At 65.9% G+C, this 57,671-nt stretch carries 48 protein-coding genes, 4 tRNA genes and 1 pseudogene (2 of these 53 cut by a window edge); 16 read left to right on the top strand and 37 right to left on the bottom strand.

Annotated features, from left to right (window positions below; genetic code table 11):
• The 7 genes from ftsY to coaD all read right to left on the bottom strand — a co-directional run.
• Positions 1-467, bottom strand: the 5' portion of a protein-coding gene (gene ftsY, locus AC1D14_RS02070) for a signal recognition particle-docking protein FtsY (RefSeq protein WP_230116815.1). 742 nt of this gene lie to the left of the window's left edge; 467 of the gene's 1,209 nt are visible here — the first part of the coding sequence; the start codon lies at positions 465-467; the stop codon falls past the left edge of the window.
• Positions 468-526: 59 nt separating this feature from the next.
• Positions 527-4,138, bottom strand: a complete 3,612-nt coding sequence (gene smc, locus AC1D14_RS02065) for a chromosome segregation protein SMC (RefSeq protein WP_476967987.1) — start codon at positions 4,136-4,138, stop codon at positions 527-529.
• 110 nt (positions 4,139-4,248) lie between these two features.
• Positions 4,249-5,208 (bottom strand): bifunctional DNA-formamidopyrimidine glycosylase/DNA-(apurinic or apyrimidinic site) lyase, encoded by a 960-nt coding sequence (mutM, locus tag AC1D14_RS02060; protein ID WP_230116817.1) that lies wholly within the window; start codon positions 5,206-5,208, stop codon positions 4,249-4,251.
• Positions 5,209-5,215: 7 nt separating this feature from the next.
• Entirely contained in the window at positions 5,216-5,935 is a 720-nt protein-coding gene (rnc, locus tag AC1D14_RS02055; protein WP_230116818.1) for a ribonuclease III, read from the bottom strand.
• 21 nt (positions 5,936-5,956) lie between these two features.
• Positions 5,957-6,160 carry a 50S ribosomal protein L32 gene (rpmF, locus tag AC1D14_RS02050; protein ID WP_009356569.1) on the bottom strand — a complete coding sequence of 68 codons (204 nt, stop codon included), beginning with the start codon at positions 6,158-6,160 and terminating at the stop codon, positions 5,957-5,959.
• Between the two features lie 36 nt (positions 6,161-6,196).
• Positions 6,197-6,721, bottom strand: coding sequence for a YceD family protein (locus AC1D14_RS02045; RefSeq protein WP_230116819.1), 525 nt, complete (start codon positions 6,719-6,721; stop codon positions 6,197-6,199).
• Positions 6,722-6,911: 190 nt separating this feature from the next.
• A complete protein-coding gene (coaD, locus tag AC1D14_RS02040) occupies positions 6,912-7,412 on the bottom strand; it encodes a pantetheine-phosphate adenylyltransferase (RefSeq protein ID WP_230116820.1) in 501 nt (166 codons plus the stop codon).
• Between the two features lie 92 nt (positions 7,413-7,504).
• On the opposite strand from coaD, the gene AC1D14_RS02035 reads away from it, so the two are divergent.
• Positions 7,505-8,713, top strand: a complete 1,209-nt coding sequence (locus tag AC1D14_RS02035; protein ID WP_230116821.1) for an aminotransferase class I/II-fold pyridoxal phosphate-dependent enzyme — start codon at positions 7,505-7,507, stop codon at positions 8,711-8,713.
• Positions 8,714-8,736: 23 nt separating this feature from the next.
• A complete protein-coding gene (locus tag AC1D14_RS02030) occupies positions 8,737-9,501 on the top strand; it encodes a spermidine synthase (protein WP_476967986.1) in 765 nt (254 codons plus the stop codon).
• A 3-nt stretch (positions 9,502-9,504) separates the two neighbouring features.
• Here AC1D14_RS02030 and rsmD read toward each other — a convergent pair whose 3' ends face one another.
• The 4 genes from rsmD to thiL are packed head-to-tail and all read right to left on the bottom strand — an operon-like array spanning position 9,505 to position 14,525.
• Positions 9,505-10,110, bottom strand: a complete 606-nt coding sequence (rsmD, locus tag AC1D14_RS02025; RefSeq protein WP_230116823.1) for a 16S rRNA (guanine(966)-N(2))-methyltransferase RsmD — start codon at positions 10,108-10,110, stop codon at positions 9,505-9,507.
• Positions 10,111-10,170: 60 nt separating this feature from the next.
• Positions 10,171-12,426, bottom strand: coding sequence for an ATP-dependent DNA helicase RecG (locus AC1D14_RS02020; protein WP_476874765.1), 2,256 nt, complete (start codon positions 12,424-12,426; stop codon positions 10,171-10,173).
• A 34-nt stretch (positions 12,427-12,460) separates the two neighbouring features.
• On the bottom strand, positions 12,461-13,477 hold the full coding sequence (locus AC1D14_RS02015; protein WP_476967985.1) for a DAK2 domain-containing protein: 1,017 nt from the start codon (positions 13,475-13,477) through the stop codon (positions 12,461-12,463).
• A 22-nt stretch (positions 13,478-13,499) separates the two neighbouring features.
• Positions 13,500-14,525 (bottom strand): thiamine-phosphate kinase, encoded by a 1,026-nt coding sequence (thiL, locus tag AC1D14_RS02010; RefSeq protein WP_476967984.1) that lies wholly within the window; start codon positions 14,523-14,525, stop codon positions 13,500-13,502.
• Between the two features lie 100 nt (positions 14,526-14,625).
• Between thiL and AC1D14_RS02005 the strand changes: the two genes are divergently transcribed.
• Positions 14,626-15,174, top strand: coding sequence for a DUF3515 family protein (locus AC1D14_RS02005; RefSeq protein WP_476967983.1), 549 nt, complete (start codon positions 14,626-14,628; stop codon positions 15,172-15,174).
• A 66-nt stretch (positions 15,175-15,240) separates the two neighbouring features.
• Here the strand turns inward: AC1D14_RS02005 and AC1D14_RS02000 are convergent, their stop codons facing one another.
• From AC1D14_RS02000 to leuC, 6 genes are all read right to left on the bottom strand, one after another.
• The gene (locus tag AC1D14_RS02000; RefSeq protein ID WP_476967982.1) at positions 15,241-16,386 is read right to left on the bottom strand and encodes a D-alanine--D-alanine ligase family protein; all 1,146 of its coding nucleotides are present in this window, start codon (positions 16,384-16,386) and stop codon (positions 15,241-15,243) included.
• Between the two features lie 2 nt (positions 16,387-16,388).
• Positions 16,389-17,441: an NAD(P)H-dependent glycerol-3-phosphate dehydrogenase gene (locus AC1D14_RS01995; RefSeq protein ID WP_476874761.1), complete on the bottom strand. Its 1,053-nt coding sequence runs from the start codon at positions 17,439-17,441 to the stop codon at positions 16,389-16,391.
• A complete protein-coding gene (locus AC1D14_RS01990; protein WP_230116829.1) occupies positions 17,438-18,184 on the bottom strand; it encodes a lysophospholipid acyltransferase family protein in 747 nt (248 codons plus the stop codon). The genes AC1D14_RS01995 and AC1D14_RS01990 overlap by 4 nt, the downstream gene beginning before the upstream one ends.
• Positions 18,185-18,193: 9 nt before the next feature.
• Positions 18,194-19,519 carry a UDP-N-acetylglucosamine 1-carboxyvinyltransferase gene (gene murA / locus AC1D14_RS01985; RefSeq protein ID WP_230116830.1) on the bottom strand — a complete coding sequence of 442 codons (1,326 nt, stop codon included), beginning with the start codon at positions 19,517-19,519 and terminating at the stop codon, positions 18,194-18,196.
• A 248-nt stretch (positions 19,520-19,767) separates the two neighbouring features.
• Positions 19,768-20,370 (bottom strand): 3-isopropylmalate dehydratase small subunit, encoded by a 603-nt coding sequence (gene leuD / locus AC1D14_RS01980; protein ID WP_230116831.1) that lies wholly within the window; start codon positions 20,368-20,370, stop codon positions 19,768-19,770.
• A 9-nt stretch (positions 20,371-20,379) separates the two neighbouring features.
• Entirely contained in the window at positions 20,380-21,837 is a 1,458-nt protein-coding gene (gene leuC / locus AC1D14_RS01975; RefSeq protein ID WP_230116832.1) for a 3-isopropylmalate dehydratase large subunit, read from the bottom strand.
• A gap of 111 nt (positions 21,838-21,948) precedes the next feature.
• Between leuC and AC1D14_RS01970 the strand changes: the two genes are divergently transcribed.
• From AC1D14_RS01970 to AC1D14_RS01960, 3 genes and pseudogenes are all read left to right on the top strand, one after another.
• Entirely contained in the window at positions 21,949-22,668 is a 720-nt protein-coding gene (locus AC1D14_RS01970) for an IclR family transcriptional regulator (RefSeq protein ID WP_043420062.1), read from the top strand.
• A 157-nt stretch (positions 22,669-22,825) separates the two neighbouring features.
• Positions 22,826-24,375, top strand: a pseudogene (locus AC1D14_RS01965) (HNH endonuclease).
• Between the two features lie 106 nt (positions 24,376-24,481).
• Positions 24,482-25,048: a DUF1697 domain-containing protein gene (locus AC1D14_RS01960; protein ID WP_230116833.1), complete on the top strand. Its 567-nt coding sequence runs from the start codon at positions 24,482-24,484 to the stop codon at positions 25,046-25,048.
• 19 nt (positions 25,049-25,067) lie between these two features.
• Here the strand turns inward: AC1D14_RS01960 and AC1D14_RS01955 are convergent, their stop codons facing one another.
• The 4 genes from AC1D14_RS01955 to AC1D14_RS01940 all read right to left on the bottom strand — a co-directional run bounded on the left by AC1D14_RS01955 (position 25,068) and on the right by AC1D14_RS01940 (position 28,884).
• A complete protein-coding gene (locus tag AC1D14_RS01955) occupies positions 25,068-26,681 on the bottom strand; it encodes a GTPase (protein WP_230116834.1) in 1,614 nt (537 codons plus the stop codon).
• Entirely contained in the window at positions 26,678-28,471 is a 1,794-nt protein-coding gene (locus tag AC1D14_RS01950; protein WP_476967981.1) for a dynamin family protein, read from the bottom strand. Before AC1D14_RS01950 ends, AC1D14_RS01955 begins: the two co-directional genes overlap by 4 nt.
• A gap of 137 nt (positions 28,472-28,608) precedes the next feature.
• Positions 28,609-28,684: transfer RNA gene (locus tag AC1D14_RS01945), tRNA-Glu, on the bottom strand.
• A gap of 128 nt (positions 28,685-28,812) precedes the next feature.
• A tRNA-Gln gene (locus AC1D14_RS01940) sits at positions 28,813-28,884 on the bottom strand.
• A 346-nt stretch (positions 28,885-29,230) separates the two neighbouring features.
• Between AC1D14_RS01940 and AC1D14_RS01935 the strand changes: the two genes are divergently transcribed.
• Entirely contained in the window at positions 29,231-30,724 is a 1,494-nt protein-coding gene (locus tag AC1D14_RS01935; RefSeq protein ID WP_476967980.1) for a hypothetical protein, read from the top strand.
• Here AC1D14_RS01935 and AC1D14_RS01930 read toward each other — a convergent pair.
• The 15 genes from AC1D14_RS01930 to AC1D14_RS01860 form a co-directional block, all read right to left on the bottom strand.
• The gene (locus AC1D14_RS01930) at positions 30,721-31,446 is read right to left on the bottom strand and encodes an HAD family hydrolase (RefSeq protein ID WP_230116837.1); all 726 of its coding nucleotides are present in this window, start codon (positions 31,444-31,446) and stop codon (positions 30,721-30,723) included. The two genes, AC1D14_RS01935 and AC1D14_RS01930, sit on opposite strands and share 4 nt — an antisense overlap.
• A gap of 35 nt (positions 31,447-31,481) precedes the next feature.
• On the bottom strand, positions 31,482-33,017 hold the full coding sequence (gltX, locus tag AC1D14_RS01925; RefSeq protein ID WP_230116838.1) for a glutamate--tRNA ligase: 1,536 nt from the start codon (positions 33,015-33,017) through the stop codon (positions 31,482-31,484).
• Positions 33,018-33,148: 131 nt separating this feature from the next.
• Positions 33,149-33,925 (bottom strand): fumarylacetoacetate hydrolase family protein, encoded by a 777-nt coding sequence (locus tag AC1D14_RS01920; RefSeq protein WP_230116839.1) that lies wholly within the window; start codon positions 33,923-33,925, stop codon positions 33,149-33,151.
• A 48-nt stretch (positions 33,926-33,973) separates the two neighbouring features.
• Complete coding sequence (locus tag AC1D14_RS01915; protein ID WP_476967979.1) at positions 33,974-34,771, bottom strand: MBL fold metallo-hydrolase; 798 nt, start codon at positions 34,769-34,771, stop codon at positions 33,974-33,976.
• A gap of 100 nt (positions 34,772-34,871) precedes the next feature.
• Positions 34,872-35,984 (bottom strand): branched-chain amino acid aminotransferase, encoded by a 1,113-nt coding sequence (locus AC1D14_RS01910; protein ID WP_230116841.1) that lies wholly within the window; start codon positions 35,982-35,984, stop codon positions 34,872-34,874.
• Positions 35,985-36,085: 101 nt separating this feature from the next.
• Complete coding sequence (locus AC1D14_RS01905; protein ID WP_230116842.1) at positions 36,086-37,138, bottom strand: 3-isopropylmalate dehydrogenase; 1,053 nt, start codon at positions 37,136-37,138, stop codon at positions 36,086-36,088.
• A 133-nt stretch (positions 37,139-37,271) separates the two neighbouring features.
• Entirely contained in the window at positions 37,272-38,831 is a 1,560-nt protein-coding gene (gene metG, locus AC1D14_RS01900) for a methionine--tRNA ligase (RefSeq protein WP_230116843.1), read from the bottom strand.
• A gap of 35 nt (positions 38,832-38,866) precedes the next feature.
• A complete protein-coding gene (locus AC1D14_RS01895) occupies positions 38,867-39,622 on the bottom strand; it encodes an ABC transporter ATP-binding protein (RefSeq protein ID WP_230116844.1) in 756 nt (251 codons plus the stop codon).
• Positions 39,619-42,414 (bottom strand): ABC transporter permease, encoded by a 2,796-nt coding sequence (locus tag AC1D14_RS01890; protein ID WP_476967978.1) that lies wholly within the window; start codon positions 42,412-42,414, stop codon positions 39,619-39,621. Before AC1D14_RS01890 ends, AC1D14_RS01895 begins: the two co-directional genes overlap by 4 nt.
• A gap of 202 nt (positions 42,415-42,616) precedes the next feature.
• Entirely contained in the window at positions 42,617-44,206 is a 1,590-nt protein-coding gene (serA, locus tag AC1D14_RS01885) for a phosphoglycerate dehydrogenase (RefSeq protein ID WP_476880835.1), read from the bottom strand.
• 132 nt (positions 44,207-44,338) lie between these two features.
• A complete protein-coding gene (gene ilvC / locus AC1D14_RS01880) occupies positions 44,339-45,364 on the bottom strand; it encodes a ketol-acid reductoisomerase (RefSeq protein WP_230116847.1) in 1,026 nt (341 codons plus the stop codon).
• A gap of 86 nt (positions 45,365-45,450) precedes the next feature.
• Entirely contained in the window at positions 45,451-45,963 is a 513-nt protein-coding gene (gene ilvN, locus AC1D14_RS01875) for an acetolactate synthase small subunit (RefSeq protein WP_230116848.1), read from the bottom strand.
• 2 nt (positions 45,964-45,965) lie between these two features.
• Positions 45,966-47,873 (bottom strand): acetolactate synthase large subunit, encoded by a 1,908-nt coding sequence (locus tag AC1D14_RS01870; RefSeq protein ID WP_230116849.1) that lies wholly within the window; start codon positions 47,871-47,873, stop codon positions 45,966-45,968.
• Positions 47,874-48,279: 406 nt separating this feature from the next.
• The gene (gene ilvD, locus AC1D14_RS01865; RefSeq protein ID WP_476880834.1) at positions 48,280-50,001 is read right to left on the bottom strand and encodes a dihydroxy-acid dehydratase; all 1,722 of its coding nucleotides are present in this window, start codon (positions 49,999-50,001) and stop codon (positions 48,280-48,282) included.
• A gap of 146 nt (positions 50,002-50,147) precedes the next feature.
• Positions 50,148-51,068, bottom strand: coding sequence for a LysR family transcriptional regulator (locus AC1D14_RS01860; protein WP_476880833.1), 921 nt, complete (start codon positions 51,066-51,068; stop codon positions 50,148-50,150).
• 154 nt (positions 51,069-51,222) lie between these two features.
• Between AC1D14_RS01860 and AC1D14_RS01855 the strand changes: the two genes are divergently transcribed.
• From AC1D14_RS01855 to AC1D14_RS01835, 5 genes are all read left to right on the top strand, one after another.
• Positions 51,223-52,290, top strand: a complete 1,068-nt coding sequence (locus AC1D14_RS01855) for a sunset domain-containing protein (RefSeq protein ID WP_476880832.1) — start codon at positions 51,223-51,225, stop codon at positions 52,288-52,290.
• Positions 52,291-52,367: 77 nt separating this feature from the next.
• A complete protein-coding gene (locus AC1D14_RS01850) occupies positions 52,368-53,531 on the top strand; it encodes a PQQ-dependent sugar dehydrogenase (RefSeq protein WP_476967977.1) in 1,164 nt (387 codons plus the stop codon).
• A gap of 116 nt (positions 53,532-53,647) precedes the next feature.
• Positions 53,648-53,720, top strand: a tRNA-Lys gene (locus AC1D14_RS01845).
• Positions 53,721-53,906: 186 nt separating this feature from the next.
• Positions 53,907-54,245, top strand: a complete 339-nt coding sequence (locus AC1D14_RS01840) for a hypothetical protein (RefSeq protein ID WP_230116854.1) — start codon at positions 53,907-53,909, stop codon at positions 54,243-54,245.
• 96 nt (positions 54,246-54,341) lie between these two features.
• The gene (locus AC1D14_RS01835; RefSeq protein ID WP_476967976.1) at positions 54,342-54,626 is read left to right on the top strand and encodes a hypothetical protein; all 285 of its coding nucleotides are present in this window, start codon (positions 54,342-54,344) and stop codon (positions 54,624-54,626) included.
• Positions 54,627-54,639: 13 nt separating this feature from the next.
• Here the strand turns inward: AC1D14_RS01835 and AC1D14_RS01830 are convergent, their stop codons facing one another.
• Positions 54,640-55,122, bottom strand: a complete 483-nt coding sequence (locus tag AC1D14_RS01830) for a MarR family winged helix-turn-helix transcriptional regulator (RefSeq protein ID WP_230117041.1) — start codon at positions 55,120-55,122, stop codon at positions 54,640-54,642.
• A 96-nt stretch (positions 55,123-55,218) separates the two neighbouring features.
• Here AC1D14_RS01830 and bcp point away from each other — a divergent pair, with 96 nt between their 5' ends.
• The 4 genes from bcp to AC1D14_RS01810 form a co-directional block, all read left to right on the top strand.
• The gene (gene bcp / locus AC1D14_RS01825; protein WP_230116856.1) at positions 55,219-55,698 is read left to right on the top strand and encodes a thioredoxin-dependent thiol peroxidase; all 480 of its coding nucleotides are present in this window, start codon (positions 55,219-55,221) and stop codon (positions 55,696-55,698) included.
• Positions 55,699-55,815: 117 nt separating this feature from the next.
• A tRNA-Leu gene (locus AC1D14_RS01820) sits at positions 55,816-55,897 on the top strand.
• Positions 55,898-56,176: 279 nt separating this feature from the next.
• Positions 56,177-56,851: a fasciclin domain-containing protein gene (locus tag AC1D14_RS01815; protein WP_476880829.1), complete on the top strand. Its 675-nt coding sequence runs from the start codon at positions 56,177-56,179 to the stop codon at positions 56,849-56,851.
• 199 nt (positions 56,852-57,050) lie between these two features.
• Positions 57,051-57,671, top strand: partial view of an ABC transporter substrate-binding protein gene (locus AC1D14_RS01810; protein ID WP_230116858.1) — the 5' portion only. 1,041 nt of this gene lie beyond the right edge of the window; 621 of the gene's 1,662 nt are visible here — the first part of the coding sequence; the start codon lies at positions 57,051-57,053; the stop codon falls past the right edge of the window.

Below are 57,671 nucleotides of genomic sequence, written 5' to 3'. Positions count from 1 at the left end.
TCCACAAGCTGCATGGTGGGCTCGGTGCCGAGGTCGGCGAGGAGCAGCGTCTCCTCCACCTCGTCCCAAACATTCTCATCAATCTTGTCGCTGGAAAGCAGCGCGAGCAAGCCCTTACCGAGGACGTTGTTCGACTTGACCAGGCGTTCCCGGAGGCGGGTGAGGCGTCCCTCCACAGGCAGCGGAGTCTCGACCGGAATAGTTTCGAGGCCGGCAACGTCGTCCGGAACCTCCGTTTCGACCCCTTCAACGTCGACGCCGCCCGGGGCCTTCCGCTCGGGAGCCGCCACCGGGCGGTCTTCCAGAAGGGTTCCGCCGCCTCCCAGCGGGTTCACCGGATCGTTGGCGTCGCGTGTATCTGGGTACCGGGTGCCGGACTTCCGTGCTTTAAGCAGCACCGGGACCAGCCCGCCGATGACTACCAGGGCAGCAAGAATGGGCAGGAGAATGGGGAGGATGTCGTTCACACCCCTAGCTTCTCATAACACCGCGCGACGCTGCGGGCGGTCCGGGCCTGTCCGTACAGCTAGACGTCGGCTCCCAGGCGCTGGCTGATCACAGTGGACACGCCGTCTCCGCGCATGGTTACGCCGTACAGCGCGTCCGCCACCTCCATGGTCCGCTTTTGGTGTGTGATCACGATGAGCTGGCTGGATTCGCGAAGCTCTTCAAAGATCGTAATGAGGCGGCCCAGGTTGGTGTCGTCCAGCGCCGCCTCCACCTCGTCCATCACGTAGAACGGCGAGGGCCGGGCTTTGAAGATCGCCACCAACAGCGCTACCGCCGTCAGGGACCTCTCACCGCCGGACAGCAGGGAAAGCCGTTTGATTCTCTTGCCCGCCGGCCTCGCCTCGACCTCGATGCCTGTGGTGAGCATGTCGCCGGGATCAGTGAGGACCAGCCGGCCCTCACCGCCCGGAAATAGCCGGGCGAAGACCCGGACGAACTGCGCCGACGTATCGGCGAAGGCCTCCGCGAACACGCGCTGCACCCTGTCATCGACTTCCTTGATGATGTCCAGCAGGTCCTTCCGGCTGGACCTGAGGTCTTCCAGCTGCGTGCTCAGGAACTGGTGCCTTTCCTCCAGCGCCGCGAATTCCTCCAGCGCCAGCGGGTTGACCTTTCCCAGGGACGAAAGGTCCCGTTCCGCTTTGCGGAGCCGCTTTTCCTGCTCTTCCCGCACAAAGGGCTTCCCCTCCACCACGGGCTTGCCGTCGTCATCGACGGGCGCCCGCAGCTCCGCCCATTTGTCCGTGGACCCGCCCGCCGGCAGCGGAACCGGCCGGTCCGGGCCGTAGTCCGCCACGAGCTGGTCGGTCGTGAGCCCCAGCTCTTCGACCGATCTGTTCTCCAGCACCTCAATCCGCAGCCTTTGCTGGCTACGGGCCAACTCGTCACGGTGCACCGAATCCGTCAGTTCCGCAAGCTCCCGGGCCAGGGCGTCGTTGGCGGTCCGGACCTCGGCCAGCTCACGGTCCCTCTGCTCCCTGTTTTGCTCGGCAATATCGCGTTCCCGGGCAGCCAGTTCGACCGAGATGTCACTGAACCGGATCGTGTGCGCCACCGCATGGGACACGGCAGCAGCCCGCCGTGCCTGGACCCTGCGGCGGCGTGCCCGCTCGGCGGCCTCCTCGCGGGCCCGGCGTTCCGAGGCGGCCGCGCGTTCCAGCGACGTTGCGCGGTTGCGGATAGCGGACAGCTGCTCCTCGGCGCTGCGCAGCGAGAGCCTGGCATCCATCTCGGTTGAACGCGCCAGGGTGGCAGCCTCGGCCATGGCGTCCCGCCGCCCGCTGGACGGCTCTTCCTCGGCAGGTGCCTCCTGGGCCGCAGCCAGCCGGGCGGCGATTGCGGTGAGGGCTTCCTGCTCGGTCACGATGTTGGCTTCGGCCCGTGCCAGCGACGCGGCCAGCCGTTCGCTCTCCCCCACGGCGCTGCGCAGGACCGAATTCAGGTGGCCCAGCCGTTCCGCCACGGCCGCGAGCCGCGCGTCGGAGTCATGCAGCCTTTCCAGTGCCGAGTCAGCCCTGTCCTGCGCCGCGGACCGGCGGGACTCCGCGCCCGCCAGTGCGAAACGGCATTGCTCCAGCCCTGCGGTGACCCCGGCAAGCCGGGACGCGGCGTCGTCGACGGCGGCCTGCACCTCAAGCAGCGACGGCGCCTTGGCCGAACCCCCGGTAACGGTGAGTGCCGTGAACACGTCGCCGGCGAGGGTGACGGCTGTCAGCCCGGGCCGTTCGCCAATCAGGCCGGCCGCGGAGTCCAGGCCATCGACGACGGCCGTCGACGCCAGCAGCCCGTGCACCGCCGCTGCGGCGGCGCCGGATGCCGACACGAGCTCCGTCGCCCATCGGGCACCCTCCGGCAGCGTGCCGGACCCGTCCGGCAGCTTCCCGGTGCCGTCCGGCGAAAAGCCCGCCGGCTTTGCCTGATCTTCAAGCAGCAGAGTGGCGCGGCCGGCGTCGTCGTCCTTCAGGAGCTGCACCAAGGCAGCCGCGGCTGCGCCATCCCGGACAACAACGGCATCCGAGGCAGTGCCAAGAGCGGCTGCAATGGCGGTTTCGTAGCCGGGTTCGACCGTCAGCGCCGACGCCAGCGATCCCACGACGCCGGGCAGCCCGGCCGCGAGGGCGTGCCCGGACCCGTCCTTGCGGTTAAGGCCCAACTGGAGCGCATCCCGCCGGGCCCGGAGTGCATCTCGCTCCCGCACGGCCTCCCGCTCGGCGCTCCGGAGGGATTCGATTTCTGCGAGAACGGCGTCCAGCACCGCAGTGGCGTCCTCGTACTCGGCGTCGAGGGATTCCTCGCCGTCCTCGACTCCGGCAACCTGCGATTCAAGCGCCGTGAACTCGGACTGGGCCAGCTTCCTGCGCTCATCGCCTGCAGCCTGGGACTCGCGCAGCCGGCCCACTTCTGCCTGCGCCGATTCCACCCTGGACCTCGCCGCCGCCACCTGGCCGGCAAGCCTGGCCAGGCCTTCTCGCCGGTCGGCAGCGGCACGGAGGGCGGCCGTGAGGCGCTTTTCCTCGGCAGCAGCGGCGCTTTCCGCCTCGCTTTTCGCGGCGGTGGCGGTCGCCAGAACGTCGCGCCTGGCGACGATTTGCTGCTCAAGTTCGGCATGCTCGGCCCGCACGCGGGCCGCCTGCCTTTCCAGCTGGTCGGGGTCTCGGCCGGGATCGGGTGCCGCGTCCGCGGAGCCCAGCAGCCGGCACCGTTCCTGCGCCAAGGAACCGAGCGACCGCAGCCGTTCGCGGCCGGCCGACAGCTGGTACCACGTGTCCCGTGCAGCATTCAATCTGGGGGTTGCCTCGGCAGCGAGCTGTTCCAGCGCGGCCTGTCGCTGACGGCCAGTTCCCAGCTCGTTCTCGACGACGGCGCGCCGCGTCTTGAGCGCGGTTTCGTCGGCGACGTCCTGGGCCAGGGTGTTCTGAAGCCGGACGAGGTCGTCGGCCAGCAGCCGGGCACGGGCATCCCGGACCTCGAACTGGACTGTCTGGGCACGCCGCGCAACTTCCGCCTGCTTGCCCAGCGGTGTCAGCTGGCGCCGGATTTCTCCTGTCAGGTCGCTGAGCCTCTGCAGGTTGGCCTGCATGGCCTCGAGCTTGCGGACGGTCTTTTCCTTGCGGCGCCGGTGCTTGAGGATGCCGGCGGCTTCCTCAATGAAACCCCTCCGGTCTTCGGGTGTGGCGTGCAGTACCTTGTCGAGCTGCCCCTGGCCCACAATGACGTGCATCTCGCGTCCCAGGCCGGAATCGGACAGCAGCTCCTGGATGTCCAGGAGGCGGCAACCGGCGCCATTGATGGCGTACTCGGAACCGCCGGTGCGGAACAGCGTCCGGGAGATCGTCACTTCGCTGTATTCGATGGGAAGCGCGCCGTCGGAGTTGTCGATGGTCAGCGAGACGTGCGCGCGCCCCAAAGGCGGGCGGCCGGAGGTGCCGGCGAAAATCACGTCTTCCATCTTGCCGCCGCGGAGCGTCTTGGCTCCCTGTTCGCCCATGACCCAGGCCAGCGCATCCACCACGTTCGATTTACCCGAGCCGTTGGGCCCCACCACCGCGGTGACTCCGGGTTCAAAGTCGAAGGTCGTGGCCGAGGCAAACGACTTGAAGCCCCGGACGGTCAGACTCTTGAGGTGCAAGGTATTTCGGATCTCCTGAGTGGCGGCAGCGGCTGCGTGTCCTGCCTAAATGTACTGCCATAAGGGCCGGAATCCGCGGATTTACGGCCTTTTGTGCCCGGAGACAGCGGTCACCAACGGCCGTTTCGGGGCCTCGGCTGGCACACCGGACAGGTGTAGGAGGAACGGTTCATGAACTGCTCGCGTTTCATGAGACTGACAATGCCGGACTCCGCGCACCGGCGGCATTCCTCCCCTTCCCGGCCGTACGCGTTGAGGGAACGGTCAAAATAGCCTGAGGCGCCGTTAACGTTCACGTACAAAGAATCGAAACTGGTGCCGCCTGCCGCGAGGGCGTCGAGCATGACCTCGCGGGCTGCAGTGAGGACCCGCTCGGCGTCCGCCCGCCGGAGCTTGTCCGTGGGGCGCGCGTAGTGAAGCTTGGCGCGCCACAGGGCTTCGTCTGCGTAGATGTTGCCGATCCCGGACACCAGGCCCTGGTCCAGGAGTGCCCTCTTGAGACCTGTCCTGCGGCTCCGCAGCCTGCGATAAAAGTCGTCGAAGGAAAAGTGCGGGTCCAAGGGGTCGCGCGCAATATGGGACGCTTCCTGGGCGACAAGGGGCATCGGCACCTCGGCCAGCCCGCCCGGGCCGGCGTCGTCCGTCGGGATGAGCGACGTGACGAACAGGCCGCCGAAGATCCGCTGGTCCACAAACCTGAGTTGCCCGGGCATCCCGGCCCGCGGGCTCAAGTGCAGCCGCACCTTGAGGTGCTTCTCGTCCGGCACGTCGCTGTCCTGCATCAGCAGTTGGCCGCTCATGCCCAGATGCGCCATCAGGGCAACCTGGGGCAGCACTGAAGGGTCGACCGAATCAGCGCCTTCGCCCTGCAATGGCATCCACAGGAATTTTCCGCGGCGGACCACGTCAAGGACCGTCGCGCCTTCAAGGTTCCCGGCAAAATCCTCAGGTCCCAAGGCGTGGCGACGCACGGACCTGGGATCCAAGACTTCGACGCCGGTGATGGTCCGGCCGAGAACCCAGTTCACCAGGCCGCGGCGGACCACCTCGACCTCGGGGAGTTCAGGCACCGCGCACCTAGCTGCCGGCGGCAGGTTCCGAAGGAGCTTCCGCCGTGTCTGCGCCGGAAAGCTTGCGCCAGGCGTCGGCTGCAGCTTCCTGCTCCGCTTCCTTCTTGGAGTGGCCCGATCCCTTGCCGTACGGCGTGCCGCCAATCTGCAGCTCTGCGACGAACGTCCGCGCGTGGTCTGGACCAGACCCTTCCACGGCGTAGTAGATGCTGCCGAGCTGACGGCCGGCAGCCAGTTCCTGGATGCTGGTCTTCCAGTCGGTGCCGGCCCCAAGGGCGGCTGCATCCTGCAGGAGCGGACCGATCAGGCGCATGACAAGCTGGCGGGCGGTCTCGATGTCGTTGGACACATAGGTGGCACCGATGAGCGCCTCCATCGTGTCAGCGAGGATCGATGCCTTGTTCTTGCCTTCGGTGAGCTTCTCGCCCTGCCCCAGGTAGATGTAGTCACCAATGCCCAGGCTGCGTCCAATGCCCGCAAGGGCACGGGTACTGACCACGGCCGACCGGCGCTTGGCGAGGTCGCCCTCGGGCAGCGTCGGGTTATCGCGGTAGAGCGCATCGGTTACTGAGAAACCCAAAATGGAGTCCCCCAGAAACTCGAGCCGTTCATTGGTGGGTATGCCCCCGTTTTCGTAGGCATAGGAACGGTGTGTCAGAGCAAGACGAAGCGTCTCGGTGTCAATGGAGACACCGAGACGCTTCAGAAGCTCTTCAGTTGAAGACATCCTGGTCAGCCTGTGGGCCGATTAGACGTCTGCGACCTTGCGGCCCTTGTATTCAAGGAACAGCGCGGTGCCAGCCGAGTCGGTGACGACCTTTGCCTGGTGCGGCAGGCTGTAAGTAACCTGGCCGTTCTCGACAGTCTTCACCAGGTGGGGGGCAGTCGCCTTCCACTGGGAGCGGCGGGCGCGGGTATTCGAGCGAGACATTTTCCGCTTCGGGACAGCCACGGCTAACTCATTTCTCTCTAGAAAAACACTTACAAATCAATTTTGCCGGTCAGGCTTAGCCAAGTCAGCTAGGGCAGCCCAGCGAGGATCTACGACCTCGTGGTGATGCCCCGGCTCGTCTTCCAGGCGCACTCCACATTCGGAGCACAGGCCCTGGCAGTCTTCCCGGCACACCGGCTGGAACGGCAGCATGGTTACAACTGCGTCCCGCAACACCGGCTCAAGATCGATTAGATCGTGCTCGATTCGATATTGCTCTTCTTCGTCTTCTCCGTCGGAGAACTGGGCGCCCTCGTAGAAGAAAAGTTCTTGCACATTGACTTCGAGGTCATACGCAAGGGGATCCAGGCATCTGCCGCATTCGCCGGTCACTTCGACGATAACGGTTCCGGAAACCAGAATTCCTTCGTGTACGGCCTCAAGCCTCAGGTCAAGCTCGATGTCCGAGCCTTCCTGAACGCCAATGAGCGCCACGCCAAGATCACCTGGCGCGGGCACATGTTCGGTGAGCGTACGCATGCTCCCCGGACTGCGTCCGAGGTCCTTGACATCAAGCATCAAGGGCGAACTAGCATCTCGTTTAATGAGAACTCCTGTTGAACATATGACCGACGTATTATCTTAGCCTGAAGTCCTCGGGGGACTCAAACCGGAGGCCGGCCCCGGCAAAGCGGAGGAGCTAAGGCCAGCCGCCATGCGACCGGGAAAAGCACCACACAACCGGCGGAAAGCCGGAATGTACCGGTCAAGCCTACCCTCTCGACGGCTGGCCCGGGGCAGGCCCACCCGCGACAAGCCGTTTCAGGACGGACCGGGGCACATATTCGGCCACGTTCCCGCCCAGGGTGAACACTTCCTTGATCAGTGTCGAGGACAGGTGCAGGTAGTGCGCCTCAGCGGGCAGGAACACTGTCTCCACGCCGCTCAGTTGCCGGTTCATGGTGGCCATGGGCAGCTCGTAGTCAAAATCCGAGGACGAGCGCAGGCCCTTGACGATGGCGGACACGCCGCGCTGGCGGCAGTACTCGGCAAGGAGGCCTTCACCGACAGGCTCCACGACGATGCCACGCAGGGAGGCCAGCGTCTCCTTGGCCATCTCGATCCGTTCCTCCAGCGTGAACCGGTACTTCTTGGCGTAGTTGGTGGACACGGCCACGATCACTTCGTCGAAGAGGCTCGCGGCCCTGGCGATGACTTCAAGGTGTCCGTTGTGGATGGGGTCGAAGGAGCCTGGGCATACGGCGCGTCTCATGCTCCGAACCTACCGTATGTCCAAGCCGGGATACCATGACTGGATGCATCAGCCGCGCAGGAAAGTGGGCTGACCGGACAGGCGGGAACGTAATGGCAGAGACACTTCCGGCGCCCTGGCAGCGGGCGGCCATGGGGGCGAACCTCCTGGCTTCCGACGGAACCCTGGGCGTCACGATCTTCGAAGAAATGACCACTCTGGCCGTCCGGACCGGCGCCATCAACCTCGGCCAGGGGTTCCCGGACGAAGACGGCCCCGCGGAAATCAAGGCAGCCGCCCAGGCGGCGATCGCCCAGGGCTCTAACCAGTACGCACCGGGCAAAGGCATCCCCGAGCTGAGGCAGGCTGTCTCCGCCCACCAGCAGCGCTTTTACGGACTGGCTCCGGATCCGGACACCGAGGTCATCGTCACTACGGGCGCTACCGAGGGTATCGCCGCATCGCTGATGGCGTTTGTGGGCCCCGGCGACGAGGTCCTGACCTTTGAGCCCTTCTACGACTCCTATGGCGCGATTATCGGCCTTTCCGGTGCCACGCATGTCACGGCGCCGCTGCTCGCCCCTGACTTCATGCCTGACCTCGCGGCACTCGAAAATGCGTTCAGCAGCCGCACCAAAGTGGTGTTGCTCAACAATCCGCACAACCCCACCGGCGCCGTCTTTCCGGCGGACGTCCTGCAGCGCGTGGTCGAACTGGCCCGGAAGTATGACGCCCTCATCGTCACCGACGAGGTCTATGAGCACCTCACGTTCGGCGTCGGCCACATCCCGGTGGCAACCCTGCCGGGTGCCGCGGAGCGGACCGTCACCATCTCCTCGGCCGGCAAGACCTTCTCCTTCACCGGCTGGAAGGTTGGCTGGCTGAGCGGGCCGGAGCACCTCGTGTCTGCCATCCGGACCGTGAAGCAGTTCCTCACCTACAGTTCCGGCACGCCTTTCCAGAGCGCGATTGCGGCCGGGCTGGGGCTGCCCGACGCGTTCTACGACGGCGTCGCCGCCACGCTGGGAAAGAAACGCGACATCCTGAGTGACGGTCTCAGGGCGGCGGGCCTGGACGTGTTCACGCCGCAGGGCACGTATTTCGTGAATGTCGACACGTCTCCCCTGGGGATCAGTGATTCCGTGGAACTCGCCCGGCGCCTGCCTGAGCTCGTGGGCGTGGCCGCCATTCCCGTTCCTGTGTTCTGCCACCCCGAGGGGGCCGAGCGAACGAGGAGCCTGCTGCGGTTTGCCTTCTGCAAGAAGACCGAGGTCCTGGAAGAAGCGGCCACCAGGCTGGCGACCTTGCGGGACAGGCTCTGACGGTGGCGGAAGGTCACTCGCCGGTGTCGCGTTTTCTCCGCACCACCGGCCAGCATGCCGTCATAGAACCGGACCCGTTCACTGACGGCGGCTTCGTGCTCAGCATCGGCGGGGCCGAGCAGTCACACGTCGACCTGGCGGAACCGGAAGACATCTTCTACGAGTACCTGCGCCGGATCGGTCACATGGTGGACCTCGCGGCGCCCTGGGGGGAGGCGGTCACTGCCCTGCATCTCGGAGCCGGCGCGCTGACCCTGGCCCGGTACATCCAGGCGACCCGCCCGGGATCCGTGCAGTACGCAGTGGAGCTTGAACGGGAGCTTCTGGACTTCGTGCTGGAGCAGCTACCGCTGCCCGAAGGCACCGAACTGCACACGGTTATCGGCGACGCCCGCGAAGCGCTGGCGGAGCTGCCCGCGGACCTGCGCTTTGACGTCGTCATCCTGGATATCTTCTCCGGCCCCGACGCTCCGGAACATATCGCCTGCCAGGAGTTCTATAAGGAATGCGCGGCACGGCTGTCGGCGCGCGGCGTGCTGATCGTGAACGTCGGTGACGAGCCTGGCCTGACCCTGGTCCGCAGCCAGGTCGCGGCCCTGCGGCGTGCCATGACCGATGTGGCCGCCTTCGCCGAAGCCGGCATGTTCACCGGCCGGTATCCCGGGAACATCATCCTGGCCGGCACGCAGAAGCCATGGCCGCCCGAATGGACGGCCGCCCTGACAGCCCGCGGGCCGCACCCGGCCAAGGTACTGGCGGGAGTCGACCTGGATCAGCTGTCAGGCTGAGGCTCAGTCCTCTGCCTCCGGAACGACGTCCACCTGGTGGTCGCTGACGGGCTCGGCGAACCACAGCCGGGTTTCGCCGTATTTCTTCTCCGCGAAGCGTTCCAGGGCTGCAGGCCAGAACGGCTCCGGCGTCCTTGACGACCTTTCCACCACCACCACCGCGCCCGGCGCCAGGTGGCGGGCCAGTTTCCCGAGGACTGCGGCCAGGGCCGGCTCGTCCAGCGGGTACGGCGGGTCCAGGAAAACCACATCCCACCGGGTTCCATCAGCCGTCCGCTCCAGGAACGACTCAACCCGCGAGCGGTGTACGGTGACCGTCTTCCGGCCCAGCACACCGTTGATCAGGTCCGCATTCCGCTGGCACACGGCGCTCGCCCGGTCGGCAAATTCGACGAGGTCGACAGCCTGGGCGCCCCTGCTGGCGCTCTCCACGCCCAGTGAGCCGGAGCCCGCGTACAGATCGAGCACGCGGGAGCCAGCCAGCACATCGAAGGCGTCCAGCCGGGAGAACAGGGCTTCCTTAACGCGGTCGGTGGTGGGACGCGTCAGCGAACCCGGCACGCTGACCAGCGGCGTTCCTCCCGCAGCCCCTGCCACGATCCGGCTCATGCCGCCGGCCCCGCTTCCGCCCGGCGTGCCGCTGCTTGGGGTCCCAGCGCATCGGTGCTGCTAGCCACGTTCAAGGAACGCCTCCTTCTCGGGGTTCAGGTAATCGTCGATGGCCTCCGCCAGTGCCGGGTGGTCCGCGAGCGACGGGTCGCTGCCGACGATGTCCTGGGCGTCCTGCCGGGCGCGGGCGATGATGTCCTCGTGTTCCAGCACTCTCAGCAGTTTCAGCGTTGACCGGCCGCCGGACTGGGACGCGCCTAGGATGTCGCCCTCGCGCCGCAGTTTCAGGTCCTCCTGGGAGAGTACGAACCCGTCTGTGGTGGCGGCCACGGCATCCAGCCGGCGGCGGCTGGGGTGGCCGGGTTCAAGCGTGGTGACGAGCAGGCAGGTTCCCGGCAGCCCACCGCGGCCCACCCGTCCGCGCAGCTGGTGGAGCTGCGAAATGCCGAACCTGTCCGCGTCGAGGATGACCATCAGGGTGGCGTTGTGCACGTCCACACCCACTTCGATCACGGTGGTGGACACCAGCAATTTGGTCTCGTTGGCCGTGAACGAGGCCATGGTCTCTGACTTCACGAGGGGATCCTGGCGCCCGTGCAGCGGTGCCAGCGGCACACCCGCCAGGGCCGGTTCCTCGCGGAGATGTTCGACGACGCCTGTCACCGAGGCCAGCTCGCGTGCGGCACCGTCCCCCTCCAGTTCCCCGGCGCCGGGTTCCGCTTCGCCGGGACTGAAGTCGCCGTCGTCGTCCGTTCCGATCTTGGGGCACACGACATAGACCTGGTGCCCGGCGTCAATCTCTTCCCGGGCCCTCGACCAGATCCGGCCTGCCCAGCCGGGGTTCTCCGCAAGGCCCACCACGTGCGTGCTGATGGGCGCCCTGCCTGCCGGCAGCTCGTCCAGCACGGACGTTTCGAGGTCACCGAAGACGGTCATGGCCACCGTCCTGGGGATGGGGGTGGCGGTCATGACCAGCAGGTGTGGGGGCTTGCTCGCCTTCGCGCGCAGGGCGTCGCGCTGTTCCACGCCGAAGCGGTGCTGCTCATCCACCACGATGAGGCCGAGATCGTAGAAGGAAACGTTGTCGCTGAGCAGGGCGTGGGTGCCGATGACGATGCCGGCGGTGCCGGAGGCGGCGTCGAGCAGCGCCTGCTTGCGGGCGGCGGTGGGCATGGAACCGGTGAGCAGGCTGACCTGGACCGTGTGGTCGCCCAGGCCGCCCAGCAGCCCGTCGGCGGCCAGCGGCCCGAGCGTCCGCCGGATGGAGTCAAAGTGCTGCGCTGCGAGGACCTCCGTGGGTGCCAGCAGGGCAGCCTGTCCCCCGGCGTCGACGACCTGGAGCATGGCCCGCAACGCCACGATGGTCTTGCCTGATCCCACCTCGCCCTGCAGCAGCCTGTTCATCGGTCCGTCCTGTGACAGCTCACCGGAGAGCGTCTTGCCCACGGCGGCCTGTCCGCCGGTGAGGGTGAACGGCAGCTGGCGGTCGAAGGCAGCCAGCAGTCCGTCGGGCAGGGGCCGGCGGGCTGTTGCTTCCTCGGCGGCGAGCTGGGCGCGGCGCCGGGCAAGGGCAGACTGGAGCACCAGGGCCTCCTGGTACCGGAAGCGGTCCCGGGCGCGCTGCCAGTCCACAGGGGTCTGCGGCGCGTGGATCAGGCGGTAGGCCTCCGCGACGGGCAGGAACTTCTCGCGCGCAGAGATGCCTGCGGGCAGCGGGTCCGGCAGGTCATCCAGGTCAACGGTGTCCAGGAGCGTCGCGATCACCTTCTGGATTGACCAGCTGGTGAGTTTCGCGGTTGCCGGGTACACCGGGATGGGCATGGCGGCCAGTTTTTCCGGATCCATCCCCGGAGTGTCCGGGTCCTCGTCGAGCAACAGGAAATCGGGGTTGGTCAGCCCCAGCGATCCGCCATAGCGGGTCACCTTTCCGGAGAACATGGCCCGGCGGCCGGGCTGGAGTTCGGTTTTGGCCCGGAAGCCGTTGAAGAAGCTGACTTTCAGGGTGCCCGGCAGGCCGGCCCCCGCAGACCGGACTGAGTTGCCGGCACCGGCGTCGTCGGAGATCACGACGTCGGTCAGGGAACCGCGCCGGGCTCGCATCTGCCGGGTGCTGTTCGAGACGACCCTTGCGATGAGTGTCACTTCCTCGTCCAGGGGAACCTCGCTGATGGGCGTGAGCTCACCCCGGCTCAGATAGCGGCGCGGAAAGTAGTTGAGCAGGCCGCCAACCGTGGTGATCCCCAGGTGTTTTTCGACGACGGCTGCGGAGCGTTTGCCCATCCGGCGCTCCAGGCCGAGTTCAAGCTCGGTGTTCATCTTTCCTCTGCGTTCATCGGCCCTCTGTGTTTCATCAACCCTCGAGGCTCCGGACATCAGCCTCCACCGGGTTGGGGTCTCGTGGCAGTGCCAGCTCGCTGACTGTTACGCCGGTGGGCTCGCCGAGGGAACCGATCATCTCCAGGGCGGGACCTGGCTCCAAGACGTGCACATGGACCCGCCAGCGGTACCGGCCTTCCTGATCCGGAGACGGCCCCACCTGGCTCATGATCACAGAATCCCCGACCTCGTCGAGGCGCTGCCTGAGAGTGGCCGCGTCCAGCGGCGACAGGCTGATGGTGCACATGACCTCCACGCCGTCGTCATCCGGCAGGTCCGCGTGGATGTGGGGGTCCTGCACGTCGTAGCCGTGCAGGCCGTCCAGCAGTTCACTCTGGAGTTCCCCGCCGAGTACCGCCGACCGCAGGCAGTCAAGGATCAGCAGCATCCCCACGCCGCCGGCGTCCACGACGTGGGCGGCCTGCAGGGCATCGAGTTGGCCCTCGGTGCGGACGACGGCCTCGAGTGCTGCCTCAACTGCGGCGTCCAGCACCAGGCCCAGGGCGTGGTTGCTGTCATTCCCGTTCTGGGCGGCGTCGACGGCGGCCGCTGCCCGGGCGGCTGCCTCCATGACCGACAGCATGGTCCCGGGCACAGGGTCGCTGAGCGCCGACCAGGCCCGGATCTGCGCCCGGTTGAGGGCCGCGGCCAGCAACGTGGCGGTGAGCCGCATGTGCCCCGACAAGGGCTCGGCGGCGGCGCACAGGAAAACCGAGAACAGTGTGCCGGAGTTTCCCCTGGCCTGCTCCATCGCGGCCTGCCCGGCTTTGGCGAGGACCGCACCGACGTCGTTCTGGGCCGGGACCAGCTGAATGCTGGCCCTCTGCGACGTTTCCGGCGGGGACTCCTGAAGCGCACGGGCCGCTGCCCGGACTGTCAGGTAAAGGTTGGTGCCGGTGTCGCCGTCGGCCACCGGGAAGATGTTGATCGCATTGAGGCGGTCACTGTGGTTCCCCAGGGCTGTTTCGGCCTTGCCCAACCACCGCTTCATCGCTTGCGCGTTGGCGGCAATCTTAGTCTGCAAAGTGATCCCATCCCACGGAGTCAGCGGGCCGTCCCGCGATCTTAACGCCCGCCGCTTCATTCGAACCGCGGGCCTGTACTGAGCCTATCCCAGTGAACCCGGGAGGCAGCTGAATGTTCGCGGGGAATGTAGCAAGCAGGCCGTGGTCCTCTCCGCCGCCCAGCACCCACGCCAACGGATCGGCCCCCAGGAGCGCGGCGGCCGGCCGCAGTGACGCGGCCAGCTGCTTCAGCTTCCCGGGATCAAGGTCCAGCACGACGTTGCTCGCAACAGCGAGCCGGGTGCCGTCCCGCACGAGCCCGTCCGAAATGTCCATCATGGCGGTGGCTCCTGATGTCCGCGCCCCTGGCCCGGCATCAAGGGGCGGCTCGGGGCGGCACTGGAGATCCAGGAACAGCCTCAGTTCCGGGGCCAGCGATGCCACAGGGTGGTTCGACTCCAGGAGTGCGAGCCCCGCAGCCGCGCAGCCGGCTTTGCCGGCAATGGCCAGAGTGTCGCCGGCCGTTGCCCCGGACCTGAGTACGGGCTGGCCTCCACTGAGGGTGCCGAGAACCGCCACAGTGACGGACAGCTCGCCCCCGCGGCCCAAATCGCCTCCGGCGACAGAGCATGATCCTGCCCCGAGCTTTCCGATGGCCGCGGCCAGCCCGTCCGCCAGGTCCTCGATCCATTCCACCGGAGTGTCGGCCGGCATGGTGAGGCTGACCACGAGCGTGGTTGCGGTGGCGCCCATGGCATTGATGTCGCTGAGGTTCTGGGCTGCCGCCTTCCACCCCACGTCGTAGCCGGTGGTCCGGTAGCCGTTGTTCCACTGGAGCCGGAAATCCTGGTCCTGTACCTGGGTGTCGATGCTGATGACAGTCCGGCCGTCCGGCACGGCAACGATGGCGGCATCATCGCCAGGACCCAGGAGAACGGCCGCGCTGTGCACGGCGTTCAGCTCCAGCCGCGGGAAGATCCGCGTGAGCAACTCGGCTTCGGACAGTTCGGCGACAGTCAGTGGTGATTGGGGCACGCCACTACGCTACCGCGACGGGACGACATTGTTTCCCGGCATGCGGGGCGCCGGTGACCTCACGGCAATTCGGGTCCTGACTCCGGGATAGGGTTAACGCATGCACTGCCGCCGCACCCCTGGATCAGCCCGAACAGCCCGAAACCTTCGGGTCCCCGGACCGGCCAGCCGGCCCGGCATCTGGTCAGTCCTGGCCGTGGCTTCAGCCGCCGCCCTTGCGCTGGGCGGCTGCTCCCCCGCCGTCGATGTTGCGCCCGCCGCCGACGCCGCGAACCCGGCCTGCGCTCCCATGATGGTGGCACTCCCGGACGCCATCGGCGATGCACGCCTCCGCAAGACGAACAGCCAGGCGACGGCCGCATGGGGTGATCCCTCCCAGGTGATCCTGCGGTGCGGAGTCAACGTACCCGGGCCCACCACGGACCGCTGTGTCAGCGTCAATGACGTCGACTGGGTCATCAAGGAGGGCGATCCCGTGTGGACATTGACCACCTTCGGCCGCGAACCGGCCACGGAAATCCTGATGGACCCGAACAAGATCAGCTCGGCGACTGTGCTGGCCGACCTCTCCGGGGCTGCCGGGAAAATCAAGGCAAGCCGCAACTGCGTTGGCCAGGAAGACCTTCAGGACCTGCCCACCAGCAAGTAGGTCCCGACAGGCTCGACCAGAGGTGGTCAAACCCCGGGGCCGGACGGGCCCGGCCAGCGGCGCGTCCTAGCGGAGACCGGTTTTGCGCTTCAGCGCCAGATAGATGAGTTCGTCGATCAGCTCCGCGTAGCTCAGCCCCGAGGCGGCCCACATCTGCGGATACATGCTCTTCGGCGTGAATCCAGGCATGGTGTTGATCTCGTTGATGATGAGCGCGCCGTCGGCGGTGTAGAAGAAGTCGACCCGGCTAAGGCCCTCGGCCCCGACTGCGTCGAATGCCACGGCGGCGAGCTCCCGCACCCGGGCTATAGCCTCCTCGGGCATAGCCGCGGGGCAGCTCAGTGCGGCGGCGTCATCCACGTACTTGGCGTTGAAGTCGTAAAACTCATGGTCACCGGCGGCCACGGAAATTTCTCCAGGCAGGGACGTCCGCGGTGCAGCGAAGCCCCGGCCTTCCAGCACGGCGCACTCGATTTCCCTGCCGACGATGCCGGCCTCGATGACGAGCTTGGGGTCGTGTTCACGGGCGGCCTCGATGGCCGCGTCGAGGTCCTCAAGGCGATCCACCTTTGAGATACCCATGGAGGATCCGGCGCGGGCGGGCTTGACGAACACGGGGTAACCGAGCAGGTCGACACGCTTCCGCACCGATTCGGGATCGTTGCGCCACTGCCGGTCCGTCACAGCGATGTAGGGGCCAACCTGCAGTCCGGCGGCCTCGAAGACCACCTTCATGAAATGCTTGTCCATGCCCACGGCGGACGCCAGTACCCCGGCACCTACGTATCGCGTGTCGGAAAGCTCCAGGAGGCCCTGGATGGTTCCGTCCTCGCCGAACGGACCGTGCAACAGCGGGAAAACCACGTCCACCGTGCCGAGTTCCTGCGGCACCTCGTTGGGCGAGGCCACGATAAGCTGGTGCTCCCCGCCGATTTCGGCGAGTGTCACGGTCTGGGACGACGGCGCAACCTCTGGCAGGGAGGTCGACGAAAGTGACCACTGCCCGGTGTCCCCCGCGGCAAGAACCCACTGCCCGGACTTGGCAATCCCGATGGGAATGACGTCGTATTTGTTGCGGTCGATTGCGCCCAGCACCCCGGCTGCCGTGACGCAGCTGACGGCGTGTTCACTCGAACGCCCGCCGAAGAGCACCGCAACGCGGGGCCTGCTCGTCTGGGCGTTGTCCGCTGCGGTCAAGTTTTCTTCCGACACTGTCAGTAATCGCCTTCGGATTTAAGTTCCCGGGCCAGCAGTAGCGGCCCCAGTTGGTCAACGGACAATTTTCCGGCCAGCACGGCGACGACGGCTGCCGTGATGGGCATCTCGACGCCGAGCTTACCGGCAAGTTCATGGACAGCCTGCCCGGACTTGATGCCCTCGGCCGTCTGGGTCATCTTTTCGGCGACTTCATCCAGGGTGAGTCCCTGGCCGAGAAGCCGGCCGGCAGTGTGGTTCCGGGACAGCGGCGACGAGCAGGTGGCCACGAGGTCCCCCAACCCGGCGAGTCCCGCCATGGTTTGTGCTTCGCCGCCCAGAGCCAGAGCCAGGCGGGAGGTCTCCGCAAGTCCTCTGGTGATCACCGACGCTTTGGTGTTATCGCCCATCTGTTTGCCCTCGCAGATTCCCACCGCCAGGGCTATGACGTTCTTGACGATGCCGCCGATCTCGACGCCCACAATGTCCGAGGTGGTGTAAGGGCGGAAATACGGGGAGGTGCAGCTCCTGGCGATCCAGCCGGCGACCGCGGAGTCGGGACACGCCACGACCGAGGCCGTGGGTTCCTCCCGGGCGATTTCCATGGCCAGATTGGGCCCGGACACCACGGCAATGCGGTTGGCGGGGATATCCAGCTCCTGGCCGATGACTTCGCTCATGCGGGCGTCGGTGCTGAGTTCGAGGCCCTTCATGAGGGACACCACCAGGGCGTCCGCCTCCAGCAGGGGCTTCCATTCGCGCAGCTGCAGGCGCAGCGACTGCGCCGGAACGGCGAGGACCACGAGGTCTGCTCCGGCGAGCACCTCGGCCACGTCGGTGGACGCCGTGATGCTCGGCGGGAGTTCGACGTCGGCGAGGTATTGCGGGTTGCGGTGGTACCGGTTAATTTGCTCTACGACTTCCGCGCGCCGGCCCCAAAGGCGGATGCGGCGGTCGACGCCCGAGGCTGTGGCGGCGTCGGCGAGGATCTTGGCGAACGTGGTTCCCCACGAGCCTGCGCCGAGGACCGCCACCGACACCGCGGCACCGGGCCGGGCCCGCTCAGGCGTCATTGTCCGCCCCGCTCCACGTCGCGGCCGTGCTTCGTCTGGTTGTGCGCAGCGGGGTCCCAGCGTTTGGCGGGGGGCTGCTCAGCGCGGAGTTCAGCCAGAAGGCCGGTGACTGCATCCATGATGGCCTCGGTGGCCTCCGTCAGGGTGGCTTTGTCCCTGGGCCGGCCCTCGAAGCGCGAAAGATCCACGGGATCGCCAATCAGGATCCTGGAAGTTTTCCGCGGAAAAAGATGGAAACGCTTGGCATACCGGGGGAAGACCTCGTGGGCGCCCCAGTGGGCCATGGGCACGACGGGGATACCTCCTTCGAGTGCAAGCCGGGCAGCGCCCGTGTGGCCCTTCATGGGCCAGAGGTCCGGATCCCGCGTCAGCGTGCCCTCCGGGTAGATGACAATCGCCCCGCCCTCTGCCACGATCTCCTGGGCGAGCTGCAGGGAGCGGTTGGCACCCGCCGTCGAGCGTTCCACCGGAATCTGCTTGACGGCGTGGAGCAGCTTACCGAGGACCGGCACCTTGAAGAGGCCTGCCTTGGCGAGGAAGTGCGGGGCGCGCTTCTGGTTGTAAAGCATGTGCCCGACGACCAGCGGATCGATCTCGGTGCAGTGGTTGGGTGCCGCAATGAAACCGCCGGCGGGAAGTTTTTCTGTGCCTTCCCATTTCTTGTTCATCATCAGTGTCAGGAGGGGCCGCGCAATCCCGGCGATGATCACGAACGTGATGTGGCTCTTGGCCGATTCCTTCACAGGGGCACGCTACTTCGCAGCAGTGATGTCGAAATCGGCGCCCAGGCCTGCGAGCTTTTCATTGAAGCGCTCATAGCCGCGGTTAATGATGTCCATACCCGTCACCCGGGACGTGCCGGTGGCGGCCAGGGCTGCGATGAGGTGGCTGAAGCCGCCCCGCAGGTCCGGAACATCGATGTCGGTGCCCTTGAGCTGCGTCGGGCCGGAGATGACGGCTGAGTGGAGGAAGTTCCGCTGCCCGAAACGGCACGGGACGCTGCCCAGGCATTCCCGGTGGACCTGGATGCTGGCTCCCATCCGGATCAGGGCGTCGGTGAAGCCGAATCGGTTCTCGTACACGGTCTCGTGCACGATCGAAACGCCCTCGGCCTGCGTCAGTGCGACAACAAGCGGCTGCTGCCAGTCCGTCATGAAGCCCGGGTGGACGTCGGTTTCGAGCACCAGCGGGCTCAGCTTGCCGCCGCGGTGGTAGAACCGGATGCCGTCGTCGCCGATGTCCATGCCGCCGCCCACCTTGCGGAAGGTGTTCAGGAAGGTCATCATGTCGCGCTGGGAAGCGCCTTCAACGAAGATGTCGCCGCGGGTGACCAGAGCAGCGGAAGCCCAGGACGCAGATTCGTTGCGGTCAGAGAGTGCCCGGTGGTTGTAGCCGCCCAGGTCCCGGACACCTTCAATGCGGATGGTGCGGTCCGTCTGGACGCTGATGATGGCGCCCATCTTCTGCAGCACAGCGATGAGGTCCACGATCTCGGGCTCGGTAGCCGCGCCGGAGAGTTCGGTGATGCCTTCGGCGCGCGTGGCACTCAGGAGGACCTGCTCCGTAGCGCCCACTGAGGGGTACGGCAGGGAGATTTTGGCGCCGTGGAGTCCCTTGGGCGCGGAGATGTGGATGCCGCCCGGGCGCTTCTCCACGACGGCGCCGAACTGGCGCAGCACGTTCAGGTGGTAGTCGATCGGGCGGTCGCCGATCTTGCAGCCGCCGAGATCGGGGATGAAAGCCTCACCGATGGCGTGGATCAGGGGGCCGCACAGCAGGATCGGGATGCGTGAGTCACCGGCGTGGGCGTCAATGGCCGTGCTCGGCGCCGTCTTGGCGTCCTTCGGATCCAGGGTGAGATCACCGGTCACGGGATCCTTCTCCACGGTGACCCCGTGGAGCTGGAGCAGGCTGGTGACAACCTCGACGTCCTTGATTTCCGGAACGTTCCGGAGCACCGAAGGCTCATTGCCCAGCAGCGCCGCCACCATGGCCTTGGGCACAAGGTTCTTTGCACCGCGGACCTTGACACGGCCAGTTAGCGGGACGCCTCCGCGGATTGTCAGAACACTACTCATTTACCGGTTTCCTCACGACTACTCGTCCCCAAATCCTTACAAAGGCACCAGCTAAGCATATGAGCTTGCGTTACCGAACCGAAATACGGCCCCTTGTGAAAGCCGTCTCCGCGGGACCTGCGGCCGGGCACTGCGGGGCCAGGGAGTGGATCCACAGGGGGCTCAATACAGTATTCACCCGTATGGGCCCGGCAACGGAAAGGCCCGCCGCAGATTCGTGCGACGGGCCTCCGACTGGGTAACAGGACCTACGAAAGCCTGGCCGGCAGGGTCTTCGGCTTGAAGGCCGGCCGGGTGGCCTCGTAGGTGGTGATGTCTTCCTCGTGCTGCAGCGTCAGGCCGATGTCGTCGAAGCCCTCGAGCAGGCGCCACCGCGTGTAATCGTCGATCGAGAATGGAGCAACCACGTTCCCGCAGATGACGGTCTTGGACACGAGGTCCACGGTCACCTCGGTGCCGGGGGCGTTCTCGAGTGCCTTCCAGATCAGTTCGATGTCATCTTGCGCCAGTTCGGCAGCCAGGAGTCCCTGCTTGCCCGAGTTGCCGCGGAAGATATCGGCGAACCGGGAGGACAGCACGGTCTTGAAGCCGTAGTCCTTGAGCGCCCAGACTGCGTGCTCGCGGGAGGAGCCGGTCCCGAAGTCGGGCCCGGCCACCAGCACGGAGCCGGCGTTGAAGGGTGCCTGGTTCAGGATGAACGCCGGGTCTTTCCGCCAGGCCGAAAACAGTGCATCCTCGAAGCCCGTGCGGGTGATCCGCTTGAGGTAGACCGCCGGAATGATCTGGTCGGTGTCAACATTGCTCTGGCGCAGCGGGACGCCGATTCCGGTGTGGGTGGTGAACTTTTCCATGGGGCCTTCCTAGGCTGCGTCGGTCGTCTGGAGGGCGGCGGATTCCGGGGCCGGATCGAGGTCCGACGGCGAGCTCAGCGTTCCGCGCACTGCCGTGGCAGCTGCCACCACAGGCGACACCAGGTGGGTTCGTCCGCCTTTGCCCTGGCGCCCTTCAAAGTTGCGGTTGGACGTGGATGCGCAGCGCTCCCCCGGCTCAAGCTGGTCCGGGTTCATGCCCAGGCACATGGAACATCCGGCGAAGCGCCATTCTGCACCGAAATCCTTGAACACCCGGTCCAGGCCCTCGGCTTCCGCTTCCAGACGGACGCGGGCCGAGCCCGGCACCACGAGCATGCGGACCTTGGGATCCTTCTCGCGGCCGCGGATGATGTCAGCCGCGGCCCGGAGGTCCTCGATGCGGGAGTTCGTGCAGGAACCCAGGAAGACCGTGTCCACCCGGATGTCCTTCATGCGTGTCCCTGCCTCCAGGCCCATGTACTGCAGCGCACGTTCGGCTGCCGCCTTGGCGTTCTCATCGCCGAAGTCGTTGGGGGAAGGGACCTTGTCCGACAGCGGGACGCCCTGGCCGGGGTTGGTGCCCCAGGTGACGAACGGCTCGAGCGTGTCGGCGTTGAGGTCCACCTGGGCATCGAAGACGGCGTCATCGTCGCTGCGCAGGGTGGACCAGTATGCGACGGCGGCATCCCAGTCGGCACCTTCCGGTGCGTGCGGGCGGCCCTTCATGTATGCGTAGGTGGTTTCGTCCGGAGCGACCAGGCCGGCGCGCGCCCCTGCCTCGATGGACATGTTGCAGATGGTCATCCGCGCTTCCATGGACAGTGCCCGGATGGCCGATCCGCGGTACTCCAGGACGTAGCCCTGGCCACCGCCGGTGCCGATCTTGGCGATCACTGCAAGGATGATGTCCTTGGCTGTGACGCCGGGACGGAGGGTGCCCTCGACATTGATGGCCATGGTCTTGAACGGCTTCAGGGACAGGGTCTGGGTGGCCATGACGTGCTCCACCTCGGACGTGCCGATGCCCATGGCCAGCGCGCCGAAGGCGCCGTGGGTTGAGGTGTGCGAATCGCCGCAGACCACGGTCATGCCGGGCTGGGTCAGGCCAAGCTGGGGACCCACCACGTGCACGATGCCCTGTTCGGCGTCGCCCAGAGAGTGCAGGCGCACCCCGAACTCTTGGCAGTTGTTGCGCAGCGTCTGGATCTGCGTCCGGCTCGTGAGGTCGGCAATTGGCTTGTCGATGTCCAGCGTGGGAGTGTTGTGGTCCTCCGTGGCGATGGTGAGGTCCGGGCGGCGCAGCTTGCGGCCGGCCAGGCGGAGCCCTTCAAAGGCCTGCGGGGACGTCACCTCGTGGACGAGGTGAAGGTCGATGTACAGAAGGTCCGGCTGGGCGTTGGCGCCGTCGCCGTCGCCTTTGCGCACCACGTGCGCGTCCCAGACTTTCTCGGCCAATGTGTTTGCCATGGCCATCTCCCTTCACTGCTGTTGGCTGTTACTTCCACTGAAGCAGCAGAGCCGTGCAATAAGCCAGTCAAAAGATTTGCATCTCAGATAATGAGACGGCAATATCATTACATGGACAATTCTAGTGGAGTCGGTGTCATTGATAAAGCGGCCCAGGTGCTTGACGCGCTCGAGGCCGGACCCACGACTCTGGCACAGCTCGTTGCTGCCACGGGACTGGCAAGGCCCACCGTGCACCGGCTCGCATTGGCGCTGGTTCACCACCGCCTGGTAAGCCGCGACATCCAGGGCCGGTTTGTTCTCGGCAGCCGCCTCGTGGAGCTTGCCTCGGCCGCCGGCGAGGACCGGCTCATCGCCTCAGCGGGTCCGGTCCTGATGCAGCTGCGAGACGCCACGGGCGAAAGCGCCCAGATCTTCCGCCGCCAGGGCGACTGGCGCGTCTGCGTCGCCTCTGCCGAGCGGCCCATCGGCCTCCGCGACACCATCCCTGTTGGCACTCAGCTGTCCATGAAGGCGGGTTCCGCCGCCCAGGTCCTGCTCGCATGGGAGGACCATGACCGCCTGCTGGAAGGACTCCAGTCTGCGCGATTTACGCCCACCGTTTTGGCGGGAGTACGACGGCGGGGCTGGGGTCAGAGCCTCGGTGAACGGGAGCCGGGAGTCGCCTCGGTTTCGGCGCCCGTCCGCGGTCCCTCCGGCCGTGTAATCGCCGCCGTCTCCATCTCCGGCCCCATCGAGCGGCTCACCCGCCAGCCCGGCCGCCTGCACGCCGAGGTGGTCTGCAACGCAGCCCGGGTCCTGACGGAAGCGCTCCGCAAGAACAACGACTAGGGCGAGTGCCGGGTTAGTCCACCTTGGGCCGGATATCGCAGGCTTCCTGCCCTCGGAACAGCACGGCGCTCGTGGGGCTTGGCCAGCTATTGGAAACTCTCTTAGCTGGTACCGGCCCCGACCCTAAATTGTCCGTGCCCCTTGGCAGACTGTGTTTATGGATGGAGATGGGGAATCGCACCTGACGAAGGCAGCGCTGCCATGCGGCTGCGCTCTTCCCCGGGGCGATTTTCCCGGCGCCGATTTCCCGGACGCCGGGTTCCCGGACGCCGGGTTCCCGGACGCTGTTTTTCCCTTCGACGCGTTTCCACTCGACCCTTTCCCTGACGACGGGTTTCCAGACGCCACCTTTCCAGAGGATCCTTTTCCCGATGCCTCATCTGCAGACCCTGCCTTTGCCGGGGCCGCGTTTGAAGACGACGCCGAGTCGGACACCGCCGGCTCGAATACCGTTGCGTCCAGCTCCGCTTCGAGCTGTGCCAGCGTGCAGGACCTGATCGCGGCGGCGGGTTCGCTGCGTCTCAGCGCGGACAGTGCCAGGCTGATCGATCAGCTGGCAGGCCTGGAAGACCTCAAATGCGTCATCGCCGGGCTGCAGGTCCGGATTGCCGTGGCCTTTGATGCCGCCCAGCGCCGGGGCCACGCCCGGGCAGGGGCCCCGGCCGCGGAATGGGGCCAGGGCGTGGCCGCGGAGATCGCCCTCGCCCGCCGCGAATCCCCCAACCGGGGCAGCCGGCTGCTCGGCTTCGCGAAGGCACTCGTGACCGAGATGCCGCACACCCTGGCCGCCCTGGACAGCGGCCAGCTCAACGAATGGCGCGCCACCCTGCTCGTCAAAGAAAACGGCATGCCTGTCCAATACCGACCGGTGCGCCGTCGACGACGAACGTGCGCCTCCGCCCGGCACCGGACACCATGACCTACCTGCTGCCCGTCGCGCAGGGCGTCGCCGTGCACGCCGCGCTCAGCCGGCGTGCCGACACCCTCCGCTCCGACGGCGACGGCCGGTCACGTGGCCAGATCATGGCCGACGCCCTGGTAGAACGCACCACCGGCACCCCCGGAGGCATCACCGGCATCGAGATCCAGCTGATCATGACCGACCGCTCCCTCCTCCAGGGCAACAGCGAACCAGCCCGCCTTCCCGGGTACGGCACCGTCCCCGCCGGCTGGGCCCGCAACCTCCTCACCCGGGGCCAAGGGCAACAACTGGGCCAGCCAGGGCGCGGTCGGGAGGACGATCCCACAACGGGTGACGGCCTAGACCCGGGCCGGCGGGCGGACTCTGGGCACAGTGCAGTTTTCGATGTCTGGCTCCGCCGGCTCTACACCGCCCCCGGGACGGGCGACCTTGTCGGCATGGATACGCGGGCGCGCATGTTCCCGCCGGGGCTGCGGCGCTTCATCCAGGCCCGCGATGACACCTGCCGCACCCCCTTTTGCGACGCGCCGATCCGCCACCATGACCATGTCGTACCGTGGCACACCGGCGGGACCACCAGCCTCGGAAACGGGGCCGGGCTGTGCGAAGCCTGCAACCACACCAAAGAACTCCCAGGATGGAAAGCCCAACCCAGCCCCGGTCCCCGGCACACGATCGAACTCCGGACCCCCACCGGCCACAGCTATCACTCCACGGCACCTCCGCTGCCCGGAACCACGCCGTCCGGAACCAGCTGCCCCGAAAAGTCAGCCAAACCCGCCTGATCAATTCGCGCAACCAACAAGCCTGCGGCGGGCATACCGGCGTCGCAGAATAGGACCACCGGCGGCGCACGCCCCTGTCAGCCACAACCGGCAGTATTGTGAGCGCATGACCAGCTACGCAGTGTTCCTTCGCGGCATCAACGTGGGCGGCATCAACATCAAGATGGCGGACCTCAAGGAAGCCCTGAAGGCGTCCCCATTCACCGGTGTGAAGACGCTACTGGCCAGCGGCAACGTCGTGCTGGCCAGTGACCTTGCTCCCGGAGCCGTCAAAAAGGAATTCGAGGCGGCACTGAGGCAATCCTTCGGCTATGACGCCTGGGTTGTGGTGCTGACGTCCTCCCGTGTTGCCGAACTGGTTGCAGCCTGTCGCTATCCGGCGGACGACAAAACCACCCACACGTACCTCACCCTGACCTCGGATACCGCCGCACTGGACGAGCTGGTCGCCGCCGCGGAGGCACTGGGCGGCGGCGAAGGGGTCGGCGTGGAGCAGGAGAGGCTGGGCCCGGAGGCCCTGGCCTGGCTGGCACCGGCGGGCGGTACCCTGGACAGCCCCTTCAGCAAGCTGACGGCCAAGCCGAAGTACAAGGTTTCCACCACAACCCGCAACCTCCGCACCATGGTCAAGGTCCGGGATGCTGCAGCCGCACTCCAGGACGCCGGGGCCTAAAAGCCACCCTGGCGTCGGGTCATCTGCTGGCGGCCCTGACCGCTGCGTTGAAGGCCTTTAGCCGGCTGATTTCGGTTTCCACGGGCTCCACCACATGTTTCGCCGCGACCTGCACTACGGCTGCTTTGAGGCGCTTGCGCGCTGACGCCGCCCGGGCACGGGCCGCGCCGGCGGTAATGAATTTCGCGGTGATCGCCAGGAGGATGCCCAGCGCCGCGCCGCCGGCAATCATGAGGGTGGGAATAGGCCAGCCCTCCACGCGGGGCACCTCCGGGATCGGCAACTGCAAATAGCCGAGGACCGCGAGCAGGCCAAGCCACCCCAGTCCGCCCACGGCCGTCAGCAGCGCCAGCCACTGGACCACGTTGAAAACGCCCCACCACCAGGATCTCCGTCCCGCTCTCAAGTCGGCACCGGCGATGGCCTGGTCCAAAGCATCCGGGAGCCTGTCCCTCCCCTGCCGGGCTGCGTTCCGGATCGACGCCCGCCACGGGCCCGGTGCGCCGTCGCTCGCGGCGTCGGCAAAGTCACGGACCGCGGCGTCCGTTCTGGCCCGTTCCGGGGCACCTGCGGGAGGCAGCGAGGTCCTGTTCACCTCGGCACTGGTACCGCGGCGCAGGTTCAGGCGCCGGAGCGGGTCCGGCCGGAACCGGACCAGCCACCTTGTCACCGGCCAGCCTGTGCGCCGGGTGGACTCTTGCCGGTATGAGCGGCCTACGGCATCGACGACCAGCGGGACGTTGGCCGCGATCGCCAACTCCTCCGCCAGCCGCGCCTTCGATCCGCCCTTCACGCCGGCTGCCTCGCCGGTCCCGGACGCATCCTGCAGCCGTGCGGACGCCCTTGAGACATCCGCGGAGAGCCTCAGTGACAGGGCCGCCCGCTGCGCCGCCACGTGGCCGATCGCCGCCCGGACTTTGTCCACCCCGGCCCCGGTAAGGGCCGAAGCCCCCAGAACCTGGACCTTGCCGAGCCCGTCGCGGACGAGGATGCCCCTGAGCGACTCCAGGACCGGCTGCACATCGGCGTCGGGGAGCCGGTCGATCTGGTTCAGCACCACAAGGGTCACGGCGCCGTGTGACGCCAACGGGGCCAGAAAGTCATTGTGGACGGCGGCGTCGGCGTACTTTTGCGGATCCAGCACCCACACCAGGACGTCAACCATACCCACCAGCCGCTGCACGGTCTCGCGGTTTGCGGCCCTCGTCGAATCGAAGTCCGGCAGGTCAAGAAGTATGAGCCCGCTTGATTCGTCCGCGAATCCCTCCACTGGCACAGCGTGATGGCGCTGGCGCACCTCCAGCCAGTCAAGCAGCGTCTCGCTGCCGTCCGCTCCCCAGACACTCGCCAAAGGTTCCGAGGTAGTGGGCCGGCGGGCGGCCGCCGTCGCGATTTCTGCCCCGTGGACGGCATTGAAAAGGGTTGACTTACCGCTTCCCGTTGCCCCAAAAAATCCCACGACGGTATGGTCGGCGGAAAGTGACCGCCGCGAACTGGCGCGCTCCAGGACCTGGAACGCCTCATCCAACGCCTCAGCCGGCAGGACCCCTTGGGCCAGCTCGCGGGCATTGTTCAATGCTTCAAGGCGGCTTTGGAGCTGCGTTGCTTCCTTGACCACGCTGTGGCGGCTCATGCGGCGCCCGCCAGCCGGGCCAAAGACCGGGCATGGCCGGCAAGTACTTCGGCCGATGCGCCGCCGTCAAATGCCAGCCGGTCCAGGAAGCGCTGCTGTTCACCCTGCAGCAACGTCTGGCAGCGGGAGTGGAGATCTTCTCGGGCGGTCTGGGCGAGACGGCGTACGGCGTCCTCGCCGAAGAAGGCCTCAAGCAGCCTCTGACCGACGACGGCGGTCCCGCCCGCCACGCCGATCTCAAGTCCGGTCAGGCCTGCAGTCATGGAAAAGACCACAATCATCAGCGCGGCGCCGAGGCCGTTGATGCCGAACGACAGCCACCTGGCCTGCGTCCGCTTGCCCTGGCCCTCGGTCCGGATCAGTTCCATCAGACTCTCCTGCCAGGCCCGGATTTCCGCGGCCACCTCGGCTGCAAACCCGGGGCTGGTTCCGGAGAGGTCGTCCGTGCCCAGCAACTGTCGCCCCGAAGGATCCGAGCGCCAGCGCTGGTCCGTGTCCTCCGCCGCGTTGGCGGCTTCATCGACGATGACTGCCTGCAGCCCCGTTTCGATGGCGGTTTCCACCTTGATGGCCGGAGCTGGTTCACCGCGGAAAAATGCCCCCATGCGGTCCCGGAACCGTCCGATGTTCTGCTCCAGGCTCCGGAAGAACTCTCCCGTGCCCACGAAGTCCTGCCAGCGGGCCAGCACCTCACCGCGCAGGAGCGCGCCGTCCTTCGTGGCGTTGAGGATCCGGGTCACAGCGTCCTTGTAGGCGGCCCGGGCGTCGTCGCGGAGAATCTCCGCGGCGCGGCTCTGTTCCCCCGAGGCCTCAGCCACGCGGTGGACGCGCTGGCCCAGGGCCTGGACGGTTCCGTTGAGCGTGCGTCGGGCAATCTCTGCCCGCCCGGCGGCGTCGGCGGCGAGATTTCCAAGCCACGTCTTGAGCGGTTCAACGGCGGCCGCGGGCAGCATGCCGAACCGGTCCAGGGAAACTTCCGGAATGACGAACAGTCCGGCTTCGCCGAGCCCCTCCCGGGCAAGCATGGCGAGCAGGTCTTGGCTGACCTCGGCCTCGGCCGCCGGGGGGACCCGGTCGAGGACCACGGCGACCATGATGTCCCGCGACGCTGCGTTGAGCAGCAGCTTCCAAGGGACTGCATCTGCATAGCGGTTGGCGGTGGTCACAAAAATCCAGAGGTCGGCCGCCGCCAGCAACTGGTTGGCCAGCTTACGGTTGTCATCTGAGATGGAATCGATGTCCGGCGCGTCCAGGAGCGCAATTCCCTGCGGCACGGCGGGGTCTCCCACCAGGACCAGCGACGAGATCGAGGCTGCGTCCGGCGTGGGACCGGCCTGATTGGCAGGCACCTGGGTGGAGACCACCGAGCCCCGGATGCGGCTAAGGCTTGGCAAAACGCGCTGGTCCTCAAACCAGGCAGCATCTCCGGGGTGGTGCAGGAGTATGGGCTGGCGTGTAGTGGGGCGGATGGCTCCGGCACGCGTGACGGGGTGGCCAACGAACGCGTTCACGAGGGTAGATTTGCCCGCACCGGTAGAACCTCCGACGACGGCCAGCAGCGGAGCGTCGAGGCTCCGGTACCGCGGGAGGATGTAGTCATCGAGTTGGGCTACCGAATTGCGGATCTCCAACCTTGCCTGCTCCACGCCGGGAAGCGCCAGCGGCAGCGATACTGAAGCCAGGTCGCTGTGAACGGACTCCAGGAGCGCGACCGCGCCAGCTGACTGCTCTACTGGCTTCTGGCTCTGGGGCGGCCTGTCAGGCCGCGGAGGCTCGGTGAAGGAGGTCACAGCATCATCATGCCAGTTTGGGGAATTTTGCGGGTCAGGCATGGCCGGAGCGCAGCCGGCCAGTCAAATCGATCCGCCAGGCACATGGGGCCGGTTAAACAGATCAGGCCCCGGGCTGCTGCCCGGAGCCTGATCATTGGTGACCCCAGCGGGATTCGAACCCGCGTTACCGCCGTGAGAGGGCAGCGTACTAGGCCGCTATACGATGGGGCCGCGTACTTTCCAACCAGCATTTCTGCCGGCCAGCCAAGTGATTCTTTCATACACTCGGCTTGTGTTTCAAATTGACGATTCTCTTTGAAACTCCCGAAAATCTGCGGAACACCGCGGATTTTTCAGAGCTGGGATACCAGGACTCGAACCTAGAATGACGGTACCAGAAACCGTAGTGTTGCCAATTACACCATATCCCAATGGAACTTTCGGGCCGGTTCAGCAGGACCAATCCTGCGCTCCGAGCGCCTCAGCACGAGTAATTACTTTACCCGAGAGTTTTGCCCGGCACAAATCGAGCGGACGGACCCTCCAAGAACGGCGCTAAGCGGCCCGTTTCGGTGGCACCGGGACCTCCGTGGCAGGAAAATCCTTGCCAAGCCGGGGAAAATAAGTTTACGCTCGGTAAGTTACCGCCGAGTAACAGCCGCTCCCCCGCCCCCATGCTGGCCGAGTTGCAACCTTTTTTGATTGTTAGCTGCATCACAGCCCCGGGAGTGCCCGGCAGCAAAGCCGCCGCCGGAAACCCGTCGAGAGGAATTATCCGTGCCACAGAGCCGTGCCACCATGCCCAGCAAAACCCGAACCCGGGCCCAACAGCTTGCCGTCGCCATGCTGGCGCTTCTGCTCATGGCGCTGCTGGGGTTCTACACCGTCGTGACGGGACGCGTCGCAGACGGTTCGGCCAGGTTGCAGGACGGGGCAGAAAGGGCGTCAGCCGGCGCGGAGCAGCTGAAAGCGGGTGCTGGCAGGCTTTCCGGCGGTGCCGGACAGGCCAATGCAGGGTCCGTCAAACTTTCTGAGGGCGCGGAAAAGATCTACACCGGCATCAGCGGCAAACTGGCGCCGGGGGCCAACAGGCTCGAAACCGGTGTCGGCCAGCTCGCCGCAGGTGCCGTCAAGATCGAAACGGATGTCAACAACAAGCTCGCCCCTGGCGTCTACAAGGTGGATGACGGTGCCCACAAGCTTGCGGCCGGATCCGTGCAGTTGTCCGCAGCCCTGACGCAGACCCCGGCGGGGAATGCCCCGAATAACCTGGCCGACGGCGCCACCAGGCTTGACGGCGGTGCAGGGCAGCTGGCGGCGGGAACCGGTGAACTTGCTGCCGGCACGGACAAGTTGGAGGCCGGCACCGTGCAACTCAAGGGCTACCGGGGTGCGAACAACGATCCCGCGGCAGGTACCGGAACGGCGGCGCTGGCACAGGCCTTGGAGCTGCTGGAGTCCGCGGCGTCGGATCCCGTCCAGGGGCTGGTTCCGTTGTCTGTGGTCAAGGACAAGATCGCCAAGATCCGGGCGGGGGCACAGAAGCTGGACGCCGGAGCCTCGCAGCTGCAGGCAGGCGCGGAACAGCTCAACGCCGGCGCGGCACGTCTGGATGCGGGGGCAGGGCAGCTTCACGCCGGAACGGGAAAGCTGACCGCTGGGTTCAGCACGCTGGCAGGCAGGCTGAACAGCACGGATCCGAACAACCCCGGCGTCGTGATGGGCACCCGTCTCCTCGCGGAAGGAACGGCCAAGCTCCGAGTCGGGATGGACGGTGTGCCGGGAGACCCTGCCCATCCGGGGTTGCTCAAAGCCACCGCCAGGATCACGCAGGGAAGCTCGCGGCTCGCCGCGGGAACCTCGGCGCTCAACGCCGGCATCAAAGGCGACCCCGCAAATCCCGGCAGCCAGGGGTTGCTCAGCGGGTCCAGGGCACTCGCTGCCGGGGCCTCGAAGCTCTCGGACGGCAACACCAGGCTTGCAGCCGGCTCCACCCGGCTTGCCAGCGGAGCGGCCAAGCTCGCCGATGGCAACGCCCGGATCGCCGAAGGCACGGGCACGCTCCACTCGGCCATCGCCGCGGTTTCGCCGTCGAACCATGTTGGCCAGTCCGATGCCGCGATGGCCGTGGCGCTGGTGGGAGTCCTTAGCCTCGGCTCGGTCGCTGCCTACCTCATCCTGAGGAACCGGGGACTGCGAATCCAGGCGCTCCGAAACCGGGCGTTCCGAAACCCGGCGCGAAACAGCCTGCCGTTGCAGGAGAGCCCTTAGTCCCTGGCCAGCAGCTCCAGCAGGGTGCCGACCTCGTGCCCCTGAAAGCCCGGGGCGGCCTCCCCGGTGCGGTTCAGCCACACGCCCAGCAGTCCTGCCGCCGTCGATCCTTCAGCGTCGAGCAGGCGGTTGTCCCCGACATACAGCGTGCTGTCCGCGGAGCTGTCCAGAAGCCGCACGCCCTCCAGGTAGATTGCCGGATCCGGCTTGGGCACCCCCACGGTATCTGTGCCCACCAGAACGCGGATCCGTTCAAGCCCGGCACTGTCGAGCTTGACGCGCTGGTAGTCATGCACGTTGTTGCTCACCGCCCCGTAGGGTATGCCGGCAGCGTCCAGCGCATCCAGGAGGGGTACGACGTCCTCGAACGCCCTGACGTAGCTGGGCTGCAGGCGCGAATAGGAACTGAGCCAGTTGCGGGATTCCTCACCTTCGCCCAGGTCGACGCCGAAATGGCCCAGCGCCGCCCGGCCCCGGAGCAGCCGCTGCTCATTGAAGGTCAGTTCGCCGGCCAGGTAGCGGTCGTAGTAGTGCGTGGTTTCGTGGGTGAAGATCCTGCCGAACTTCTCCCACCCGGCCTGGTCCAGGCCGGGCAGGAGATGTTCGCTGACATCGCGCAGCGCGGTGGTCATGGCGAAGCCCAGGTCAACCAGGGTGTCGTCGATGTCGAAAAGAACGCCTCCCACCGCGCCGAACCGGCGGTCCAGGACGGCTCGCTGCATGGATTCGGTCGCTTCCACGGCCGCCGGCCGGGACATCAGCCGCGGAAGGCGCGCAGCCGCGCCAGCGACGATTCCTTGCCCAGGATCACCATGGACTCGAACAGCGGCGGTGAGATTCTGCGCCCGGAGATGGCCGTGCGCACTGGCCCGAATGCCAGCCTCGGCTTGATGCCAAGGTCCTCCACGAGGGCCTGCTTCAAGGCGGTCTGGATGTTCTCAGCGTTCCAGTCGTCGATGGGCTCGAGCGCCGCCACGGCAGCGTCGAGAACCTCCTGGAGGTTCTGGGGCAGTCCCTTGCGGGCGTCGTCCGCGACGTCGATCGCGTCGTCCTTCTTGAACAGGAAGGCGAGCATTTCCGGAGCTTCACCCAGCAGGGAGATGCGCTCCTGGATCAGCGGGGCAGCCTCGGCGAGGATCTCCTCCTGCCGTTCACTCAGGCTCTCCCCGACGAATCCAGAGGCCCTGAGGTACGGGACCAGGCGTCCGCGGAAGTCCTCCGGGTCGAGCATGCGGATATGCGTGCCGTTGATGGCTTCGGCCTTCTTGATGTCGAAGCGGGCCGGGTTGGCGAGTACGTCGTTGACGTCGAAGTGCTCGATCAGCTGCTCCACCGTGAAGATGTCCTCGTCGGCGGACAGGCTCCAGCCCAGCAGCGAGAGGTAGTTCAGCAGGCCTTCGGGGATGAAGCCACGGTCCCGGAGCAGGAACAGGTTGGACTGCGGATCGCGCTTGGAGAGCTTCTTGTTGCCCTCTCCCATGACGTACGGAAGGTGGCCGAAGACCGGCATGTAGCTGGCGACGCCGATGTCCATGAGCGCGCGGATCAGCACCACCTGACGGGGCGTGGAGGACAGCAGGTCCTCACCGCGGAGGACGTGCGTGATGCCCATCAGGGCGTCGTCGACCGGGTTGACCAGCGTGTACAGCGGGGAACCGTCGGCGCGGACAATGACATAGTCCGGAATGCTGCCGGCCTTGAAGGTGATCTCGCCACGGACCATGTCGGTGAAGGTGACGTCCTCATCCGGCATCCGGACGCGGAGCACGGGCTTGCGGCCCTCGGCCTGGAACGCCGCCAGCTGCTCCTCGGAGAGCTCACGGTCGAAGTTGTCATAGCCCAGCTTGGGATCGCGGCCGGCTGCCCGGTGGCGGGCTTCGACCTCCTCCGGCGAGGAGTAGCACTCGTAGGCGTATCCGGCGTCGATCAGCTTGGCCACGACGTCCTTGTAGAGGTCCAGACGCTGCGACTGGCGGTAGGGCTCGTGCGGACCCCCGACTTCCACGCCTTCTTCCCAGGAGATGCCGAGCCACTTCAGGGCCTCCAGCAGCTGCTGGTAGCTCTCCTCCGAGTCGCGCGCGGCGTCCGTGTCCTCGATGCGGAACACGAATGTGCCCTTGGTGTGCCGGGCGTGGGCCCAGTTAAAGAGGGCCGTGCGGATCAGGCCGACGTGCGGGGTGCCGGTGGGTGACGGGCAGAACCGGACGCGGACGGGGGTGTCGGCAGTGACTTCACGCGTGACTTCGAGGGGGGCAGAGCCGGGGACGGCGTTGGGCGCAGAAGGAGTAGTCATAGTGACTCCAACTTTACCGCCTGCCCGATCACGGATTTCGACGCAGGCTCCGGTGCGCACATCCGCTACGAAAACGGACGGCCGCACCGTGGATCCACGGTGCGGCCGTCCGAAATCGGAGCGAAAAGCAGTTAGCGGCGGACTATCGGGTTGGACAGCCTGCCGATGCCCTCGATTTCCACCTCGTACCGGTCACCGGCCTGCACGAGGTCGACGCCGGCCGGGGTGCCGGTCATGATGACGTCGCCGGGGAGGAGGGTAAACGCGCTCGAGACGATGGAAACAAGTTCCCGGACGCCGCGGATCATCTGGCTGGTGCTGCCGTCCTGGCGGAGTTCGCCGTTGAGCCACCCCTTGATGGACAGGTCCTCGGGGTCCAGTTCGGTTTCGATCCAGGGCCCCAGCGGCGCGGAGGTGTCGAACCCCTTGGCGCGGGCCCACTGCAGGTCGGTCTTCTGAACGTCCCGGGCGGTGAGGTCATTGCCGCAGGTGTACCCGAAGATGACGTCGTCCGCGCGTTCTTCCGGAACGTCCTTGCAGATCCGGCCGATGACGACGCAGAGCTCGGCCTCGTAGGAGACTTCATCGGAGAACTCCGGCAGCACGATGGGATCGTTCGGGCCTACCACCGAGGTGTTGGGCTTGAGGAACAGCAGGGGCTGCTGCGGCACTTCGTTGCCGAGCTCGCGGGCGTGCTCCACGAAATTCCTGCCCACGCCGATGACCTTGCTGCGGGGAATGATGGGTGCGAGCAGGCGGACGTCCTCCAGCTTGTGGCGGACGTGCGTGCGTTCCACGCCGTTGAAGAACGGGTCGCCGTTGATGACAGTAATTTCCTCACTGCCGGACTGGCCTTCAACAACGCCGTAGAGGGGATCAGAATCGACTACAAACCGGGCAATACGCATGGTTCCAAGCCTACAGTCTTGGTTCGGCTCCCTCGTCGCGTCCCGCCGTCAGGTCCGGTCGTGCAGGGTGCGCAGATACTCCAGCTGGGCAGCCACCGAATTCTCGGCCGCGCGCCGCACTGCCGGATCGACGTCGGCATAGACAACATCCGTGACCTCCGCGACTCCGGCCTTCCCGCCCAAGCCGGCGAGGGCCGCCCGGATCTGGCTGAGCCGGTCCAGGCGGTGGCTGCGGTAGTCCCGGACCACGGCGTCGAGTGCCGGAAGGACCGGACCATGCGCAGGCAGCACGGTGGCTGGCCCCAGCAGTTCCAGCCGGTCGAGGGAAGACAGGTAGTCATCCAGACGGCCGTCCGGGTGGTCCAGAACGGTTGTCCCGCGGCCCAGGATCGTGTCGCCGGTGAGCACGGAACCGGCCGGCCCGTCGAGGGGCAGGTGGAAGCAGACCGAATCGGAGGTGTGGCCCGGGGTGGCGACCACCCGGACTTCGGTTCCGGCAACTGCGATGGTCTCACCGGGCCGGAGCGGCGCGGCCCCGATGCAGTGCGCCGGGTCGGCCGCGCGGACGGGCGCACCCGTCAGTTCGTGGAGGCGTGCCGCCCCGGCGGCGTGGTCCGCATGGCGGTGGGTGATCAGGATCAGTTCCACGGAACCAGCAGCGGCCAGCGCCTGGAGGTGCGCCTCGTCGAGCGGGCCAGGGTCCACCACAGCGGTCCCTGGATGGCCCCCTGCACTAATAAGGTACGAATTGGTGCCGTCCAGGCTCATGGGCCCGGGGTTCGGGGCCAGGTGGAACCTGGTCAGCGGGCTGCTGGCTTTGAGGGCTGGCGTGATGTCCGGATTCACAGTCCCATTCTTGCATTTCCGGGAAACGCCGACGGCGGGCGGCCGGTTCAGTGCCGCAACGGCACCACCCCGGCCACCCGCCGTCGTACGTACAAAAGCGTCAGGCGAGCCGGGTCAGCCAGCCGTGGGTGTCGGCGACCTTGCCCGTCTGGATGCCGAGCAGCTGCTCGCGGATGGCCATGGTGGTTTCGCCAGCCTTGGCGTCCTCCGAACCGATGAACTCCGTGTCGTCCTTAAGGACGCCGATGGGTGTGATGACGGCGGCGGTGCCGCAGGCGAAAACCTCGGTGATGTCACCGGAGGCCACGCCGTCACGCCATTCATCCAGCGTGATCTTGCGCTCTGCGACTTCGCGGCCCATGTCCTTGGCCACCTGCATGACGGACATCCGCGTGACGCCCTCAAGAATGGTTCCGGTCAGGGCGGGCGTGACCAGCGAGCCGTCCTTCATCACGAAGAACACGTTCATGCCGCCCAGTTCCTCTACCGCGTTGTCGTTGAACTGGTCGAGGAACAGCACCTGCTTGCAGCCGTGGGCCTCAGCTTCCTGCTGCGCGATCAGCGACGCCGCGTAGTTGCCGCCACACTTCGCGGCGCCGGTACCGCCGCGGCCTGCGCGGGCGTACTGTCGCGAGATCCAGATGGAAACGGGCTTCAGCTCGCCGCCGAAGTAGTTGCCTGCCGGCGACGCGATGACCCGGAAGGACACCTCGCGGGCGGCGCGGACGCCCAGGAATGCCTCGGTGGCGATCATGAATGGACGCAGGTAAAGGGCCTCGCCGTCGCCGGCCGGGACCCATTCCTTGTCCGCGGCCACGAGTTCACGGATGGCACCCAGGAAGTACTCGGCCGGAATCTCCGGCAGGGCCAGGCGGCGGGCGGACTGGTTCATGCGCGCGGCGTTGGCCTCGGGCCGGAAGGTCCAGATGGTGCCGTCGGCGTGCCGGTAGGCCTTGAGCCCTTCGAAGATCTCCTGCCCGTAGTGCAGGACGGCTGCCGAGGGGTCAAGCATGATGGGCCCGTAGGCCTCAATCCGGGCATCGCGCCAGCCGCCCTGTCCGTTTTCATCGACGCTGTAGTCAACGATCGCGGTGTGGTCGGTGAAGTAGTTGCCGAAACCCGGGTTCGCCAGGATGGCTGCACGCTCTTCAGCAGACTTCGGGGTGGCCGACGGCTGCTGGGTGAATTCGACGCCATGGGCAGTCTGAGTCATGGTTCCTCCACTGTCGGCTGCCTGGCATGTGAACGTGGTTCAGCATCGGACCACGGCAGCATTTTGGTGATTCAGGTCAAGCTTACGCCTGCTGGACGGGGCTAAACGGCAGCGGCAATGGCGTCGCCAATGGCGCTGGTGGTCCGCGCTTCGCCGTTGCGGCTTTCGACGTCGGCCACCACCGCGGTCTCGATCTTGCGTGCCGCGTCGGAGAAGCCCAAATGGTCCAGCAGCAGCGCCGCCGACAGGATGGCGGCCGTGGGGTCCGCCTTCTGCTGCCCGGCAATGTCCGGAGCGGATCCGTGAACCGGTTCAAACATGGACGGGGCCGTCCGGTCCATGTTGATGTTACCGGATGCTGCCAGTCCGATGCCGCCGGTGATGGCCGCAGCGAGGTCCGTGATGATGTCGCCGAAGAGGTTGTCCGTGACGATCACGTCGAAGCGTGAGGGGTCGGTGACCATGAAGATCGTGGCGGCGTCGATGTGCAGGTAGTCGTGGCTGACTTCGGGGAATTCCTCGGCGACGGCTTCCACCGTGCGCTTCCAGAGGTGCCCGGCGTACACCAGGACGTTGTGCTTGTGGACCAGGGTCAGCTTCTTGCGCGGGCGCTCGCTGGCGCGCCGGAACGCATCGCGCACCACTCGCTCCACGCCATGCGCGGTGTTCAGCGAGACTTCCGTGGCCACCTCATGGCGGGTGCCGGCACGCAGGGTGCCACCGTTGCCCACATAGGGGCCTTCGGTGCCTTCCCGGACCACGATGAAATCAATGGCTCCAGGGGCGGACAGCGGGCTGCCCACGCCGCCGTAGAGCCTGGAGGGACGCAGGTTGACGAAGTGGTCAAGGCTGAACCGCAGCTTGAGGAGCATCTCGCGCTCGATGATGCCGGAGGGGATCCGGGTGTCCCCGGGGGCGGCGCCGACCGCGCCGAACAGGATGGCGTCGCGGGTCCGCAGGTCCTCGAGCACGGACTCCGGAAGTGTCTCGCCGGTCTCCAGCCAGTGCTGCGCACCGAGCTTGTAGTGGGTCTGCTCGAGGGTGACGCCTTCGGCGGCGACCACTTTTTCGAGGACCTTGATGGCTTCGGCGATGACCTCGGGGCCAATGCCGTCACCGGGGATGACAGCGAGATTGATCGTTGATGCGCTCATGTTTTCAGGGTAGCCAAGCCATCCACATTCTGGTCAAACCGTCTCATTATTCGAGCAGCGCCGCGACGGGGGGATTAAAGGCGAACGCTCCCCCGCCCTTCCGGTGAAGGGTGAGGGAGCGTCCGGCAGGGGGCTACGCTTCGGCGGGCTCTTCGTACTTGGGGAAGACCGGTGCCGGCGCGGGCAGTTCGGTGCCGGCGACAATCGGCGTCGGGATGGCAGCGAACTGCCGGGCGTCGCCCTCCGGCTGCCCCAACGTGCCCAGAAGGGCCGCCGACGCCCCCGGCATGACCGGCTGCGCCAGGATCGCGACGATGCGAAGCACCTCAAGGGTCACGTACAGCACAGTCCGCATGCGTTCGACGTCGGACTTCCGCAGGACCCAGGGGGCCTGCTCGGCGAAGTACGCGTTGGTGTCGCCCAGCACACCCCAGATCGCTTCAAGGGCACGGCTGAATTCCTGCTTGTCGAAGGCGGCGCGCGCCTGCTCAAGCAGGCCGTTCGCCTGGGCCAGGATGGCCTGGTCCTCGGCGGTGAAGGCTCCGGGGACCGGCACCCGGCCTTCGCAGTTCTTCGCCACCATGGACAGCGACCGCTGCGCCAGGTTTCCGAAGTTGTTGGCGAGGTCCGAGTTCATCCGCCCCACGATCGCCTCGTGGTTGTAGCTGCCATCTGCGCCGAAAGGCACTTCACGGAGGAAGAAGAACCGGACCTGGTCCAGGCCGTACTGGGCTACGAAGTCGGCCGGGGCCACCACGTTGCCCAGCGACTTCGACATCTTCACTCCATTGTTGTGCAGGAAGCCGTGGATCATCACGCGCCGCGGCAGTTCCAGGCCGGCACTCATCAGAAAAGCAGGCCAGTAGATGGCGTGGAAGCGCGAGATGTCCTTGCCGATCACGTGGACGTCGGCAGGCCAGAATTTCCTGAAGGACGCCGATTCCACATCCGGGTATCCGGCGCCGGTCAGGTAGTTCGTCAGGGCGTCCACCCATACGTACATGACGTGCTTGTCGTTGCCGGGTACCGGAACGCCCCAGTCAAAGGTGGTGCGGCTGATGGACAGGTCTTCGAGGCCGCGCTTGACGAAGCTGATGACCTCGTTGAAACGGGACTGCGGGGCGCCGAACTCCGGCTGCGCCTCGTAGAGCGCCAGCAGCTTGTCCTGGTAGTTGGAGAGGCGGAAGAAGTAGCTCTCCTCGGCCGTCCAAGTGACAGGGGTGTCGGTCTCCTTGGTGTACCGGTCGCCGTCCTCCTTCACCACGGTGTCGTCTTCCACGTAGTAGGCCTCGTCGCGGACGGAGTACCAGCCTTCGTACTTGGAGAGGTAGATGTCGCCGTTGGCTTCCATCTTCTTCCAGATGGCCTGCGAAGCGGTGTAGTGGTCGGTGTCCGTGGTGCGGATGAAGCGGTCGTAGGAGATCCCCAGGGCAGCGTGCGCCGCCTTGTAGATTTCCGCGTTCCGGTCCACGAGCTCCTTCGGCGTGACACCTTCCTTCTCCGCGGCCTGGGCGATTTTCAGACCGTGCTCGTCAGTGCCCGTCAGGAACATCACGTCGTAGCCATCGAGCCGCTTAAAACGGGCCATTGCATCGGTGGCAATGTACTCATACGCGTGGCCGATGTGCGGCACACCGTTGGGGTAGGTGATGGCCGTGGTGATGTAGAACGGGCGCTTGTCTGGGGAAGTCACGGGCGGAACGTTACCTTTAGTGCGGAGGGATGAATCTAGATCAGTTCGGTCAGCGTATCGCTCAGCCGGACCAGTTCGTGGTCATGTGAAGCAACGAGGACGGCAATCCCGTCGGACGTCGTGTCCTTAAGGATGCTGATGATGCGGTTGGCGGACGCGCGGTCCAGGCTGGCTGTGGGCTCATCCACTACCAGGACGCGTGTTCCCAGAATCAGGGCCCGGGCAATGGCGACGCGCTGGCGCTCACCGCCGGAGAGCTGGGCTGGGCGGTGCCTCATCCGGCGGCCAAGTCCCACAAGATCCAAGAGGTCCTTGGCCATGTCGCGGCGCTTATCCACTTCACCGTCCGGGACTGCGGGCAGCAGGACATTTTCAAGGGCACTCATGCCGTCGATCAGCGCCCCGCCCTGGTCGACGTAGCCGATCAGGGCACGCCGGCGGTCAGCGATCTCGTCATCGCCCATGCTTTCGAGCGACTGCCCCTCCCACAGCACCCGGCCCGACGTCGGCAGGGTGAGTCCCGCGCCCACGGTCAGGATGCTGGTCTTGCCGGAGCCGCTTCGGCCGGCGACACAGTGCATCTCACCTGCGTGGAGCGTCAGGTCGAAGCCCTCCACCACGCTGACGGCGTCGGCTCCGCCTTTTCCGCCGCCGTAGCGGATGGTGATATTGCTCAGCTCGAGCGGGGTACCGTGATCGGCGGCCTTGACGAGGGTGTTGGCGCGCGTCTGGAGCGAGCCCTCGCCGTCGTCGTTCCCGCGCGCCCGGCGAAGGTTAAGGTCGTTGGTCATTGGACTACTTTCGTTGCAATCGGAATCCAGCAAAGTACGGCCACGAGCCCGGCCACGGCGGCCCAGAGCGCGGCATAGGGGGCCAGGAGCAGCCCCACGCCCAGGGCGCCCAGCACGCCCAATGGCACAGCCACCGCGCCCACCAGGGCATTTTCGAAGAAACGGACCTGGCCCAGCATGTCGGGGTTCCAGCCCATGGCCTCAAGGGTGCCCAGGTACTGGCGCTTGGCCTGCAGTTCAAAGCGGCCGGTGACGAGCGTCAGCAGGAGTCCCACCGCAACTCCGGAGAGGCCCAGGACGATGCTTGGCAGGGCGACGCTGGCAGCAGCCAGGCCGCTCAGTGCGCTGACGCCGGCGGCACGCGGGATGTCGATCAGCAGGGCGATCAGGCCGCCCACTGCTGCACCGAACACTCCGACGGCCACGGCAAGCGAGATGGCATTGAAGCGGTTGGTGCTCAGCTGCCGGTTTGCGAACGTCAGGGGCGAGTCGACGGCGATGAGCCGCTCGTCGTGCTGGGGTTCCTGGTCGATCTCCTCGCGGTGGCGGAGCTGCTGGGCTGCAAAGAAGGCCGCGGCCGCATACAGGAACAGCACCGACGCCGAGACAATCACCGTGGCGAGGTTCCAGCTCAGCAGGCTCAGGACGATACCCGCGACGGCCAGAAGCCCGGCGCCGACGGCAAATTCCTCCAGCACCCACGAGCGGATCCGCCGCTGGGTCCAGCCCATGGCGCGCAGGGTGCCGGCCTCGCGGCGGCGCTGCCGGACGTAGCTGACGGTGGAGGCGCCTGTCAGCAGCGCAGCGCCGCAGAGGGTGAGGAAGAGAAGCGTGAGGTTGGTGGCGGTCAGCGAGCCGGACACGGCGTCGGCAGCATCCTGCCTGACCCATGATTGCTGGACGGTGCCCAGCGCAGATTCCTTGCCGGCGTCGTCCTTGGAGTAGCCGGGGACGAAGATGTTGGCGTCCTCGCGCGCAGAGCCGGCCACGATGGTGGCCTCAAGGCCCATGTCCCGGATCTCGTTGGCGAGCTTTTCAACCTCCGGCTGGGCCTGCTTCCAGCTTCCAGGCGCGCTGGCCCGGACGCGCACGGCGTCGATGACCGAGGTGTTCTTCTCGAACCCGCGTGCGGCCGCGAGACCGTAGAAGTCCGTGATGGCGCCGGCCGACTGGCTGACCAGCCCGGTGGCACTGAGTGACGGCTTGAGCGTGGTGTCCTGGACATCCTTGCCCTGGGCGTCCTTGGTCAGCGTCAGCGGAGTGGGGTCGTAGCCGCCCAGCGGAAGCCTGTTCACATCCCCAGCCGCTTCTTTGACGGCGGCGGGGTCGAACGTCCCGTAGACCATGGCCAGGGGTGCGGCGAGCTTCTTCCCCGTTTCGAGGTTGTCCCGGTAGGAGCGCTCATCGACCGGATTGCGCTGGGTCTGGTCCACAGGTTCCCCGGCCGCTGTCTTCTCCGGAAGACGGTTGACGGTGACCCACTCGCCCGGCGTTGCGGTCTTGTCGACAGCACCGTTGCCCGCGGTGGAGCCATCCGTGTACTTGGGAGCTGACGCGAAGTTCGTGCTCCAGGCGGCAGGGGTGTAGAGGCCGCGGCTGAAGTTCGACGAGTTCCCCAGCAGCTTGGAGTAATCGGTGGATCCCGGCCAGGCGAGGGCAAAGGGCGATTTGGAGACGAACGGAAGGTAATCCTTGTCCAGGGACCGGTCCACCGTCCCGACCTCCTTGACCACGTTCCCGGAGTCATCGATTTCCTCGATCTTCACCGAGTATTTCAGGTCAACGGACGTGCCCGAGCGGACAATCAGGGGTATGGCCTGGGAATCCTCGGTCAGCTGGCCGTTCAGTTTGGCCTGCTGGTACTGGGTCATCAGCGGCGCCCAGTACTTGAGCTTCACGCCCAGGAAATCGGGCCCCTCCTCGAGTTCCTTCATGCCGATGCCGGTGGTGAAGAGGCTTTCGAAGTGGCGTCCGATCGCGCCCGCGTTGCGGGCGTCGGCCGGCGGTGCCTTCTCCAGCGGGGCAAGGAAGTCGCCGGCGGTTCCCAGCAGTGCGCGCTCCGAAACGGGGTCGACGGCGACCACAGACTCGGTGACCTCCGGCGCCATGGGCAGGGCTACGGAGAGGTTGAAGAGGTTGTGCTCGGATCCGCCCGCGGGTGCCGGGAACTTGATGCCCGTCTCACCCTCGGGTCCGGCAATGCGGATGCTTTTGCCGCCGGCGGCCTGTTCTTCGACGAGTCGGGCCTTGCCGAGGGTTCCTTCCGCGGTGGACTTGAAGAGAGTCTGCTCGGAAGCGCCGTCGGAACTGGTGGCGCTGGCCGTCAGGCGGTACTTCTTGGGAGTATCGCTGAGGACCGACTGTGCGGCCGGCCACTTGCTGGGATCTGTGCCGCCCGGCTGGCTTGCCGTAGCCGTGCCCACCAGCCCGGCGTTGAAGCCGAGGTAGTCCATGGCCTCAAGCCGCGGGGCTTCCAGGTTCTGGGTGACGCGGGAGACCAGGCTGATGGGGGCTGCGACCGAGGTGCCCGAGAGGTCCCTGATGCCCTGCAGCTGGCCGAAGCTGATGCCGCCCTGGCCGTTGGCGATCTCCGGCTGCATCAGTGCACCCCCGGAACCCGCCTTGGCCTGGACCAGGATGTCATAGAGCCCGCGCGAGTTTTCGTCCACGGTCCGGTTCAGCGCTGCCTGCGACTGGTTCTGGACGAGGACGGACAGGCACATGGCGGCGATCAAAATGGCAGCGGTCAGCAGCAGCACTTTGCTTCTGATGAACCTCTGGACGGCGTTCATTGGGCTCCCTGAAACCTGGATTGCGTGCGCACGACTCGATCACCTTTGGAGGTGGAGGTTTCCCTTGCGGGCGTGCAAAAAGTATTGGCCGGTCTGCCGGCAAGATCCTTAATTCGGACGTAGCCATTGTACGCAGACCGGCCAATCATATTTAGCCGGGGTGTCCTCCCTGCCGCGCAGAGTTCACCCCGGGGCGGGATCCCTAGTCCTCGAGATCCACTTCGCGCACCATTTCCGCACCGATGCCGGCCTTGATGGCATCCAGCACCTGCTGCGGGACGGAGCTGTCGATGGTGAGCAGCGCCAGCACCTGGCCGCCCTCTGCCTGGCGTGCCACCTGCATGCCGCCGATGTTGATGTTGTTCATACCCAGGATGTGGCCGATCGTACCGATGACGCCGGGCCTGTCAGCGTAGGACACCACCACGAGGTGTTCGCTGATGGGGATTTCGACGTCGTAGCCGTTGACGCCAACGAGCTTCTGCACCTGCTTCGGGCCGGTCAGGGTGCCGGCAACGGAGATCTGGCTGCCGTCGCTCAAGGCTCCGCGCAGGGTCAGGACGTTGCGGTAGTCCTCGGCATCGGGAGTCGTGATGAGGCGGGTGTTGATGCCGCGCTGTTCAGCGATGACGGGCGCGTTGACGTAGGACACCTGCTCGGTGACAACGTCAGCGAAGATGCCCTTGAGGGCAGCGAGCTCCAGGACCTTGACGTCGAGGGAGGCGATCTCACCGGCAACCTCAACGTCGATCTGGGTCAGGGAGGCGTGGGTAAGGGCTGTGAAAATGCGGCCCAGCTTCTCGATCAGTGGGATGCCCGGGCGGACGTCGGGGGCGATCACGCCGCCGGCAACGTTGACCGCATCCGGCACGAGCTCACCGGCGAGGGCGAGTCGTACTGACCTGGCCACGGAAACGCCGGCCTTCTCCTGGGCTTCGTCCGTGGAGGCACCCAGGTGCGGGGTGACCACAACATTGTCCAGCTTGAAGAAGGGCAGGTCTGTGCTGGGCTCCTGGACGAAGACGTCCACTGCCGCGCCGGCGATCTGGCCGTCCTGCAGTGCCGCGTAGAGGGCTTCCTCGTCAACGAGTCCGCCACGGGCCACGTTGATGACGTAGGCCGTGCGCTTCATCTTGGTGAAGGCGTCAGCGCCGAGCATGCCGACCGTTTCGGGGGTCTTGGGCATGTGGATCGTCACGAAGTCCGACTGGGCAAGCAGCTCATCCAGGGTGACAAGCTTCACGCCGAGCTGGGCAGCGCGGGCGGAGGTGATGTACGGATCGTACGCGAGGATTTCCGTGTCGAAGCCCTGGAGCCGTGCGGCCACCAGGGCGCCGATCCGGCCCAGGCCAATGATGCCGATCTTCTTCTCGAAGAGTTCGATGCCCGTGTACTTGGAGCGCTTCCACTCACCGTCCTTGAGGGCGGCGCTGGCCTGCGGAATGTGGCGCGCCAGGCTCAGGATGTGGCCGACCGTGAGTTCGGCGGCGGAGACGATGTTGGACGTCGGGGCGTTGACCACCATGACGCCGGCCTGCGTGGCCGCCTTGATGTCAACGTTGTCCAGCCCGACGCCGGCGCGGGCGATGACCTTCAGGTTCTTCGCCGCTGCGATGGCTTCGGCGTCCACCTTCGTGGCGGACCGCACCAGGATGGCGTCGACGTCCGCAATGGCAGAGAGCAGCTGGGAGCGGTCGGCGCCGTCGGTCTGGCGGATTTCAAAGTCCGGGCCAAGGGCCTCGATTGTGGCGGGCGAAAGTTCTTCGGCGAGCAGTACTACGGGTTTTGACACGGCTGATCCTCTGCGTTGCAGTCCGGGGGATGAATTAAGTCTAGGCTGACGGAAAGGCCGGGCTCACATTGTTAAGTGTGAACCCGGCCTCACTGTCGCGTTCTGAAGGGCTCCTAAGCGAAAGCCTCAGCCCTAGCGGGCTGCAGAGCCTTCGACGTAGTCCTCGTCCTGCTGCTGCCAGGAGAACAGGGAGCGAAGTTCGCGGCCCACACCCTCGATCGGGTGCTGCTCTGCCTTTGCACGCAGTTCCTTGAATTCGGCGCCGCCATTGTCCTGGTCGTCAATGAAGCGCTTGGCGAAGGCACCGTTCTGGATGTCGGCGAGAACAGCCTTCATGTTTTCCTTCACCTCGGGGGTGATGACGCGCGGGCCGGAGACGTAGTCGCCGTACTCTGCGGTGTCGGAGACGCTCCAACGCTGCTTGGCAATGCCGCCTTCCCACATGAGGTCAACGATGAGCTTCAGCTCGTGAAGCACCTCGAAGTAGGCGATCTGCGGCTGGTAGCCGGCCTCGGTCAGGGTCTCGAAGCCGTACTGGACCAGCTGGGACACGCCGCCGCACAGGACGGACTGCTCGCCGAAGAGGTCCGTTTCGGTCTCTTCGGTGAAGGTGGTCTTGATGACACCGGCGCGGGTGCCGCCAATGGCCTTGGCGTAGGACTTGGCCAGCTCCCAGGCGGAACCGGTGGCGTCCTGCTCCACGGCGATGATGTCCGGGATGCCACGGCCGGCTTCGAACTCGCGGCGCACCGTGTGGCCGGGAGCCTTCGGGGCGATCAGGATGACGTCGACGCCCTCCGGAGCCTCGATGTAGCCGAAGCGGATGTTGAAGCCGTGTGCGAAAGCCAGGGCCTTGCCCGCGGTCAGCTTGTCCTTGATGGAGTCGTTGTAGATCGAGCGCTGGTGCTGGTCCGGTGCCAGGATCATGATGACGTCGGCCCATTCGGCGGCGTCGGCAACATTCTTGACCGTGAAGCCTGCTTCCTCGGCCTTGGCGATCGACTTCGAGCCTTCCTTGAGCGCGATGACAACCTCGACGCCGGAATCGCGCAGGTTCAGCGCGTGGGCGTGGCCCTGAGAGCCATAGCCGACAATGGCAACCTTGCGACCCTGGATGATCGACAGGTCGGCGTCGTCGTCGTAGAACATTTCAGTCACTGGGGTGTCTCCTTTGAGTGGATTCTTTATAGATGGTGGTCTGTGGTGCGGTAATGCCTAGGCATGCGCTGCAGGAAGGCTGTGCCTTAAGCGCTGCGCAACGCCCTGTCACTCATGGAGCGGGATCCCCGTCCAACGGCCAAGGTGCCGGACTGCACGATTTCGCGGATACCGAAGGGCTCGAGCACTGAAAGGAGTGCCGTGAGTTTTTCTGGGTGGCCGGTTGCTTCAATGACCACGGAGTCTGTGGAGACGTCGACCACTGAAGCACGGAACAGGTCTGCAGCCTGGGTCACCTGCAGGCGTGTTGCGGCATCTGCACGTACCTTGACCAGGATGTGGTCACGCTGTACGGAAGATTCTGAGGTGAGTTCAACAATCTTGATCACGTTGACCAGCTTGTTCAACTGCTTGGTGACCTGTTCGATCAGGTCACCGTCGGCGTCGACGACAACGGTCATCCGGGACATGCCCGGGACTTCCGTCGGGCCGACGGCCAGGGAATTGATGTTGAAGGCCCGGCGCGCGAAGAGGCTCGCGACGCGGGTCAGCACACCGGGCTTGTCTTCGACCAGAACAGACAGTGTGTGGCGGGGCATGTTCAGTCCTCCTCTTCCCATTCCGGGGTCATGTTGCGGGCAACCTGGATCTGGTCATTGCTGACGCCGGCGGGCACCATCGGCCACACCATGGAGTTAGGACTGACAACGAAATCAATAACCACGGGGCGGTCGTTGATTGCCAGGGCCTTCTGGATCGTGGCGTCGATGTCCTCGTCGCGTTCGCAGCGGAAGGACGCACAGCCGTAGGCCTCGCCCAGCTTGACGAAGTCCGGGATCCGGACGGTGTCGTGGCCAGTGTTGAGGTCCGTGTTGGAGTAGCGGCCCTCATAGAAAAGCGTCTGCCACTGCCGGACCATGCCCAGCGAGGAGTTGTTGATCACGGCGACCTTGATGGGGATCTTGTTGATGGCGCAGGTGGCCAGTTCCTGGTTGGTCATCTGGAAGCAGCCGTCGCCGTCGATGGCCCAGACCACACGGTCCGGCTCCCCCACCTTGGCGCCCATGGCTGCGGGAACCGCGTAGCCCATGGTGCCGGCGCCGCCCGAGTTCAGCCAGGCGTGCGGGCGCTCGTACTTGATGAACTGCGCGGCCCACATCTGGTGCTGGCCCACGCCCGCAACGTAGATTCCCTCAGGGCCCGTCAGCGCGCCGATGCGTTCGATGACGCGCTGCGGGGCGCTGAGACCGTCCTCGGGCTCGGTCCACCCCAGCGGGTACGTGTCCTTCAGGTTGTTAAGGAACGTCCACCAGTTCGCGAGGTCCGGCGTGCCCGCGGTCCCGAACAGGGTCCGCACCGCTTCGGTGAGCTCCGGGATGATCTCCTTGACGGAGCCCACAATCGGGACGTCGGCCGTGCGGTTCTTGGAAATCTCGGCGGGATCGATGTCTGCGTGGATCACCTTGGCGTTGGGCGCGAACGACTTCAGGATGCCGGTAACCCGGTCATCGAAACGGGCGCCGAGGGTGATCAGGAGGTCCGACTGCTGCAGGGCCGTCACGGCGGACACAGTTCCGTGCATGCCGGGCATGCCGACATGCTGCGGGTGCGAGTCCGGGAAGGCGCCGCGTGCCATGAGCGTGGTGACCACGGGGGCACCGGTCAGCTCCGCCAGCTCCATCAGTTCGGCCGAGGCGTGGGCCTTGACCACGCCGCCGCCGACGTACAGCACAGGCTTGCTGGCTGCCGCGATCAGTTTGGCCGCCTCGCGGACCTGCTTGTTGTGCCCGCGGACCACGGGACGGTAGCCCGGGAGATCGATTTTCGGCGGCCAGGAGAATGTCATCTGGCCCTGCTGGGCGTCCTTGGCAACGTCTACAAGGACGGGTCCCGGCCGGCCCGTCGAGGCGAGGTGGAAGGCCTCAGCCATGACATGGGGGATGTCGTTGGGGTCCGTGACCAGGAACGAATGCTTGGTGATCGGCATGGTGATGCCGACAATGTCCGCCTCCTGGAAGGCATCGGTCCCGATGACTCCGCTGGACACCTGGCCGGTGATGGCCACGAGCGGGACGGAGTCCATGTGGGCATCCATGATGGCGGTGACGAGGTTGGTGGCACCGGGGCCCGAGGTGGCGATGCAGACGCCCACCCGCCCGGTGACCATGGCATAGCCTTGCGCGGCGTGGCCGGCTCCCTGTTCGTGACGGACCAGAACGTGGTTCATTTTGGAGGCCATCAGAGGGTCATAGGTGGGCAGGATCGCGCCACCGGGTAAACCGAAAATATCGTCGACGCCGAGTTCTTCGAGCGAGCGGACAATAGCTTGCGAGCCGGTCATCACCGTTGGGGGTACAACGTTGTTCGGCCCGAGGACAGGAGAGGCGGTTGCAGCAGTGTCGACGCCGACGGCGGTTTCAGCCGTCCGGTCGGCGCGTTCCGGAGCCTTGGGGGCTCCAGCGGACTTAGTAGCCATCAGCGAGGGGCTGATCGGCGATCCTTTGCTCATCGGACTCTTCCTTAGTGAATCTTGAATTGGGGCGGTGCTACATGAAAGCTGAAACTGCTGTCACGCTGGAAAATAAAAAAACCCCTCAGCCTGGCGGCTCTTCGAGGGGTTGCGCGTGACAGTTCGTTACCAGTCGGGCTATGGAGCCACGCGCTTGGTAAGTACGACGACGGCGCCGACGGTAACGAATGCGATCATGCGTTCAGTTTTCCCTCTGGTGGGATGCGTGTCAACGAAGCTGACCGCCGTCTCACCATTTGGACTTCATTGTCCATCAACCGAACATCCCGGTCCGGTCACTTCTCGCTCCTACCCCCGGCGAACGGCGCGAACGCCGATCGCCAGGGACCTAACGGAGCTTCTTATTAAGCCCTGCCGCCCTAACGGCGACGGGCTCAACTTTGTGTCACCCGCAGTATGCTCCGGTGGAGGCGCTGTGCACCAGCTTGGCGTACTTGGCCAGGACGCCCTTGGTGAACTTGGCCGGAAGCGGTTCCCAGCCGATCTTGCGGGACTCGAGTTCGGCGTCGTCGACCAGAAGATCGAAGCTCCGGGCAGCGATGTCCACACGGATACGGTCACCGTCCTTGACGAAGGCGATCGGACCGCCGTCGACCGCTTCAGGGGCAACGTGGCCGATGCACAGGCCCGTGGTGCCGCCGGAGAAGCGGCCGTCGGTCAGGAGCAGGACGTCCTTGCCGAGGCCCGCACCCTTGATGGCTCCGGTGATGGCGAGCATTTCGCGCATGCCGGGGCCGCCCTTCGGTCCTTCGTAGCGGATCACCACGACGTCGCCCGCCTTGATCAGGCCCTTGTCCAGCGCGTCAAGAGCACCCTGCTCGCGCTCGAATACCCGCGCGGTGCCTTCGAAGACGTCGGCGTCGAAGCCGGCGCTCTTCACCACGGCACCCTCAGGTGCCATGGAACCGTGCAGGATGGTGATTCCACCGGTCTTGTGGATCGGGTTGTCCAGCGCACGGAGGATCTTGCCGTCCAGGTCCGGCGGGTTGATGGACGCAAGGTTCTCCGCCAGGGTCTTGCCGGTGACGGTGAGGCAGTCGCCGTGCAGCAGCCCGGCGTCGAGCAGTGCGCGCATGATGACCGGCACGCCGCCGATCTTGTCGACGTCGGTCATGACGTAGCGGCCGAACGGCTTCAGGTCACCCAGGTGCGGGATCTTGTCGCCGATGCGGTTGAAGTCATCCAGGGTCAGCTCGACCTCGGCTTCGCGGGCGATGGCCAGCAGGTGCAGCACGGCGTTGGTGGAGCCGCCGAAGGCCATGGTCACGGCGATGGCGTTCTCGAACGCCTTCTTGGTCATGATGTCCCGGGCGGTAATGCCCAGGCGCAGCAGGTTCACCACTGCCTCGCCGGACTTGCGGGCAAACTCATCGCGGCGGCGGTCCGCCGAGGGCGGCGCCGCGGAACCCGGCAGGGACATGCCCAGGGCCTCGCCGATGCAGGCCATGGTGTTGGCCGTGTACATGCCGCCGCAGGCGCCTTCGCCCGGGCAGATGGCCTTTTCGATGCGGGTCAGGTCTTCCATGCTCATCTTGCCGGCAGCGCAGGCGCCAACGGCCTCAAAGGCGTCGATGAGGGTGACTTCCTTTTCGGAGCCGTCCTCGAGCTTGACCCAGCCCGGCATGATGGAGCCGGCGTACAGGAAGACGCTGGCCAGGTCCAGGCGCGCGGCCGCCATGAGCATGCCGGGAAGGGACTTGTCACAGCCGGCCAGCAGAACAGAGCCGTCGATCCGCTCGGCCTGCATCACCGTTTCCACGGAGTCAGCAATGACCTCGCGGGAGACCAGGGAGAAGTGCATGCCCTCGTGGCCCATGGAAATGCCGTCGGAAACGGAGATCGTGCCGAACTGCATCGGGAAGCCGCCGCCGGCGTGGACGCCCTCCTTGGCGCCCTGGGCCAGCCTGTTCAAGGAAAGGTTGCAGGGAGTGATCTCGTTCCACGAACTCGCGACACCGATCTGCGGCTTGGCGAAGTCGTCATCGCCCATCCCCACGGCCCGGAACATGCCGCGTGCCGGAGCCGCGTGAATGCCATCGGTGACGACCCGGCTCCGGGGCTTGATGTCAGGCTTGTTGTCGGTTGCGATCTGGGTGTCCTCACTCATGGGTCAAAGTCTATGACTCCGGCAACCGCGCCAACGACCTGGAATGGCCGGTTAAGCGGGATTTCCGGAATATTTCGATCAGATAGTGGACTCGCGTCTCAAATAATGGACTTCGCGGGCTCCGGGCGAGGGGCGCGTGGCGGCGGTCACACCTTTTCGAGGCCATCCGCGAGGGCCTTGGCTTCCGCCTTGAGCATGCCGAGGACACTCTGGATAGTGGTCCTTGCTGCCACCTCGGGCCGGGCAAGGGCCACGATGCTGCGGCGCGCCATCACTCCGGTCAGGGGACGGAGAACGAATCCCCTGCCTTGATTTCCCAGCGAGGTATAGCGCGGGAGCAGCGATAGCCCATGACCCGAGCTCACGAGCGCCTCCAGGACCCGAAGATCGGCAAAGAGCTGGGCGCGTACTGCCGTGGTGCCCGCCTGTGCCTCGATCTGCTGCAGGACGGTATCAAACGGGAACCCCTCCGGAACCCCCATCCAGGGAAACCCCACCACGTCCTGCGCCGTCAGACTGGGCTTAGAAGCCAGCACGTGCCCGGACGGAATGGCCACATCCAACGGTTCGTTCAGTAACGGCACCACCACCAGGCCCCGCCGCGCAAACACCTCCGGCCCGTCCACGCTGTGGGCAAGAACGATGTCATAGTCCGCCGCCAGGCCAGCGAATCCCGCCACGCCGGGATCCTCCAAGTGGGCTTCAAAGCGGAGTCCGTCGATTTCCTTCACTCGGTGCAGGAGCCCCGGCAGGAGCATCTCCGCTGCGCTGGGGAAGAAGGCGGCCTTGACCTGCGTCTGCCAGCCCCGGCGGTACGTGTCCACCGTTGCCTCCGCCCTGGCCATCGCGACGGCGACCTCTGCCGCCGCCCGCGCCATCGCGGCGCCGGCTTCGGTGAGCCTCACGCCACGGCCCGACTTCTCCATCAGCACCACTCCGAGCTCGTCCTGAAGCGTCTTGAGCTGCTGCGAAACGGCTGAGGGCGTGACGCCCAGCGCCTCGGCGGTGGCACCCACCGAGCCGCGGTCCGCCAGTTCCCTGAGTATCCGGAGACGCTTGAAGTCCATGAAGCGAGGCTACGTCACGCCCCGCGGACTCCTGAACGCTGCTTATCGGTCTGCGCACAGCGCAGCCAGGCATTGACAAACCTAGACAGCCGTATTGACAGCGACGTACCGTCAAGCAACGGCAACCTCGCCTCGTGGACAGAAGGGCTTTGCTATGGAGTGGCTTATCTGGGTCATCGTCATCGTATTGATCATTGCCATCGTGTGGTGGCTGCTGAACCGCAACTCGGGCAAGACTGCAGGAGGCCGGGATGCGGCCGGGACCGACCAGGTAACGTCCTCCAATTCAAGGGCCAGCGCTTCCATGGCGGGCGCTTCCGGCAGCAGCGCTTCAGCCGCGGCTCCCGCTGCGGCCGCGGCTCCTGCTCCGGCCGGGGCGACTGGTTTCGCCAACACAGCAGGCGCCGGAGAAGCCGCCCGCACCGAAGCGCCCTCCCCAGCCGGCGCACCACCCGTCCGGCCTGACTCTTCCCCCGCAGCCCAGGCCGACCCGGAGGACGTGGAACCCGACATTGAGTCCTGGGACGCCGCCGCTTCACGCCCGCCGGCCGCCGCTTCACGCCCGCCGGCCGGCGCTCACGTGCCCTCCGGCGGCGACGTCGATGACTGGGACGATGACGAAGACAAAGCCGAATGGGACACCCAGTGGTCCGAAGCCGGATCAGCCGCGGCAACGCCCCAGCGCGCCGCGGAGTCCGCATCATCGGCTCCGGGCACCCCCGCGCATCACCCTGAGTACACCGAACAGCACGCCGCCACCCTGCCCGGAGCGGAGTCGGCCGCCGCCGAGGCCCTGGATGCCGAGGCAGAAACCCAGCAGAGAATCCAGTCGTCAGCCGCCACGGAGGCCGCAGCGAGCCACGGTGCCGAACCCGTGGGCCACGAAACCATGAGCCCCCGGGCTGCTGGCGCGGGGGCCATGGCCAACGAACCGCACCAGACCGAGGCTGCTGAGGCCCCTGACACGTCGGCCGCGGCTGCAGCGCCCACCTATGAGGGTGCCGCGGGCGCACCCGGTCAACCCTATGGCGAGGGTTCGGCCGCACCTTCAGCGGACGGAAGCGGTCCCGAGGGCTTCACAGTGAAGGCCGATACCGGATCGATGACCTATTACGACGAGGACAGCTCCGGTTACAACGAGGCGAGCGCGGAGGTGTGGTTCCTCTCGCCTGCCCATGCCGAGGCTGCCGGTTTCCGCGCTCCGCGCCGGACCCGGCGCTGAAAGCCGGCAACTAAGAGTGGTGGGCTGATCCCCCGTCCGGGACAGGCGGCAAAGTCATGATCACAGGCGGGGCGCGCATGGCATTGGCCAGCACCGCAGTCGCATCTTGCCTGCAGCCGGTCACAGGTATCGCTGCCACTGTGGCCTTGGCGCTCATGCTTGCCGGCTGCACCGGGAACGGCGGCAGCGCCCCGGACGGCAGCGGCGGCACGTCAACCGGCCCCTCTACGGGCACGGCCGCCAGTCCCGGGAAAAACGGCGCAACAGGCTCGGGCGAGCCGCAGGTCAGCACCAAAATAGATGGCCTGCAGCTGCCTTGGTCAACGGTATTCCTGCCGGACGGAACAGCAGTCATTTCGGAGCGGGATTCCGCCCTCCTCAAATCCGTCAGAGATGGCAGAATCACCACCGTCGGCAAGGTTCCGGGAGTGGTCCCCGGCGGCGAAGGCGGGCTCCTGGGGCTGGCACTGTCCCCGGACTATGCCGCCGACCGCTTCATCTACCTGTACTTCACCGCGGCCGAAGACAACAGGATCGCCCGCCTTCGGATCGAACCGGAAGGGGCCGGCACGGGCAGCGGCCTGAGGATGGGCGCTCCGGAAGTCATCTTCTCCGGCATCCCCAAGGCGTCCACCCACAACGGTGGCCGGATCCGCTTCGGCCCCGACGGCTTCCTCTACGTGGGTACGGGCGACTCACAGCGCCGCGAACAACCCCAGGACCGGAATGCCCTGGGCGGGAAGATCCTCAGGCTGACCAGGGACGGCGAGCCGGCACCGGGCAATCCGTTCCCCGGCAACCCCGTTTACAGTCTCGGTCACCGGAATGTTCAGGGCCTGGCATGGGACGCTGACGGGCGTCTCTGGGCCAGCGAGTTCGGTCCGGATGTCAATGACGAACTGAATTTGATCCAGGCAGGCGGAAACTACGGATGGCCCGTGGTCACCGGGGCACCCCATCGCCAGGAGTTCATCGACGCAAAAGTCGTGTGGCCATCCACCGCCGAGTCTTCGCCCAGCGGACTGGAGATCGCTGGTACCACAGCCTATTTGGGAGCACTCCGCGGGCAGCGGATCTGGTCGGTGCCGCTCATTGGTGAAAATGCCGGCAAGCCTGTGGGCTATTTCACACAGCAGTATGGCCGCATACGGAACGTCTCGCTCGCTCCGAACGGGGACCTGTGGGCGCTCAGCAACAACGAAAACCCTGATTTCGCGCTGATTTTGAGCCTGCCGGGCTAAGCTCCGGCACCTTCATCCGCGCTGATTTCACACTGGCGAAAAGTTCGTGTAGAGTTTCATGTCGTTGCGGAGAACAACGCGGGAAGCAAAGCCCACGATTGAACGAAACAGCAGCTGCACCTCTAGCTCAATTGGCAGAGCAATTGACTCTTAATCAATGGGTTCCGGGTTCAAGTCCCGGGGGGTGCACAGACGAGAAACCCCGTCTTCACAGGCCGCGCGCCGTGAAGGCGGGGTTTCGTTTTGCCCGAAAAGTGTACCGACGGTGCGTCGCTCCGGCTCCGGCCCTGGCAGCAGTTCATAACCGGGTCCCAATGAGACCGCGCACCGCCGTCCCTGCTTACAATCGATCGACGATCAACTACAGAGGGAAACATGAAGAAACTCATCACTGCCGCGCTCGCCGCCGGGCTCCTCCTCTCCGCTTCGGCCTGCAGCGCACCGAAATTGTCCACTGCGGAAACCTGCGACCGGGTCAAGACCGTTGTGTCGAACCCCGCGGCCAGCACAGGCAAGACCGGAATGATCCGCCTCGCCAACCAGATCCGGCCGATCGAGGCCGTGTCCTCTGATGACCTGCAGCCGGCGCTTCAGGCGATCCTGGACTACGCGGACGAATCCGTGAAGGAGAACCCGGACGCTGAAAAGCTTAACGGGCTAAAGACCGAATATGAGAAGGCCGGCAGCACCTACAGCAAGTTCTGCAGCCAGTAGCAGTATCGGCAACTTCCAGCCGTACCCAACGGAGGGGCCGGATCGTGAACCGCACCCCGAAAGTTGGACTTGAAACGTAGAGTCCAGGCTTCGGTGGTGCGGTTCACCGCTTTCGTAGGCGAGCCCAGGCTCGCCGACTACATGGTGACTCAGGCCCGGCGGATCCGGGGCAGGCGCGTGTCACGCTCGCGGCCCGGGGTCGGGTTCGAATATCTTCTTGGTATGAGTGAGGAACGTCCCGGGGAGCTGACCGGGCAGATATCAATCAATGAGCTGCTCATCGCCATGGGCGAAGAGCCCGTCATGAGCATGATTGATCTCACCGTTCCGGACGACGCCTCATCCCTGACAGACGATCAGCCCACACTGCCCGGACTCTGATTCAGAGGCTCTTTCAGTCGAAGGAGCTGGCCTCAACCTTGAGACCTGAGTCGACACTTGCCACAATGGCGGTAGTTGCCGGCGAGGCGAAACGGGTGGCCAGCTCCCGGACAACGGCCTGGAGTTCCTGGCGTAGGACGTCCGGATCGATGGACGCTGCGGCAAGCACTGACCGTTCCATGTCCGCCGCGGCAGTCACGGCTTCGGTCCCGCGGTCTGTGAGGGAGACAACGTGGCTCCGGCGGTCAGAGGTGCTGCGTTGGCGCACAATGTGACCGTGTGACTCCAGCCGGCTGAGCGTCTTGCCCATGGTCTGGGCCTGAACACGGACCAGCTGCGCCAGTTGCGCCTGTGTCATGGGTCCGTTGTTGTAGAGCACCTCAATAGCAATGACGCCGGCGTGGGTCAGGCCAATGGCCCCCAGCTTTTCGTTCCAGGAGTGTTCAACGAGACGTGCCGCCGTGGACAAGAGGCGCCCAGTGGGCCAGCGATCCATATCAGGCATACCAACAAGTATAGCCAAGTGTGGATTCGTCCCGGCGCAGCAGGCTTACTAAGCTGAAATGTCCCGCATGCAAACAAGGAGAATACTGTGGCTGAACGACTCAACCCCGGCGACGTCGCACCGGACTTCACACTGAAGGATTCCGAAGGAGCGGACGTCAGCCTGAGCGATTACCGCGGCCGAAACACCATCGTCTACTTCTATCCCGCTGCTGCCACCCCCGGATGCACCAAGCAGGCCTGCGACTTCCGTGACAGCCTGGCCTCCCTTCAGGCTTCCGGTTATGAGGTCCTGGGGATATCCCCCGACCCATCCAGCAAGCTGGCCGCGTTCGCTGAAAGCGAAGGCCTGACCTTTCCCTTACTGTCCGACAACAGCCACGCCGTTGCCGAGGCCTACGCAGCGTGGGGAGAAAAGAAGAACTACGGGCGGACATACGAGGGCCTCATCCGCTCGACCGTCGTGGTGGATCCGGACGGCAAGGTGGCACTCGCCCAGTACAACGTCCGGGCCACCGGCCACGTCGCCAAGCTGCGCCGGGACCTGAAGGTGGCGACAGACAGCTGACGGGACACGCTGCCGGCTGTAAAGCTGACTGAAGGCCCGGCCTGCTGACGGTACAATGGAGGCTGGCAATCGCCGTCGTACGTTTTCTGTTGCACAGAAGGCGGAAGGCGGAGCCGCGCGCGAGTGGTGAAATTGGCAGACACGCAGGATTTAGGTTCCTGTGCCTTCGGGCGTGGGGGTTCAAGTCCCCCCTTGCGCACAAAACTGGAACACGAATTCCAGAAGCTAAACATCACAGGAATCCCGGACCAGGCGGTCCGGGATTCCGGCGTTTAAAGGGCACTTTGGCCGACGCATCCGCGGCGCCAGCGGGCCGCCCCAAAAAGATTGTCCAGGTTTACCCATCCACCGCCCGGCACCGGCCGAATACCCAGTGAGACACCAACCAAGGGTCGGTGCCCACAGTCGGAATAGGGCCAGGTGCGGGGTGAAAAGCCTTCCCCGCGGGCAATGATCGGCACAACCAAGGAGAATCGAAATGCAGTCATTCAAGCGCACAACTTTCACCGTCGCAGGTGTTGCAGCCGCAGCCCTGCTTAGCCTCACCGCCTGTGGCGGTTCGGCGACGACGGCCCCAAGCTCTTCTTCAGCGGCGGCAGAACCGTCCGCCTCCAGCATGGCGCCCTCCCCTTCGGAGAGCTCCTCGGCAGCAATGGACCCGGCAGCCAACCTGGTGGGTCCCGGCTGCTCCGCTTATGCTGCGAAGGTTCCCAGCGGTGCAGGCTCCGTTTCGGGCATGGCCCTTGACCCGGTTGCAGTAGCTGCCTCAAACAACCCGCTCCTGAAGACGCTCACCGCCGCTGTTTCCGGCAAGCTGAACCCGAAGGTGAACCTGGTGGACACCCTCAACGGCAGCGAGTTCACTGTCTTCGCGCCGGTGGACGACGCCTTCGCAAAGATCGACGCCGCCACCATCGAGACGCTCAAGAAGGACGATGCCCTGCTGAGCAAGATCCTCACGTACCACGTGGTTGCCGGCCAGATCACCCCGGACAAGATCGTCGGCACGCACAAGACGGTCCAAGGCGGATCAGTAACCGTCACCGGAAGCAAGGATGCGCTCAAGGTTGACGGTGCCAACGTGATCTGCGGTGGTGTCCAGACGGCGAACGCCACTGTTTACCTGGTGGACTCGGTGCTGATGCCCAAGTAGCCGCCCAAGTCTCACGACGGTGGAGACTGGGACTCCGCCGGGACGGGGAAGCCGCGGCCCGCACCTGGAGGTGCGGGCCACGGTTTTTGCGCGTCCGGGGCGCTCCGCCCGTCAATTAGACTGGGAGGCGGGGCCAGCAGACCGCAGCCGCCCACGTGCAGCCAAGCAGCCCAGAGGTGATCATCGAGTGCCCAGCAGTATGACGCGACGCACGGCCATTAAGGCCGGTGCCGTTCTCCTGGGCTTGACGCTCACCTCCTGCACCGGTGAAGCCGCCCCGCCGCCGTCCTCCTCGGCCGCCACCCCCACGCCGTCGGTGAGCAACCCCACCGCGACGTTCAAGTTCGGCACTGCCTCACAGCCCCTAGGCCTTGACCCCGCCCTTGCCAACGACGTCGAATCCCAGCGCGTCACCCGGCAGGTCCTTGAAGGGCTCGTGGGCGTCAACCAGACCACGGGCGAGCCGACGCCGCTGCTCGCCACCGAATGGACGGCATCCGCGGACGGCCGCTCCTATACGTTCAAGCTCCGCCCCGGCGTACAGTTCCATGACGGCTCGCCGTTCAACGCCGAAGCGGTCTGCACCAACTTCGAGCGCTGGTTCAAGTTCCCCGAAGCACTCCGGAGGCAGGCAGCGGGCAGCACCTTCAAGGGCGTCTTCAAGGAACATTCGGATCAAGCAAGCCTGTCCGTCTTTAAGGCCTGCAAGGCACTGTCACCGCTGGTGATCAGGATCGATCTTACGGAGCGGTTCACCGGTTTCCTCCAGGCGTTGACGCTGCCCGCCTTCGCCATCTCCTCCCCCAGGGCCCTCGCCTCG

The organism is Arthrobacter sp. P1_B11, from assembly GCF_056406715.1.
Note: the sequence above shows the minus strand (reverse complement) of the source record. Positions and strands in the feature narration are given on the sequence as shown.

Excerpts from the sequence above, each read along its gene's own strand:
- leuC (WP_230116832.1), bottom strand. The coding sequence starts at position 21,837 with ATGGCAAACACATTGGCCGAGAAAGTCTGGGACGCGCACGTGGTGCGC.
- AC1D14_RS01860 (WP_476880833.1), bottom strand. The coding sequence starts at position 51,068 with ATGGACTTCAAGCGTCTCCGGATACTCAGGGAACTGGCGGACCGCGGC.
- AC1D14_RS02035 (WP_230116821.1), top strand. The coding sequence starts at position 7,505 with ATGGCAGAGACACTTCCGGCGCCCTGGCAGCGGGCGGCCATGGGGGCG.
- AC1D14_RS01870 (WP_230116849.1), bottom strand. The coding sequence starts at position 47,873 with ATGAGCAAAGGATCGCCGATCAGCCCCTCGCTGATGGCTACTAAGTCC.
- ilvN (WP_230116848.1), bottom strand. The coding sequence starts at position 45,963 with ATGCCCCGCCACACACTGTCTGTTCTGGTCGAAGACAAGCCCGGTGTG.
- AC1D14_RS02005 (WP_476967983.1), top strand. The coding sequence starts at position 14,626 with ATGCACTGCCGCCGCACCCCTGGATCAGCCCGAACAGCCCGAAACCTT.
- gltX (WP_230116838.1), bottom strand. The coding sequence starts at position 33,017 with ATGACTACTCCTTCTGCGCCCAACGCCGTCCCCGGCTCTGCCCCCCTC.
- AC1D14_RS02015 (WP_476967985.1), bottom strand. The coding sequence starts at position 13,477 with ATGAAGCGGTGGTTGGGCAAGGCCGAAACAGCCCTGGGGAACCACAGT.
- AC1D14_RS02020 (WP_476874765.1), bottom strand. The coding sequence starts at position 12,426 with ATGAACACCGAGCTTGAACTCGGCCTGGAGCGCCGGATGGGCAAACGC.
- AC1D14_RS01905 (WP_230116842.1), bottom strand. The coding sequence starts at position 37,138 with ATGAGCGCATCAACGATCAATCTCGCTGTCATCCCCGGTGACGGCATT.
- coaD (WP_230116820.1), bottom strand. The coding sequence starts at position 7,412 with ATGAGACGCGCCGTATGCCCAGGCTCCTTCGACCCCATCCACAACGGA.
- AC1D14_RS01960 (WP_230116833.1), top strand. The coding sequence starts at position 24,482 with ATGACCAGCTACGCAGTGTTCCTTCGCGGCATCAACGTGGGCGGCATC.
- AC1D14_RS01920 (WP_230116839.1), bottom strand. The coding sequence starts at position 33,925 with ATGCGTATTGCCCGGTTTGTAGTCGATTCTGATCCCCTCTACGGCGTT.
- AC1D14_RS01830 (WP_230117041.1), bottom strand. The coding sequence starts at position 55,122 with ATGGATCGCTGGCCCACTGGGCGCCTCTTGTCCACGGCGGCACGTCTC.
- AC1D14_RS01890 (WP_476967978.1), bottom strand. The coding sequence starts at position 42,414 with ATGAACGCCGTCCAGAGGTTCATCAGAAGCAAAGTGCTGCTGCTGACC.
- AC1D14_RS01955 (WP_230116834.1), bottom strand. The coding sequence starts at position 26,681 with ATGAGCCGCCACAGCGTGGTCAAGGAAGCAACGCAGCTCCAAAGCCGC.
- AC1D14_RS01970 (WP_043420062.1), top strand. The coding sequence starts at position 21,949 with ATGGACAATTCTAGTGGAGTCGGTGTCATTGATAAAGCGGCCCAGGTG.
- AC1D14_RS01840 (WP_230116854.1), top strand. The coding sequence starts at position 53,907 with ATGAAGAAACTCATCACTGCCGCGCTCGCCGCCGGGCTCCTCCTCTCC.
- AC1D14_RS01815 (WP_476880829.1), top strand. The coding sequence starts at position 56,177 with ATGCAGTCATTCAAGCGCACAACTTTCACCGTCGCAGGTGTTGCAGCC.
- leuD (WP_230116831.1), bottom strand. The coding sequence starts at position 20,370 with ATGGAAAAGTTCACCACCCACACCGGAATCGGCGTCCCGCTGCGCCAG.
- AC1D14_RS01930 (WP_230116837.1), bottom strand. The coding sequence starts at position 31,446 with ATGCAGCGAGCCGTCCTGGACCGCCGGTTCGGCGCGGTGGGAGGCGTT.
- murA (WP_230116830.1), bottom strand. The coding sequence starts at position 19,519 with ATGAGTAGTGTTCTGACAATCCGCGGAGGCGTCCCGCTAACTGGCCGT.
- AC1D14_RS01995 (WP_476874761.1), bottom strand. The coding sequence starts at position 17,441 with ATGACGCCTGAGCGGGCCCGGCCCGGTGCCGCGGTGTCGGTGGCGGTC.
- rnc (WP_230116818.1), bottom strand. The coding sequence starts at position 5,935 with ATGTCTTCAACTGAAGAGCTTCTGAAGCGTCTCGGTGTCTCCATTGAC.
- ilvD (WP_476880834.1), bottom strand. The coding sequence starts at position 50,001 with ATGAGTGAGGACACCCAGATCGCAACCGACAACAAGCCTGACATCAAG.
- AC1D14_RS01895 (WP_230116844.1), bottom strand. The coding sequence starts at position 39,622 with ATGACCAACGACCTTAACCTTCGCCGGGCGCGCGGGAACGACGACGGC.
- AC1D14_RS01855 (WP_476880832.1), top strand. The coding sequence starts at position 51,223 with ATGGAGTGGCTTATCTGGGTCATCGTCATCGTATTGATCATTGCCATC.
- AC1D14_RS01910 (WP_230116841.1), bottom strand. The coding sequence starts at position 35,984 with ATGACTCAGACTGCCCATGGCGTCGAATTCACCCAGCAGCCGTCGGCC.
- rsmD (WP_230116823.1), bottom strand. The coding sequence starts at position 10,110 with ATGAGCCGGATCGTGGCAGGGGCTGCGGGAGGAACGCCGCTGGTCAGC.
- AC1D14_RS01850 (WP_476967977.1), top strand. The coding sequence starts at position 52,368 with ATGGCATTGGCCAGCACCGCAGTCGCATCTTGCCTGCAGCCGGTCACA.